This window comes from Chromobacterium sp. Beijing, assembly GCF_021496765.1.
In the GTDB taxonomy this organism is placed as follows: Bacteria; Pseudomonadota; Gammaproteobacteria; order Burkholderiales; family Chromobacteriaceae; genus Chromobacterium.
In genome coordinates this window covers 893,844-949,540 of the sequence record NZ_CP053750.1, presented here as the reverse complement: position 1 = coordinate 949,540, position 55,697 = coordinate 893,844, and the positions used below count along the sequence as shown (strand labels likewise).

The window sequence follows — 55,697 nt, the reverse complement described above, 5'->3', positions numbered from 1 at the left end:
AAACCATTCATGTCAAAGGCATTTTTTGATAAACCTCTCCGACAGGTCAATTTTCTACAATACGCCCCGCCCTCGCCCGGCTACTTTGTCCGCATCGCCCCCCCCTCCAGGACACATCATGAATCAGACTATCGCCATGGCCGGTTTCGCGCTGGCCGCCTCCATCACGCCCGGCCCGGTCAATATCGTCGCGCTCAGTTGCGGCGCTCAGCATGGCGCGCGCGCCGGCATGCGCCATGTCGGCGGCGCCACCGTCGGTTTCACCCTGCTTCTGTTGCTGACCGGCCTGGGCCTGGAACAGACCCTGCGGCAATGGCCGGCGCTGACGCAGGCGCTGCAATGGGCCGGCGTGGCGTTCTTGCTCTATATGGCGTATCAATTGGCTCGCAGCGACGGCGCGCTGGACTGGGACAAAAGCGGCGTCCAACCCAGCTGGTGGCGGGGCGCGGCGATTCAATGGCTGAACCCCAAGGCCTGGGTCGCGGCGCTGGCGGGCTGCGCCGCGTTCACCTCGGGCCAAGACGCAATGGCCTTATGGCGCTTCGCCGCGCTTTACTTTCTGATTTGCTACGCCTCGGTAGCCTGCTGGGTCCTGGCCGGCGCCTGGCTCGGACAGAAACTGGCTTCGCCTGGGCGGCTGCGCCGCTTCAACCAAGCGATGGCGGTCTTGCTGGGACTAAGCGCGCTGGGCTTGTTGACCTGAGCCCGCACGGTACTGTCCCGGCGTGGCGGCCACGTACTGCTTGAAGATTTTATGCAGATGCGCTTGATCGGAGAAGCCGACGGCCTGCGCCACCTCCGCCAAGGGCAGGCCGCCGCGCATCAGCCGCCGCGCCAGCTGCACCCGCTGATTCAGCAGAAAGCCATGAGGCGTGACGCCGTAACGCCGCTTGAACGCGCGGATCAGATAGGAGGCCGACAAGTCCGCCGCCGCGCAGATCTCCTCCAAGCGCAAGGCTTGATCGCAATGCGCGGCGATATATTCCGCCGCGCGCGCCAAACGCTGATTCGATTCCGCCGCCGGCTCGACGGCCAAGCCCAATACCCGGTGCGCGCCGTCGAAGAAGGCGGTGGCCGCCGCGTCTTTCTCCAAGAGCTCCCGCCCCTCCGCGCACAGCACATCGAACAAGGCGTTGAAGCCGGAGAACAGCCGCGGGTCCCGGCTCGCCGCCTCGCCAAAGGGACGAAAGCCGCCGGCCTGGCCCTGACCCAGCCTTTGCTGCAAGCCGCCCAGCCAGCCCACATCCACATACAGCATGCGATAGGACCAGGCCTGCCCCGCCACCGGATTGCAGGCATGGATGTCGCCCGGATTCATCAACACCAAGGCGCCCTGCTCGCTGCGGCGCACCTTGCCGTTGAAGTAGTCGCAGGCGCCGGCGGTGATGACGCCCAGGGAAAACGTCTCATGCGCGTGCCTGGCGTAACAGACGCGGCGTCCGTCCGCCACTGAGCGCGCCTCGAACTGCGGCAAGGCCGCGTCGCGCCAGAAGCGATGATCGACTCTTGGCCGCGCGGGCGCGGCGGATTGCGTCGGCATGGGCTACTCTCCCTTCATCCGGTAAAACAGCATGCCCAGCCATTCCCTCAACGCGGCGTGGCACTCCTGCATCGCTCGGCCACTAGGCAGATACCAGGCGACGCCGCCGCCGTCGTAGCGGATAAAGGCGGTTGGCGCGGCGGTGACTTCCAAACCCTGACGCTGGAAAAACGGCAAGGCTCGGCGCAAATGCCAGCCCTGGCTGACCAGCGCAATCCGCTTGATCCCGGCCGCGCGCAGCAATTCGGCGGAGTAGCGGGCGTTTTCCAGCGTGGTGTTGGAGCGCGTCTCCACCCAACGGGGGACGATGCCGTATTCCTCGCGCAGAACCCGCGCCATCACAGCGCCTTCGGCTTCCCCGCCCATCGGCGCGCCGCCGGTCAGCAGTATCGGCTTGCCGCTTTGATGCGCCAGCCGCGCGGCGTAACGCAGCCGCGCCAGCGAGTCCGCGCCCGGTTCCATGCCGCCGTATTCCGGCGCGGGCTTCTTGCCGCCGGACAAGACCACGATGGCCTCCGCCCGGCTCAACGGCTCCGCGCCTATCACCGGATAGCGTTCCAGGCCCCGGTTCAGCCACATCGCCATCATCGGCGTGCTCAAGGCGTACAGGCCCGCCATGCCCAAGGTCAGCAGGCCGGCGCCCAGGCGCCGCCAGCGGCGGCGCAGCCCCAGTCCCAGCAAGATCAGCAACAACATGTTCAGCGGCGGCAGCAAGAAGGCGCCCAACACCAAATGGACCAGCGCCTGCGTGGAAATCGTGGAGATCATGGGGATGACGATGCGTGGATTGAGCGCCAGTTAAGCACGCGTCGCGCGGCAAATCAATGCCGCGGGAACCAGATGGCCGCGTAGGCGCGGCGGTAGCCGTTGGCCGGATCGTAGCCGATGCTCAGATAACTGTCGCGTATCGTCTGTTTGACCAAGAGATGCGGCTGGGTGACGTACAGGCTGGGCGGCTGGCGGGCAAAGGCGCGGTTCAGCTCATCGGCCATCTGCCAGCCATGCAAGTGCAAAGGCTCGGCGATGGTCGCCTCCTGCATCAGGCCCGCCCGAATCCGCCTCATCGCGCTCAGCGAGCCGTCGCCCAGCGAAATATTGACGACGGAGGCGTTCAGCTTGCCCAGCGGATAACCGATGGAGTCGTAATACAGATCGTTGATGCCTATGCTGTGGGTCCAGGCCTTGCCGTGGCGCCGATACAGTTCCGCCACCCGCGCCGGCAACAACTGCTGGACCTGAGCCAGCGAGATGTCTTCCACCGCCAGCACCTTGCAGCGCCGGCACGTCTGCAGCTGCCGCACCGCCTGCCGGGTTTTGGCGGTGGCGATGGCGAAACGGCTGTCGGTGAACAGCACCACGCCAACCGGGCCGCGGCTGCTGGCCGCGATGTAATCGGCGGCGGCTTGCGCCGCGGCCAAGGGGCTGGTGGAAATATTGGTGAACAGCAGTCCGGGCACCGGGCCGGGCTTGTCTCCGGCATGCCAGCCGAGCACGGGCACGCCCAGCGCGTGCAGGCCTTGAATCTGCGGCTGGAATTCCTGGGCGTCGAAACCGCCCAAAGCCACGGCGGCCGGCCGCTCCCGTTGCGCGCGCTCCAGAAACTGGAGCAAGGAATTCCACTGCCCCTGCCCATCCAGCAGCGTCACGCGCCAGCCCAGCAAACGCCCCGCCTCGGCCAGGCCCCGGTAAACCCCGACCACGCCGCCGTTGCGCAAGTCCGACGCCAAAAACCAGACGCTGCGGCCAGGCTGCGCCGCGGGCCCGCTGACGGGGCCGTCCCACTCGGTCCACTCTCGCGCCGGATTATCCCGGGCTGGCGGCGCGCCGACGCCCTTGGCCGCCGGATCGGCGGCGACCGGCTCCACGCTCAGCAGGCACAGAAGCAGTATGAGAAGGCGCAACATGGACCCACTATAGACCACGGCCGGCTCAAAGCGGCGCGCCGTCTCCCGCCAGCAACTGGCCGGCCACTTCCGCCGCCACCGCAAACAGCAGCGGCGACAGACGCTGCGCCTGCAAACCCGTTGCTCCGTGCCGGCTGATCGCCAAGCCGCTCCACGGCATGCGCTCGCCGATCAAACAAGCGGCGAGCCTGCCGCCGCCTCGCTCCGCCGCGGCCTCAATCTCCGGCAGGCGCCGACGCAGAGCCCGGCACACCTCGGCCTCGGCCACAAAGGCCAGCGCCACCCCGGCCGCCACGCGGCGGATGCGCAGGCAGAATGCGCCGATTCCCGGCGCCGTCAGCCACAGCAGCAGGTCCAGCTCGTCCCGTTCCGGCTCGGACTCGCGCTCCAGCGCGTCCTCTACGCTCAAGGTCAGCGCCGGACCGCCCCACAGCCAGAACGGCAGAGTCAGCGGCAAGGGCGGCTCGCCGGCGGCCTGCCTGAGGCCGGCCAGAGCCAGCTCCGGCAACTGCTGCAACAAGGCGCCCGGCAGATGGCTGCCGCCCGCCTGCTGGAACTGGGCCGCGGCCTGGGTCAAGCGTCCCAGCAAAGCCTGCCGCCAGGACTGCGCCAATTCGGCGGCGGCCGGCTGAGGCCTCGCCAACTTCGGCATCGCGGCCTGCTCCAGCTGCCAGGCCCGCGCCGGCGCTTCGCCGCCGCTGTCGCCATCCGGCTTTTCCATCAACAGCGACAGTTCCAGCCGCGGCTGCGTGGCCAGCACCAGTACTTTCAACACCGTTCCCGGCGTCAGCTCCGCCAGGCCTTGCGGCCATGTCGGCAGGGCCAGCTGGACGCCGTCGCCGCTCAACAGCGGACGGCCGTCCGCGGTGCGGCTCAGCACCGCTTCCCACTGCCGGCCCGGCGTCAGTTCCGCGCCCGGCTGCGCGCCGTTCGAGATCGGCGCGCTCGGCGTAACCGGGGTCGCCGCCGTGATCGCTCTGATTGAAATCGCCTTGCCCCTTCACAAAAGTCCGCTCGCATGACGCAAAAAAGCCAGCCGCGTACGCAGCTGGCTCCAGATTCGCGCCGGATCGACGCTGAATCGCGATTACTGCAGCAGGGACATCGCCAGGCTGCTCATGCTGCCGCTTTGCTTCAGCATGGAAGTGCCGGCTTGCATCAGCATTTGCTTGGAAGTCATGCTGGCGCTTTCGTTGGCGTAGTCGGTGTCCATGATGCGGCCTTTGGCGGCCAGGGTGTTGTTGTTCACGTTGGCCAGGTTGTTGTTCACGTGGTCCAGACGGTTGGCGTTGGCGCCCAGGGAGGAGCGAACCGAACCTACCGAATCCAGAGCGGCCTGGATGGTGTTGATGGTGTCGGTTTTGCCGATTTCGTCGCCCTTGGCGGCTTTGTCCAGCGCGGCTTGGCCGTCTTGCTGAGCCTTCAGCGCGGTTTCGTAAGCGGTTTTCTTGGCCGGATCGGTCGGAGCGGCGTCGTAGTCGGCTTTTGCGGTATTCGTCGCGGTCACCAGGGCCGGCATCGCATCGGTAGCGGTCTTAACGGCGGTGGCGTAAGCGGTGCCAGCGGCATCGTCCTTAAAGAAGGTCTTGGAAACACTGCCCAGCGCGTCGTTCAGCGCGGTCATGCCATCCTTCATGTTCACCGTCATGGATTCGTCGGCCGACGCGCCGATCTGGAACTTCATCTCATCGGTCAGCTTGCCGCCTTGCAGCAGTTTCTCGCCGCCGAAGGAGGTGTTCTTCATGATGTTGGTCAGTTCCTTGCCCAGTTCGGCGAATTCGGACTGCATCGCGCTCTTGTCGGCTTTGGTGGAGGTGGCGTTGGCGCCTTCGGTGGACAGGTCCTTCATGCGCTGCAGGATGTTGGACACTTCGTTCAGCGCGCCTTCGGCGGTTTGCAGCATGGAGATGCCGTTCTGCGCGTTTTTCATCGCCACTTGCATACCGCGGCTTTGCGCGTCCAGACGGGTAGCGATCTGCAGGCCGGCGGCGTCGTCCATTGCGGAGTTGATGCGGAAGCCGGTGCCCAGACGGGTCATCGAGGTGGACAGCGCGGTTTGGGTGCCGGTCAGGTTGGACTTGGTGTTCAGTGCGGCGATATTGGTGTGCAGGCTCAGCATAGCTTTTGCTCCAGAAGTCAGGTTGGTTGGTCCGGCATTGCTGCCGTCACCATCACAAGGCGGCCGTCTACTGACAAACTTAAGCCCGCCCGGAACGTGAAAAATCACATCGCCGCCTTGCCTCGCCTCCTCGCCCCTGAGCATGCCGCGCCCTCAAGCCAGTAGCCGCCGGCCTCGCAACTTGCTATCGTCGGTCCGTTCGCCGTTTCAAAGCGCCGCAGGAGCCCGCATGGCACTATCCTTTTCCGAACTGATCGGCCAGTACTGGTCCACCCCCAAGTGGGAAGTCAATCTGCTGATCACGCTGAACCTATTGGGCGGCCTGTTGCTGGGTTGTCTGGTGGGTTACGAGCGCTGGTTCAACGGCCGCGCCGCCGGCATGCGCACCTACGGCCTGGTGTCCATGGCCTCCGCCGCGGCCATCAGCATCGTCGGTTACTCCGGCTACTGGTACGGCGGCCTCTATCCCGACATGACCCACGGCGACATGACCCGTGTGGCCCAGGGCGTGCTGACCGGCGTCGGTTTCCTCGGCGCCGGCATGATCATGAAGGAAGGGCTGAGCATCAGCGGCCTGACCTCGGCCGCCTCGATCTGGATGTCCTCGGTGATCGGCATCCTCGTCGGCGTAGGCTTCTACGCCGCGGCCATCGCCATCACCTTGCTGTGCGTGCTGTGCATGCTCTCCATCAATCAGATGGAGAACCGCTTGCCGCGCCGCTTCAGCCTGTTCATCGTCATCCGCTTCAAGCCGGAATACCAATGGACGGTGCAGACGCTCAGCGCCGGCCTGCTCCGCTTCGGCGTGCGCCTGCACGAGGACAGCATCGCGCTGAACGCCGGCCCGGACGCCACTGAGTGGAGCTTTCTGGTCTCCGCGCAAAACCGCCGCGACCTGATCAATGTCGTGGATCTGTCGCGCGAAATCATGCAGATCGACCATATCGAAACCCTCAGCATCCAGCCCGCGCGCAATTAAGGCCTATCGCCCGGCCGGCCCGCCGGCTAGGTGTTTCCACGCCATCAAGTTTCCCTCCGGATTGACGATATCAGTTCACCTACACTTCCTGTTCCGGAGTCTGCAATGCGAGTCGCGTCCATGGCGCTGTCGATGAGCAGCCAATACAGCTTCAGCCAAAGTCTCAGCGTTCAACAACAAAGCCGCACCTGGGCGCAGCTGCCCCCGTCCTCCCCTCCGACCAAACCTTCCTCCGACGTCAGCCTAAGCTCCGACGGCGTCAACGCCAGCGCCAAGGACAAGGCCTTCGCCGATGGCATGACGCCGATGCTGGGGCTGATCAAGGACATTCTGGAAAAGGTGCTGGGCGTCAAGTTCAAGGTTGTTGACGGCACTTTGCAAAGAGACGACGGCCAAGGCGAGCCATCCGCCGACTCGCGCCCCGCGCGATCCGGCCAGTCCTCTGCCCCGCAGTCGCAACAAGCGCTCGCCGGCGGCGAGTTCAAACAGACCGTCGACTACCAGGAAAGCGAAAGCCTGGCGTTTTCGGCCAAGGGCTCGATCAAGACCCAGGACGGACGCGAGTTCAATTTCGCGCTGGACGTGCAAATGAGCCGCAGCTTCGAATACCACAGCAGCAGCACGATACAGTTTGGCAACGGCAAGGCCACCGACCCGCTGATGCTCAGCCTGGGCAACGACGCCGGCAGCTTCAGCGGCGCCAGCGTCAGCTTCGATCTGCAGAGCAAGGGCCAGCAAAGCCAGCTGCCCTTCATCAACAACGGCGGCTGGCTGGCCCTGGACCGCAACGGCGACGGCAAGATCAACGACGGCAAGGAATTGTTCGGCACTCAATCGGGCAACGGCTTCGCCGATCTGGCCAAGCTGGATGGCAACGGCGACGGCGTGCTGGACGACGGCGACGCCGCGTTCGCGCAATTGAAGCTCTGGTCCGGCCGCGACGGCGACAAAGACCAGTTGATGGGCTTGAAGGAATTGGGCATCGGCGCCATCCTGCTGCCCAGCGTGGACAGCCCGTTCAGCATCAAGAACGCCGACAACCAGTCCCAGGCCGATATTCGTCGCTCCGGCGTCTACCTGACCGAAGACGGCCGCGCCGGCCGCATCAGCCAGGTGGACGTCTACGGCTGAACCCGGCCCGCGCCAACGACAAAGGCCGCTTACGCGGCCTTTGTCTTGTCCGGCGCACGCCGGATTAGGAGATATAGTTGAACAGCGAAAGCTGAGTCACCTTGTTATAGGTCAGCTGGCTGTACTTCAACGAAGTCTGCGCCAAGGTGAAGTCCGATATCGCCTGCGGCATATCCAGATCCTGCAAATCGCCGATGCTGCTGGCGTATTGCAGTTTCAGGCTGCCCCCGACATTCTGCATATTGTCGTTCTGCTGGCCGCGCGCGCCGATGGACGCCAAAGACAGCGACATCTGCTGCTGAGCCGCATCGATGGCGTTGATCGCGCTGTTCAGCTGGGTGCCGAAGTTGGCGGGCTTGGGATTCTGGCCCAGCAGAGTGTTCAGCTGGATCAGGCCGTCGAAGGCCGCGGTGGCGCTGCCGCCGGGCGTGCCGAACACCGTGCTGCCCGGATCGGAAATCGTCATCTGCTGCGAAGCGCTGATCTGCACACTGCGCTGGCCGGTATCGCCCAGATACGAAGCTGGCGGCACCGCCGACAAGCTGACCGCGAAGGGCAGCGTATCGGTCTTGTTGCCGCTGAACAGATAATTGCCGCGGCCGTCGGTGGAGTTGGCGTAAGTCGTCAACTCGGTGATGCCTTCCTGCAGCTGCTTCTGGATCGCCTGCAGCTCGGTTGGGCTCAACGCGCCGCTGCCGGCGGAAATCGCCAGGCTCTTCATGCTGGCCATCAGGTCCGACGAACTCTTGATCGCGGTTTCCGACAGCGACAGCCAGGAACTGACCGCCTGGGTGTTGTTGATGTACTGGCTGTTCTGTCCCTGCGACTGGCTGATCAGCAGAATGCGCGCCGCGGCTACCGGATCGTCGGCCGGCGTCACCACCCTTTGCTGATTGTCGATCTGCATGGTGAGCTTGTAGATGTTGGCCTGCAGGCTCTGCATATTGTTCAGGCCTGACTGATAAATATTGTTGGAGCTGATACGCATCGGTCTCTCCTTAGCCCATCAGGTTCAGAATGCTGGAGAAGGTGGTTTGCGCCACCTGTATCACCTTGCTACACGCCTGATAGGACTGTTGGTACTTGATCAGATTGGCCGCCTCCTGATCCAGGCTCACCCCGGTGACATTGGACAGGCTTTCCGTGGTCTGCTTCAAAGTAGTCTGCATGGCCGCGGACTGCAATTGCGCAGTATTGGTCTGGTTGCCCACCGAGGCCACCAACGTCGAATAATACGAACCGTAAGACTGATTGCCCATCAGCTTGAGGTTCTGCTGCGCCAGCAGCTCGCGCAAATTGGTGTTGTCGCCCGGCGGCGGCTTGGTCCCTGCCGGCGCCGGCCCCACGGTAAAGGTCTGGCCGTTGATCGGCGCGCCGGACAGCTGAAAGCTGACGCCCACGTCCACCGGCGGCACCGCCGTGGTCTGCAGTTTGAAACTATTGCTGGCGCCGCCGCCCACCGGCACCACATTGTAAGGTCCGCCGCCGTTGGGGCCGGCGATGGTGGCCGTCATCGTCGCCGGGGTGCCCGCGGCGGTGATGGTCATCCCGGTCATGCCGATGGACGGATGCGTGCCGGTGCCGGGAAAGACCGGCGGCACGCTGTTGATGCTGCCCGCGTAACCGCCCGGCAAGGTGGCCCACACGCCGCTCATGGTGACGCCGTTGCCGCCGGCGCCGCCGGTGGACACCATATTGGACGCGGTGGCCAGTTTATTGGGATCGCCCATCAGCACTTGCAGATTGCTGGCCGCATTCTGCGGATTGGCGGCGTAGCTGCTCAGATCGTTGAAGATGGGCAGGCCGGCGGCGCCGGTATTGTCCACGCCCAGCTGGTTCTGATAATTGATCGAAGCGGAAAAGTTGATCGCCATCGTGCCCAGCTGTTGCCGGGCCTGCAACAAAGGGCCGTCGCGGAAGTTCAGCAAACCGCCCAGTTGGCCGCCGGACATCAGATTGTTCGGAATCGCCGTCACCGTGCCGTTGGGATTGTTGAACACCAATTGCAAGGTGGTGGGATCGCTGGGCAGCGGCTGGGTGGCCAGGGTATTGGTCTGACCGCCGGTCACCAGAGTCTGGCCGTTGCCGACGTATACCGAGTAAGTGCCGTCCGCCTGCGGCACGGCTTTGGCGCTGACCAGCTTGTTCAATTCCAGCATGGCCTGATCGCGCTGGTCCATCAGCGTGTTGGGCTGCGCGCTCAGCTGATTGCCGCCGGTCAAGGCGGCGATTTCGGTGTTGAGGCTGGCGATCTGCGAGGCCAGCGAGTTGATGCTGTCCACCGTGCTCTTGATCTGGCCGTTGGCGCCGGACTGCAGTTGCTGCAGTTGACCGTCGACGGTAGCGAACTTGGTGCTCAGCGCCTGGGCCATATTGAGCACGGTCTGCCGGCTGGGAATGGCGTCCGGCTGCTGAGACAGCGTCTGCATCGCGCCGAAGAAATCCTGCAAGGCGGGCAGAATGGACACGTCGGTCGACGCCATCAGATTGTTGATCTGATTCAGCTGCTTGACCTGGGTGCTGTAATAGCTGCTGTTGGTCTGCGCGGTCTGCACCTGGCCGGACAGGAATTTGTCATAGGTGCGCAGCACATTGGTGACGTCCACGCCCTGCCCCAGGAAGCCGAAGCCCTGATATTGCGGCGTGCGGCCGGCCTGGGTGATGTATTGAACGTTGTACCCCGGCGTGGAGACGTTGGCGATGTTGTTGCCGGTTACCGACAAAGCCGTTTGAGCCGCATTCAGTCCGCTCACGCCGATCGAGAAAATATTGGAGCTCATGATTTACCTCTCTTTGCCTTATCGGCCCGGCGCGCCAAAACTTGACCCTGAAGTGCAAGCTCGGCCGCCGCTGCCTTGTCCTTAACTGCGCGTGGTTTGCTGCGCCAAAGTCGCCGCCACGTCCACCAGCTTGCGCGCGTAGCGCGGATCGGTGGCGTAGCCGCCGGATTGCAGCGCATGCGCGAAGCCGTACATATTCTGCCCCTGGTTCAGCGCGCTCTTGTAGCGCGGCGAATCCTTCAACAAACGGGCGTAGTCGCTGAAGGCCTCGGAATAAGAACCGTAGGCGCGGAATTTCTCCACCCGCTTCTGCGCGACGCCGCCCTCGTATTCGGTGGTCATCACGCTGACCGTGCGTCCCTGCCAATCGCCGCTGGCCTTGATGCCGAACAGATTATGGCTGTTGCTGCCGTCCGGATGGCGGATCGCCCGCTTGCCCCAGCCGCTTTCCAGCGCCGCGTGCGCGACCACGGCTTCCGGCGCCACGCCCAGCTGGGCCGCGGCCGTGCGGGCATGCGGCAGCATTTCGGCGGCGAAGTCGCGGCTGCCGCCCTTGCCGGCCGCCTCGGCCTTGGTCTGAGCCGCCGGAGCCGTCAAGCTCAACACCGCGCCGGCGGTCTGCTGCGCTTCCTGGTAGGCCTGCAGGGCCTTGGCGCCGCCGGCCGGACGCGCGGCCAATTGCGGACCGGGAGCGGCGTAAATCGTGCGCGCGCTCTTGTCGTCCGGATCGAAGTTCGACTGCTTGGCGATCTGGCGATACAGCATATCGCCCAGCCCCAGGCCGCCGTTGGAGCTCAAAGCCTGGGTCAGTTGCTGATCGTACAGGCCTTGGTAGGTGCTCAAATCGTTGGACTCGCCTTCCGAGTCGAACTTGGTCTCGCGCATGCTCTTGAGCAAGGTGCTCATCAACAAGGCCTCGAACTGCGACGCAACCTGTCTCGCCGCGCCCTTGGGGTCCTTGATCGCTTGCGCCCGCAGCTCGTTCAGCTGGTTCGGATCCACGGCCAGCTGCCGGTTTAGCAAATCGTTGGCGCTCACGGCGCCGGCATTGATGGACTGAATCGTCATTTCTCGCTCCTGGAATCCAGCTAATAGCAAGATTCGGGCCAGGAATAAAAAGACGGCCGCGCGGCCGTCTTTTTGTTCGCCGTCCTGGCGGCGCTCAGATAATCTGCAGATCCGCTTTCAACGCGCCGGCGGATTTCATCGCCTGCAAGATGGAAATCAGATCCTGAGCGTTGGCGCCCAGCGCGTTCAACGCCGCCACCACCCGGGACAGATTGGCGCCGTTGGGCAGGCTGATCAGCTTGCTGCCCGGGGTGTTGATGCTGATGTCGGCCTGGTTGGTCACCGTGGTCTTGCCGCCGGACAGCGGGTTGGGCTGGCTCACTTGCGGCGTGTTGCTTACGGTCACCGTCAAGTTGCCGTGCGACACCGCGCACGGCGCCAGGGTCACCGCCTGATTCATCACGATGGAGCCGGTGCGGGCGTTGATGATGACGGTGGGGGAAACATCTGCCGGGTCGACGGCAATATTTTCCATCTTGGACAGAAACTGCACGCGCTGGTCCGGATCGAACGGCGCGCGCACTTCGATCAGCCTGCCGTCCACCGCGCGCGCGGTGCCCTGGCCGAACGATTTGTTGATCGCCTGCACCACGCGGTTGGCGGTGGTGAAATCGGACTCGCGCAGTTCCAGATTGACGAATTCGCCGGACCCCAGCGCGGTGGGCACTTCGCGCTCCACCGTGGCGCCGGCCGGAATGCGGCCCACGCTGAGCTGATTGATCTGGGCGGAGCTGCCGCCCGCCGAGGCGCCGGCGCCGCCGACGACCACATTGCCCTGCGCCATCGCGTAAATCTGCCCGTCCGCGCCTTTCAGCGGAGACAGCAGCAAGGTGCCGCCGCGCAGGCTTTTGGCGTCGCCGATAGACGAGGCCGTCACGTCTATCGCCTGCCCCTGCCGCGCGAACGGCGGCAAGGTCGCGGTCAGCGTGACCGCGGCGATGTTCTTGGGATCGAGCTTGGTGCCCGGAGGCACTTGCACGCCCAGCTGATTCAGCATATTGGACATCGCCTGGCCGGTGAAGGGCGAGGAGGTAACCTTGTCGCCGCTGCCGTCCAGGCCCACCACCAGGCCGTAGCCTATCAACTGGTTGGGACGTACCCCGCCGACATTGGTCAGATCCTTCAAACGCTGCGCGGCCATGGCCGGAAACACGGCCAGCGCCAGCAGCATCGCTAACATCAATCGCTTCATTTTCGCCCGCTTTCAGCCCGCCGCGCCCGCCAGATGGCCGCGCCCGGGCCGGTAATCCGTTAAATCGGCAATATACTCATGAAAAACTTGGCCAGCCAACCCGGCTCATTGTACAGCCGGTGCGTCCCCTTGGTCTGCTGCTCGATGCGGGCGTCCGCCACCTTGAGCGAAGACACGCTGCGGTCCGCGCCGATATCGCGCGGATTGATCACGCCGGACAGGCGGATCGATTCGGTGTCGCTGTTCACCCTCACGACTTTCTCGCCGCTGACCGATAGATTGCCGTTGGGCAACACCTCCAGCACCGTGACGGTGATGGAGCTGACGAAGGAGGTGGCCACCTTGTTGTCGCCCTTGCCGGTATTGTTGGCCGAACCCGAGCCGCCGAAATTGGCGCCGGCCAAACCGCCGGCGGCGCCGCTGGGCAGGAAGGGAATCTTGATGCCGGCGTTGATGCTGCTGTTCAGGCCCGAGGTGCGGGTATTGGTGGTCTGCTCGGAAGCCGAGGTCGACGAGTTTTCCTGGATGTTCACAGTCAGGGTGTCGCCGACATAAGCGGGCATCCGGTCCTGAAACAGCGGCCGGTAGCTGGCCGCCTGGAAAATCGAGCCGTTGCTGGGCATGCTGACCGGCTGCGGTTGCGGACGCGCGCTGGTCGGCTGCTGCACCAGCGGCGGCTCCTGGGTCACGCAAGCGCTCAATAGTGCGGCCAACATCGCCGCCATCGCCATCGCCTTCATCAAACACCTCGTCAATTCAAATCCGAATCGGCCGCCTCAGCCGGCGGCCCGTTCTTGCTTACAGCTGGCTCAGTTTCTGCAGCATCTGGTCCGCGGTGGTGATCGCGCGCGAGTTCATCTCGAAAGCGCGCTGCGCGGTGATCATATTGACCAGTTCCTCGGTGACGTTGACGTTGGACGCTTCCACGAAGCCGGAACGCACCGCGCCGCGGGTATCGGTCTGCGGATCGCCGTCCTGCGGATCGCCGGAGGACGCGGATTGCAGATACAGGTTATTGCCCACGCTCTCCAGACCCTGCGGGTTGATGAAGGTGGTCAGCTGTATGGTGCCCGCGGTTTGCGCCGCTGGATTATTGGGCAAGAAGTACTGCACCACGCCGGCGGAGGACACCGTGATCTGGTTGGCGGTGCCGGGAATATTGATATTGGGGTTCAGCGGATAACCGTCCGGATTCACCACGTCGCCGTTGGCGTTGCGCTTGAACTCGCCGTTGCGGGTATAGGAGGTGGTCCCGTCCGGCAATTGAATGCGGAAGAAGCCCTCGCCGGAGATCGCCATGTCCAGCGGCTGCCCGGTCTGGGTCGTATTGCCCTGGGAGTGGATGCGGGCGGTGGCCACCGCCGCCGAGCCGGTGCCCACCTGCAAGCCGGTGGGCGTGGTGTTGCCGTTGGCCAGCTGCGCGCCGGGCTGGCGCAGGGTCTGGTAATACAAGTCCTCGAAAATGCCCCGGCTGCGCTTGAAGCCGACGGTATTGACGTTGGCCAGGTTGTTGGACACCACGTCCAGTTGGAACTGGCTGGAATCCATGCCGGTCTTGGCGATATACAGTGCGCGCATCATGGCTTGTTTACCTCGTCTCCAGAGCCGCGTTCCCTTACAGGGCCGCCGCGGCTCGCAATCTCATATTATGGTTTAACCGTTGGTGGACAACAGTTGAGCCGCCTGCTGATCGCCTTGTTGCGCGGTTTGCATCAGGCGGACGTTGAGGTCGTACTGGCGGGCGTGGGAAATCATCTGCACCAGGCTTTCCACCGAGTTGACATTGCTGGCCTCCAGCATTTCCGGCACCAGCTTGACGTTGGCGTCGGCGGCCGCGTTGCCGCCGCCGTTAATGCGGAACAGGCCGTCCTCGCCCTTGTACACTTCTTTGGGGCCCGGGTTGACCATCTTGATCTGCCCGACCAGTTGCGGCGTGCGCACCGCGCCGGACAGCGGGATCGCCACCACGGAGCCGTCCTGACCCAATTGCACGCGGGAGCCGGTCGGCACCACGATGGGACCGCCGTCGCCCATGATGGGCAGGCCGGAGCGGGTGCGCATCATGCCGGTGGCGTCCAGCACATAGCCGCCGTCGCGGGTATAGGCCTCGGCGCCGTCCGGCGCCTGCACCGCGAAGAAACCCTTGGAGCCGATGGCGAAGTCGCTGACGTTGCCAGTGTGCATCAAGCTGCCCTGGCTCAGATCGTGGCCCACGGTGTTGTCCACCACATAGGTCCGCGTCGGCGCGCCCTCGCCCACCACCGGCAAGGCGCGGAAGGCCACCACGTCGGCCTTGAAGCCGTTGGTGTGCACATTGGCCAGATTGTTGGCGGTGGTGGCCTGCTGCCACATCACGTGCTTGGCGCCGTTCATCGCCAGGTAAAGCATTCTATCCATCGCGCGCGCTCAGCTCATCAGATGTTCAGCAAGGTCTGCACCAGGGTGTCCTGGGTCTTGATGGTCTGCGCATTGGCCTGGTAATAGCGCTGCGCGGTGATCATATTGACCAGTTCCGCGGTCAGGTCGACGTTGGAATCCTCCACCGCGCCGGCCTGGATGGTGCCGGTATTGCCGGTGCCGGGCGCATTGTAGGAGGCGATGCCGGAATCGTAGGTCTGCGCCCACAGATTGTTGCCCTTGGACTGCAAGCCTTGCGGGTTGATGAAGTTGGCCAAAGCGACCTGGCCTATAGTCTTGGTCTGGCCGTTGGTGAACGTCGCCTGGATGATGCCGGAGGACGAAATATTGATGCCCTTCAGATTGCCGGGCGCGGACCCGTCTATGGTCGGCGGCGTGGTCACGCCGAAGTTCTGCCCCACCTGGGTGGAGCCGGTGAAGCTGAAGGCCACGGTCTGCGGCACCGCCGAGCCGTTGAGCGGGCTGGGGGTGAAGTTGATGTTGAACGGTCCGGGCGTGGTCAGCACGCCGGAGGTGTTGAAGGTCAGCGAAAAATTATTGCTGTTGGGCGGCGTGTTATTGGCCGGGTTGCCGTCCACATAGGCGGTTGCGGTCCAGGTCCGGCCGGCGGCGGTGGGCGCGCCGGCAACATAGTACATGGTCACCTGGTGCGGGTTGCCCAGCGAGTCGTAAACCGTATTGGTGTTGGACCAGTTGTAGGAGGCCGAATTGGTCGGATCCAGCGGCGCAACGGTCGGCACCGTGCTGCGAGAATCCAGATTGATGCCGAGGGTGGCCTTGGTGGTGGCCTGCGGCGACACCAGGTTGGAGTTCAGCTGTATTTTGCTGACCGGCCCCTGGGTGATGTTGCCTGCCGCGTCCGCCTGCCAGCCCTGCAGGAAATTGCCGTTGTTGACCACGTAACCCTGATTGTTGATCTGGAACTGGCCGTTGCGGGTGTAGGACAAGGTGCCGTCCGGCTGGGCCACGGTGAAGAAGCCGCCGTTGTTGATCGCCAGGTCCAGGCTGCGGCCCGTGGTGGTCACGTTGCCGTTGCTCATGTTCTGCGTCACCGCGGCCACCTTGACGCCGATGCCCGGCGTGGTGGTGGCGATGCCGTACAAGGTGTTGCCGTACATGTCGGCGAACTCGGTGCGCGAACTCTTGAAACCCACGGTGTTGGCGTTGGCCACGTTGTTGCCGATGGTGTCCAGCTGGGTGGAGGCGGCGTTCAAGCCGCTCAAACCTTGTTGAAAGCCCATGATGTCAGTCCTTGAAGTCGAATGAGGTCAGTGGAATCAGGCGGTCATCTGCGCCACATCGCCCAATTGGGCGCGGCTGCCGTCCGGCAGCACCAGTTCGGGAACGCCTTTATCCCACGCCACCGCGGTCACCGTTTGCGTGTTGTAGGCCACGGCCGTGGTGCTGCCGTTGGCGCTGGCCTGGGTCACGTCGGCGCTGAAGCTGTACTTGCCGGCCGGAACCACTTCGCCCTTGTCGTTCTTGCCGTCCCAGCTGAAGGTATTGACGCCGGCCACCGGCTTGTCGATGGTCATGGTGCGAACCACATTGCCGTTGGCGTCCTTGACGTTGACTTTCACCGTTTGCGCCGGCCCGTTCAGCAAGACGCCGGCCGGGGTGGTGCCGCCATCCGGCGGCTTGGGCAGGCTGCTGCCGGCCACCAGCACTTTTTTGCCTATCATGCTGGACGCCATCAGCGACTGGGAGGCCGCCTGCGCGCCGATCAAGGCCTGCATGGACTGGTTCAGCTGCTGAATGCCGCCCACCTGGCTGATCTGCGCCATCTGGGCCGTCATCTGGCTGTTGTCCATCGGATTCATCGGGTCCTGGGAACGCATCTGGGCCACGAACAGTTTCAGAAAGGTGTTCTGAATGTCGCTGGCGCTGGAGCCCACCACGCCGGAATTGCTCTTGCTGCCGTTGACGCTGCTGTTCGGATTGGTCTGAGTCTGACTGTTCAACACGTCATAAGGATTTGCGCTAGCCATCGCCTAACTCCTCACTGGCCAAGCTGCAGCACTTTTTGCTGCAGCGTCTTGGCGGTATTCATGATTTCGACATTGTTCTGATAGGCGCGGGAGGCGGCGATCATGTCGGCCATCTCCTCCACCGGATTCACATTCGGCATCGTCACATAGCCGCGCTGATCGGCCAGCGGATTGCCCGGATCGTACTTGAGCCGCGGCGGGGTCTGGTCTTCGACCACCGCGGTCACGCGCACGCCGGCCACCTGCGGCTGCGCCGCCGTCACCGGAATCGCGGTGAACACCGCGTGACGCCCTTTGTAGGGCTCGCCGGTGGAGCTGGTCGAGCTTTCCGCGTTGGCGATATTGCTGGCCACCAGGCTGAGGCGCATCGATTGCGCCGACATCGCCGAACCGGAAATGGAAAACACATTGGACAAAGACATCAGCTATTGCCTCCCTGGCCCTGGATCGCCGAACTCAGGCCGCTGATCCGCTTGTTCAGAAAAGTCAGCGTCGACTGGAAGCGGACCGCGTTGTCGGCGAAAGCCGCCCGCTCCACATCCATGTCCACGGTGTTGCCGTCCACGCTGGGCTGCACCGCCGCGCGGTATTGCAGCGCGGCGCCGTTGCCCGCGCCGCCGGCCCCGGCAAGGTGGCGGGCATCGGTCAGATTCATCGCCAAGCGACCCTGCGCATCGGTCTGCGCCTGCAAGGCCTTGCCGAAGTCGAAATCCACCGCTTTGTAGTTGGGGGTTTCGTCGTTGGCGATATTGCTGGCCAGCACCTCGGTGCGATAGGCCCGCAAATTCAGCGCTCGCTGCTGAAAGTCGAAATGTTTGGCGATTTTGTCTAGCATGTCAGCCTCCTTGAGGCGACCTTAAAGCAGGAAGCGTGCCAAGCCATGCAGACACGCCAGCGCATTGATTTTTCTAGGCAATCCGTCAAACCCTCGGCCGCAACGGCCCAAACGGCAACAATGAGCGGCAAGATTTGCCGCCTCCGGCCCAAGCGACAGATTTTGCTTGCCGCACCGCGCAATTCGTGCCAAACCAACATAAGAACCATTGAAGACGCGTCCGGAATCGCCGACACTCAGACATTGGCCGGCGCTGGCGGGCGGCTTTGAGAAAATAGAGAAGACAGGCGGGGGAAGAGGCATGCTGGAAGTACAACATTTAATCATCTCGCTGGCGGAACCGTCGCATGTGCAAGCGCAGATCATCAGCAAGGCGCTGGGCGAGATGGGCATCTCCAAAGTGGAGATCCATCCCAACGGCGAAGCGCTGCTCAACCGCGCGCGCGAGTCGCGCCCCGACTTGGTGATCAGCGCCTACTATCTGCCCGACATGACCGGCCAGCAGTTGCTGCAGCAGATGCGCGAAAGCGCCGATCTCAGCGGCATGCCCTTCATTCTGGTCTCAAGCGAAACCAATCCGGAACGGCTGGAGCCCATCCGCCAGGCCGGCAGCCTGGGCATTCTGCCCAAGCCCTTCACCAGCGGCCAACTGGACGAGGTGCTGGCCAACGCGCTGGACTTCATCAATACCGAGAGCCTGGCCATGGAGGTGGACACGGATCTGGCCAACGTCCAGGTGTTGATCGTCGACGACAGCCAGACCTCGCGCCGCCATGTGCGCGCCGTGCTGGAGCGCCTGGGCTTCGAACACTTCACCGAAGCCGCCAGCGGCGCCGACGCGCTGCCCTTGCTGGAAAACGAAAGCTTCCAGCTGATCATCGTCGACTACCACATGCCCGGCATGGACGGCTGCGAGCTGGCGCGCCACATCCGTCAGAACAGCGCTCAGGGGCGAACGCCCATCCTGATGATCACCAGCGAGACCGACCACGACCGGCTGGCCGAGGTGGAGGCGGCCGGCGTCTCGGCCTGCTGCGACAAGCCCTTCTCCACCAACAAGCTCAGAGACACCATACGCGAACTGCTGCAGGAGTACTGAGAGCCGGCTCCAAGCCGCCGCTCTTATTTCGGCGCCACCCACACCAGGCGCGAATTCGCCTTGGCTTCGCCAAAAGCCTGCCGCCGCCAGTAACCCTGGGTCGCGTAAGCCTGCGCGGCGTCCAGCTCGGGAATACGGCAGAAACTCACCTCGCTGAAACCCGCTTTCAGCAATTGGCTGCGGCCGCGCTGCCGGGTCTTGACGCAAGCCGGCGCGCCGGCCTGCTCCACCCATGGCTGCGGCGCGCCCGGCTGCCAGGCCTGCTCCCGTTCCAGTTTGGGCTGGGTCATCATCGCCAGGCCGTTGAGCACCGCGGCCAACAAGGCCTGCCAACGCTCGGCCACCGCCGCGATCTGCGGCGCCAGTTCGCCCGGATAGCTGACCAACAAGGCCTCCACCCCGTCGGACTCGTGCAGCCATTGCGCGGCGTCGCGAGAAAAGCCCTCGCCCACCAGCGTCAGCAGCAAGGCCCTGCGCTCCGCTTGATGCGAGACGAAGGCCCCGCCGCCGCCCGGCACATGTAAAAAGAAGGCGTCGGCCGGCAAGCTCAGCGTATCCGGCAATTGCGAGGGCAGCCGGGTGTGGGCCAAGGCCTGCACCAGGCCGTCGTCCAGATGGGAAATCACGCGGCCATGGCGGGCGAAGCAGCCCCAGGACTCCGCCAAAGCCAGTTCGGCGACAATGGTCTGCTGCCCCACTTCGAACACCTGGGCGGCGCGCTCCAGTTCGCGCTTGATCACTTCCTTCATGTCCTTGCGCGCCGCGGACGGCTGCAAAGCCTGAACATACAGCTGGCTGACGCGCTTGGCCCAAGGACGGGAGGCCGCATAACGCTGCACGGCATACATCATTCCCTACCCCTTTCCTGAAACAAAAAAGGGCGCATTGTAACAAAGCGCCCCCGCCGCCCCAAGCCGCGATCCGGTTTCAGCCGCCGCCCTCCCTTTTGCCGGAGGGGCGGGTACGGCTTTCGGCGATGCCGGAATACAGCCACTGCCGGAAATGATTCAAGGTCATCGGCTTGCCGAAGTAAAAACCCTGCAAATACTCGAAGCCCTTCACATTCAAATAGCTTTGCTGCCCCTGGGTCTCCACCCCTTTCACGATCACCTGCACCCCCATTTCATTGGAGGACAAGAGCAGGCCGTCCAGAATATTGCCCTTCAGGCTATCCTGCCCCAAGGCGGACACATAGCCTTTTTCAACCTTTAGATAATCAAAGCCCCAGCGGCTCAAATATGTCTTGTCGGCGTAGCCGGCGCCAAAGTCGTCCAGCGCCAGCCTCACCCCCATCTGCCGCAAACCGTTGATCACCTTCTGCGCGCCGGACGCCTCTTGCAGCGGCGCCCGCTCCGACACCTCCAGCACCAGTTGCGCCTGCTTCTCCCGCAATAGATTGACCAGCGGCCGGCAATCCTCCAGCAATTCGGGCAAGGCCAGATGCTCGGTGGAAATATTGAGCCCCACCATAAAGCCGGGCGGCAGCACGATCTGCTTCAACTCCTCGGCCACCCGCCGCAACATGTAGCGCGTCAGCGACACGATCAAGCCGGCCTCGATCGCCGTCTGGATGAATAGCTCGGAGCGCACATTGCCCTGCACCGGGTGCCGCCAGCGCGCCAGCACCTCCACGCCGACGCATTCGCCGCTGGCCGCGGTGACGATGGGCTGGTAATGGGCGAAGAATTCTTTTTGCCGAATGCCCTCGGAGATCTCCCACCCCGTCGCCTTGCGACCGCCCGAACCACGGCGCGCGCCCCAGGCGATGCCGCAGCCCAGCGCCGCGGCCAGCAACAAGGCCAGCCACTGGGTTTTCAGCACCAGCAAGGGCGCCGCCCCCCATTGCGGCGCCGCCAACACGCCGATGCGCGCCGGCGCGGACGGCACCCAGGCCACCTCGCCACCCGCGTCCGGGCCCTGCTCCCTGACCTCGCCGTTGGCGGCCAAGGCCCGCCCTCCGGCCAGCAGGCTCACTTTCACGCCTTCGCGCTCGGCCAGGGCCAATTGCGCGACCAGCGGGCCGGCGTCCAGCTCCAGCACTCCGGCCGTATGCGCCAGCCGCAAACCAGGCAACAACTGCCCGCTGCCGGCCGGCAACAGGCTCGCCCCGCCTTCCACGCCGTCCGCCTCCACAACCGCGCCGCGCCGCGATGCGCATAGCAGGCCTCCGGCGCCGCGCGCCTGGGCGAAGCGCACCAGCGAAGTGCGCTGGACCAATTCCGCCAAGGCCTGGGTCTGGGCGCGGCAATCCGGCTCCGGCGGCGGCAGCGTGTCCAATCGCGTCAAGGCGGCGAACGCCGGCGACAATTGCCAAGTGAGCTGGCCGGCGACCAGTTCGGCCTTTTCCCCGGCCAGCGACTGCAAGCGCCACGCCGTCAGCGCCAGCGCCAGACCCAGAGTCAAGGCCAGGGCCAAGGCGACGCAAACGGCATAGGCCGCGCCAGGGGAGCAGGACATCAACCAGGAGTGAGCCCGGTCCGTGCTTGCGAATCTGTTTTTTCCACTCATTGCCAGCCCTCAACGAAGGTTTCACGCGTGGCCCGTCATCGTTGAAGTGTAGTTAGAAGCCAGCAAATCTCCATAAGCGGACGCCACTTGGTCCAAGCCTGGCCGTCGGTTGTCTTTGCGGATTCCGACAGTTTTTTTGCAAAATCGCCGCGGCAAGCGGCAAACAATCAAATACTTAGCCGGCATGTTTTGAAAAAACAGTTGTAAACCCGCCTGATTTACCGTATAGTCCGGCCTCTTGTGTTTCCACCGGGCATTCCAAACCACGCCTCAGCCCGAGTGAGATTGCTTCATCGTCCCTGACCATTTCCAGGCTTCGTCCACGCTTATAATGTCGCATCAGACTGGACCGCTGTTCGCCGCTTGTCAGGTTAGTGCCGATGATTTACGGCTTAAAGGCGCCGTATAACCGACCGCCACCAACCTGGCTACAAGTGACGCCGGCAGTTTCCGGCTTGAAAGGACATCATGCATTTTTCCGACCTGGGCATTGCCCCGACCATCCTGCGCGCGCTGGAAGCCGCTGGTTACTCTTCCCCTACCGAAGTACAGGCTCAAGCCGTGCCCGCAGCCATCGCCGGCCGCGACCTGCTGGTTTCCGCCCAAACCGGTAGCGGCAAGACCGCAGCCTTCCTGCTGCCGGCGCTGACCAAGCTGTCCGAGCGCTCCACCGGCAAAGGCCAGGGCCCGCGCGTACTGGTGCTGTGCCCGACCCGCGAACTGGCCCAGCAAGTGGAAAAGAACGCGCTGGAATACGGCAAGGACCTGCGCTGGATGAAAACCGTCTGTCTGGTGGGCGGCTCCTCCTTCGGCTATCAGACCCGCGCGCTGTCGCGTCCGGTTGACCTGATCGTGGCCACTCCCGGCCGTCTGATGGACCACATGCGCTCCGGCCGCATCGACTTCTCCCGCCTGGAAATGCTGGTGCTGGACGAAGCCGACCGCATGCTGGACATGGGCTTCATCGAAGACATCGAGACCATCGTCAAAGCCACTCCGGAAACCCGCCAGACCGTGCTGTTCTCCGCCACGCTGGACGGCACCGTGGGCCGCATGGCCGAGAAGATGACCCGCGATCCGCAACGCATCGAGATCGCCCGCACCGAGACCTCGGGCGGCACCATCGAAGAGCACCTGCTGTACGCTGACGACCTGAACCACAAACACCGTCTGCTGGATCACATCCTGAAAGAGTCCGGCTTCGACCAGTGCGTGATTTTCTCCGCCACCAAAGCCTACTCCGAAGAACTGGCCGACAAGCTGTCCGACCAGGGCTATTCCGCCGCCTGCCTGCACGGCGACATGCCGCAAAGCTGGCGTAACCGCACGCTGAACGATCTGCGTCGCGGCCGCATCAAGATTCTGGTGGCCACTGACGTGGCGGCACGCGGCATCGACGTGCCCACCATCACCCACGTGGTGAACTTCGACCTGCCGAAACAGGCTGAAGACTACGTGCACCGCATCGGCCGCACCGGCCGCGCCGGTCGCGACGGCACCGCCATCACCCTGGCGGAGTCCAAGGAATTCCACAAAGTGCGCCGCATCGAGCAGTACCTGAAGCGTCAGATCACCGAAGGCGTGATCGAAGGCATGGAACCCACCCGTCGCCCGCCGAAAGGCCCGCGTCGCAACACCAGCGGCAAAGGCGGCTACGGTGATCGCCGTCCGGGCAGCGGCGGCGGTCGCGGCGGCTACGGCAATCGTCGCGAAGGCGGCTACCAAGGCCAACGCCGCGAAGGCGGCTATCAGGGCAATCGCGGTCCGCGCAGCACCCAGCAGCAGTAAATCTCAGACGCCCCCGGCAGCGGGGGCCGCTGAAACAGAACGCCATCGGCTTGCCGATGGCGTTTCGCATTTCAAGCGCCGTCCGCCCTCCCACGCAAGGCCAGGGCCAGAAACAGCCAGGCGCCGTGCGGCAGCCATTGCTCGGTCCAGCGCCAGGACTGGCTGATATCGGTCTGTTCCGGGCTCAGGAAGGCGATGCCCTCGTCCGCGCCCGGCGCGGCGGTGATCCCATTGCACACCCCGCCGCAGGCGTTGTAATAGCCCGGCTCATAGCGCGGATTATTACGACCCCAGCCCTGCAGCATGCAAACGTCGAAGGGATTGCGCCCCAGAATCCAGTCCAGCGCGCCCTGCGCGTACTTCAGCATCGCCGCGCGAGCGTCCCCCTCCTCCCTCTCCGCCAAGGCGCAGCTCGCGGCGGCCAGCGACGCCAGCCGCGCGTTTTCTCCCTGCCACCAATAAGCGCTTTCATTGGTTTGCGGCATGAAAAAGCGCGCCGCGCCCTCCTCGCCGTCGCGGGCCACCCATTGCCGCGGATAGGCGAAAGGATTGCCCGCCGCCGCCGTCAGCGCCATTTCGGCCTCCAGCCCCCGCCGGACCGCCTGCCGCGCGGCGCTCGCCAACGGCGAAGCCGGCAACACCGCGGCGAAGCGCAACAAGGCGAGATAGGGCAAGCCGGCGTCGGCGCCGTGGAAAAAACTGCGCCGGCGCTCCGCGTCCATCCAGAAGCGGCCCGCCTCGTCCTGCCGCGCCAACATCCGCCGCGCGCGGCGGTCGGCGGCGTCGGCGAACACCGGCTCGCCGCTGGCCGCGTACAACTCGCAAGCGGCCAGCAGGGCGCAATAGTCGTCGATGAGGTTTTCGCAGCCGTCGTCCAGATAGCGCGCATTGTATTGCTGCAGATGGGCGAAGCCGCGCCGCGCCGCGGCCAGATAATCGCCTCGGCCGAACTCTCCGTCGCGCGGCAATTCCGCCGCGCGCGCCAGCGCGGCGATCGCCAGGCCGCCGCCCTGGCGGAAGCCGGCTTGAAAACGCCCCGACTTGAGCCCGCGCTGAGTGGAATAGGCGCACAGTTCGCGCTGTTCCGGCGCCTTGCTCCAGCCATCGAACACCGTCATATAGAAAAACCCCGACGAATGCTGCATCCGCAACAGAAAGTCCGCGCCATGCAGCGCCTCGTCCACCATGCGCTCGTCGAACCAGCGCGGCTGCGGCGGCAGCGCCTCGCGGCCGGCCATCAGCGCCCAAGCCAGCAAGGGCGTCTGCTGCGGATTCATGAAGTTGGCGTAAGACAGGTGCGACAGGTATTTGGAACAGTCGCCGGAGGCGTCGAACCAGCCGCCGCGCACGTCCCGCCGCGCTTCGCCGCCCCACTCCGGCGCCGCGCGATCCGCCTGGTCGTAAAGACCGCTGCAGCGCTGCGACTTGAAATAATGCAATAGGTCGGACAACATCTGCCCGCCCAGGCAGCCCGGCCCCACCTCGAACTCATGGCTGATCACCGGCGGCGCGCTGTCCCGCAGCCACAACCGATAACGGCCCGGCCGCGTCCAGCCGCTAAAATCCGCCTGCCAGTAATGCCACTCCGGCCATCCCTCCGCCATGCCCTGCGGCTGCAAAGGAATTTCGGTCGCGGCGCGCCCCTCGGCATCCAGCAAGACCAGCGCCGTCGGCGCGGCCTGGGCCGGCGCCTGCAACAAGGCCAGCTTGGACGCTTGCGGTTCGAAACCGATGTGGTTCAGCAGAATCTTCATGGCGCGACCCCCGTGCAATTAAATAAAGCGTTTTGCTTTAATGATGGGCAATATTTACGCGCCGCGATGGCCAGGTCAAGCCAATGACATAAAAAGATCTCGCCGTGACGCCGATTCGCCAACCGCTTCTCAGGCTTTGAGCAAAACCTCGTACTGCGGATTGAATTCGTCGAAGATCGGCAGGGCCGCCGCGCCCAGCGCCACCGTGTCGCGGCCGGCTCCGCCCAGCAGCACCCGCGGGCCGCAGCTTTGCCGGATAGACACCGGCAGCGGATGCAGCCGCTGCTCCAGCTGCTCCAGCAAGGCCGGCGGCAGAAAACCGCCTATCACCACCGCCTCGATGTCCAGCAGGCTTTCCAGGATATTGATCGCCTGGCGCAGCGGCGGCGCGGCGGTGGCCAGCCAGCGCTCGATGCCGTAGCAGATCTCCGGCGTCGGCCGCTGCAGGCTGCGGGCCGCCAGCTCCGCGTCGTCGGCCAGGCCCAGCGTTTCGTACAGCGCGCGCAGCGACACATAGCGCTCCAGGCAGCCATGGTTGCCGCAATCGCAGGGCCGTCCGTCCGGCATCACGATCATGTGGCCGATCTCGCCGGCGTTGTGGCGAACGCCCGCGTACAAGCGCCCGTCCAGGAACAAGCCTGCCCCCAGCCCGGCGCCGATGAACAGATAAACGAAGTTGCGCAGCGCGGCGGCGCGGCCGTACAACCGCTCGCCGATGGCGGCCGCGGTGGCGTCTTTTTCCAGCAGGACAGGCAGATCCAGCCTGCGCTCCAGCTGCGCCGCCGCGTCCACCTCCTCCCAGCCCGGCAAGGTGGTGGGGCCGACCGAACTCATGCCCTCGACGCCGAAAGGGCCCGGCATCACCAGACCCAGGCCCAGCACCCGCCCCCAGTCTATGCCCGACTCGGCGCGCAGCCGGCCCACCACCTCTTCGATCAAGGGCAAGGCCAGTTGCGGATCCGGCCGCCTCACCGGCGCCTCCACTCGCGCGCGGCATTGACCGGCCAAGTCCACCGCCACCGCGATCAGCGACTGGGTGTCCAGCTGAATGCCCAGCGAGTAGGCCCCGTCCGGGTTGATGCTCAAGGGTATCGCCGGCTGGCCGCGCGCGCCCTCACGCATCGGCTCTCCGGCCAACAGCATGCCGCCGTCCAGCAATTCCGCCGCGATATTGGACACCGTCTGCGGCGTCAAGGCGGTCAGGCGGGCGATTTCGGCGCGGGTCAGCTGCCCGTTCAGGCGTATGGTCTCGATCACCGCGCGACGGTTGTGCGCGCGGGCGTGCTCCAGATTGGTCCCCGCCACCGTGCGCGGGTCCTGGCCTGCAGGAATGGATTTCATGCCGGCAGTATGGCGAGCCGGCCCCGGGCGGACAAGCGCGTCCGCCGGCCTTGTTGCGGCGGCGGCGACAGCCAGGCGCCCCAGTCGCCGCAATTAAATAAATCAACTTGACGAAATGCCATCGTAATGATTGAATTTTCAAAAATTCTAATGGCATCGGACGCCGGCCATGCAAACCCATGATGTTGCGGGGATTTGCGCCGGATGCCCGCGTTTGACCAAGGACAGCACCGTGACTGAAGCTTTTGAATACCGCCTGGGCGTTGACGGCGGCGGCAGCGGCACCCGCGTCTGCCTGAGCGACGCCGCCGGCCGCCTGCTCGCCCGCGCCGAAGGCGGCCCCTCCGCGCTGTCGCGCGGCGTTCCGCAAGCCTGGGACGCCGTGAACGAAGTCGTCGCCCACGCCTTCGCCCAAGCCGGCCTGCCGCCGACGCCGCCGGCGCGATGCGCGATCGGCCTGGGCCTGTCCGGCGTGCACAACGCCGCTTGGGCGGCCGCCTTCCGCGCCGCCGATCCCGGCTACGCCCGTCTGCGCCTGGCCACCGACGGCTACACCACCTTGCTGGGCGCCCACGGCGGCCGGCCCGGCGTGATCGTGGCGCTGGGCACCGGCAGCATAGGCGAAGCGCTGTATCCGGACGGCAGTCATCGCGAGGCGGGCGGCTGGGGTTATCCCAGCGGCGACGAAGCCAGCGGCGCCTGGCTGGGCCAACGCGCCGCGCAATACGCGCAGATGGCGCTGGACGGCCGCCTGGCCGCCACGCCGCTGACCCGGGCGGTGCTGAAACATGTCGGCGGCGACTGGCAGGCGATGATGGCCTGGAACGGCCGCGCCACGCCCACGCTGTTCGCGCAGCTGGCGCCGCTGGTGGTGGCCAATGGCCGCCGCGACTCTCTGGCCGCCGAATTGCTGCGCCAGGCCGGCCGCGACGCCTGGTCCATCGCCAAGGCGCTGGATCCTGACGAGAGTTTGCCGACGGCCTTGTGCGGCGGCCTGGGCCAGGCGCTGCGCGATTGGCTGCCGCCGGAATTCGCCGGCCGCCTCAGTTCGCCGCAAGGCGACGCCTGCGCCGGCGCGCTGCTCCTGCTGGCCGACTGACCCCCTCCTCACTCCATAAGGACATCCCATGCGCCTCTCCCCGCTGCTGCTCGCCGGCCTGCTGGCCCTGGCCGGCCCGGCCCGCGCCGACAAGATCGTGGTCGAGTACTGGACCGACTCGCTCAAGCCTCAGTTCGACGCCTACTTCGCCGCAGCGAAGAAGCAGTACGAGGCGCAGCACCCCAATGTCGAATTGCGCTGGGTGGACGTGTTCAACGAGGGCTTCGAAACCAAGCTCAACGCCGCCATCGCCGCCGGCAAGCCGCCGGCGCTGATCAACCACGACGTGCCGCGGCTGTACAAATACGCGCAGAAAGGCGCGCTCTTGCCGCTGGACGGCGCGCTGGCCGCGGACAAGGCCGGCTATCTGCCTAATGCGCTGGCCGACCTCAGCGTGGCCGGCAAGCTCTACGCCTATCCCTGGTACAACAACGTCAACGTGCTGGTGCTCAACGGTGAATTGTTCCGCAAAGCCGGCCTGGACCCGGCGCGCCAGCTGCTCAGCCTGGAACAGCAGCTGGCCGCGGCCAAGGCCATCCGCGCCAAGACCGGCGTGCCCGGCCTGCTGCCGCAACTGGGCCAGATCGACGGCATCATGCTGGGCCGCGGCCTGCCCTTGCTGCAAAACGGCAAGGCGGTCTTCAACAGCCCGGCGCACGCGACCTTGCTGCGCCAGTACGCCGACGCCTACAAAGCCGGCGCGCTGGCCAAGGAGAACCTGTTCGCCGACGACAACTACCAGGCCAGCGTCAAGCTCTACAACAGCGGCCGGCTGGCGATGATGGAGACCGCGCCCACCGCGGTGCGGCGCACTCAGACCGACGCCCGCGCCATTTTCGCGGTCAGCCGGGTGCAGCCGGCGCCGCTGGGACCCACCGGCGTGGTCCAGGGCGGCTATCAGTTCGGCTGGGCGGTGTCCAAGGGCTTGCCGGCGCCCACCCAGGCCGAAGCGATCAAGTTCGCCCGCTTCCTGACCAGCGACGCGCAGCAACTGGCGTTTTCCAAAGTCACCGGCGCCACCTTCCCCTCCACCCGCGCCGCGCTGCGCGATCCTTACTTCACTCAGGCCGGCGGCAGCCTGGTCGACGTCGCCCGCGCCCAGGGTGCCAAGGCCGCGCCGGACATCCGCACCTTCAGCCTGAGCGGCGTGCCGCGGCTGGCGGACCTGAAGAAAAAACTGGTGGACAGCGTGGAGGCGGCGGTCACCGGCCGCAAGGACGCCCAGCTGGCGCTGGACGAGGCGGCCGCCTTCTGGAACCGGCAGCTGAAGTAAGCGCGCCGCGATGAAATCCAGCGCCCGCAACGCCTGGCTGTTCCTGGCCCCGGCCCTGCTGCTGATGGCGGCGTTCACCTTTTGGCCGCTGCTGTTCGGCAGCTATCTGGCCTTCACTCGCTACGATCTGCTGTCGCCGCCGCAGTGGGCGGGGCTGGAGAACTTCGACTATTTGCTGCAGGACGAGGTGTTCTGGCGCGCGCTGCGCAATTCCCTGCTCTATCTGCTGGTGGTGCCGGTCATCCAATTGGCCGCCATCGCGCTGGCGCTGCTGGCCAACCGGCCGCTGCGCGGCGTCAAGCTGTTTCGCGCCGCCGTCTATCTGCCGGTGATCACCACCGTCGCCGTGGTCGGCATCATGTGGAACTGGATGTACGCCGATTACGGCGTGCTCAACAGCGCGCTGCGCTGGCTGCGTCTGCTGGCGGCTCAGCAGGAAATCGGCTTTCTCAGCGACGAGGACATCGCGCTGTTTTCCGTGATGTTCGTCACCTTCTGGCGCGGCGTCGGCTATTACATGGTGCTCTACCTCGCCGGCCTGCAGGCGATCCCGGCGGAAATGCAGGAAGCGGCCTTGCTGGACGGCGCCAACGCCTGGCAGCGTTTCTGGCGCATCACCCTGCCCATGCTGAAGCCCACCATTCTGTTTTGCAGCCTGATTTCCACGCTGGACGCGCTGAAGGCCTTTGAGGAAGTGTTGGTGATGACCCGCGGCGGCCCGCTGAATTCCACCTATACCGTGCTGTATTACATGTTCCACCAAGGCTTCGATCAGCTGGACTTCGGCCGCGGCGCCGCCGCCGGCCTGCTCTTGACCGTGATCTGCCTATTGCTGGCCGGCCTCAACTTCCGCCTGCTGCGCCCGGCCCACCGCTAGTTTCAGGACGCCCGCCATGACCGCCGTCTCAAGCCCCCTTGCCCGCCCCGCCCGGCACACCCGTTCGCGCGCGCTGCGGCGCCTGCCGGACTATCTGCTGTTGTTGGCGCTGGCCTGCGCCGCCTGCTATCCGTTTTGGTGGACCTTGATGATCGCGCTGGGCGACGGCGAGCAGGTGTTCGACTTCCCTCCGCGCTTGCCCGAGCCCTTGTCGCTGGCTCACTTTCGCGAAGTCTGGACCCAGATTCCGATGGGGCGGTTTTTATGGAACTCGGCGCTGATTTCCGCCTTGACCACCGCCGGCACCCTGCTGGTTTCCAGCTGCGCCGGCTTCGCGCTGGCGCAACTGCGCTTCCGCGGCCGGCAGTGGGTGTTTTACGCCATCATCGCCACCCTGCTGCTGCCCAGCGAAACCAATGTGCTCAGCAATTACGTGACGCTGTCCTGGCTGGGCCTGGACGACAGCCGCGTCGGCGTGGCGCTGCCGGCCTTGGCCGGGGCCTTCGGCATTTTTCTGATGAAGCACGCCTTCGAGGAGATTCCCGAAGAAATCGTCGCCGCCGCGCGCATGGACGGCGCTGACGACTGGCAGCTGTTCTGGCGCGTCTGCCTGCCGCTGAGCCGGCCTTATCTGGCCACCCTGGCCATCTTCACCCTGGTCTGGTCGTGGAACAGCTATGTCTGGCCCAGCGTGGTGCTGAAGAACCCGGACCTCTACCCGCTGTCCGTCGGGGTGCAATACCTGAAGGGCGCTTTCGCCACCTCCACGCGCATGGTGGCCGCCGGCGCGGTGCTGACCATCGCGCCGGTGCTGCTGGTCTTCCTGTTTTGCCAGCGCTATTTCATGCGCGGCATGGACGGCGCGGTCAAATAAGACCGTCCGGCCGCCGCGCTCAAGCGCCGCACAGCTCGGCCAGCCGCTGCGGCTCCGCCACCAGGAAATTGCCCTCGCCCTGCAGTTGAACGATGCGCGCGTCGCGGCGGCGCTCCCAGGCGTTAACCGGATACTGGCGCGCCCAGGCGCACATCAGTTGCTGATCCTGACGGCTCATGCGCAGCTGGTAGCGCGCGTGCATGTACAAGGTGATGCGCGCCGCCGCGCCGCGTACTTCCTCGCGCGGCTGGAAACGCTTGTTGCCGAAATCCGTCACCGATTGGCATTGGCCGTACATGGTCGCCGGCTTGCGGCTCCACGCGCCGTAGGCGAAGTTGGCGCGGTCGCCGTTGACCTCGCCCACCGCCGGCACCAGATTGTTCAGATCGCCTTCCGCCATGCGGAACACCGGATCGCTGGACGCGCAGTTCTTGCGGCCGCCCTGCTGCCAACACTGGCGCTGATGGCCCAGATTCCAGGCCGGCACCACGTGTTCCCACTCGATGCGGCTGGCGCGGGTTTCGGACTTGCGCGGCACATAGCCGCAGGACGCCCAATCCACCGCCTTGCCGCGGTAATCGCAGCCGCAATAGAAGTCCTGCTCCATGCCGGAGAACACCCGCGGCAGCACTTTCTTGGCGTTGGAAAAATCGCGGTGCCCCACTTGCTTGACGCCGCTGACCAGCTGCGCCGCCTGGACCCGGCCCGGCGCGCCGGCCTCGGCCGCGGGCCGCGTCGCCTGCTCCAGTTGGCGCACCACGGCCGCTCCGGCCTTGGCCAGGGTTTTGACTTCCGCGGATTGGCTGATTTTTGAAAATTCGGCCGCGTCGCAGCCGGCCAACAATAAAACGACGGGGAGGAGGATGGGATAACGCATGGCGGGCAGTGTAAGTACCCGCCGCGTTCACGACAATAAGATACAAAAAATATTACAAATGATAATCCATGTGAATCTCAAAAAAATACGCCAACATCATTTTGAGACAGACAAGGGCTGCCGATGCAGCCGGACGATGGCCTCGCCGGTGGGCGCAGCCATCATATCGCGCAAGGTGTATTGGTCCAGCGTACGGAAAAACGCCGTCAGCGCCTCGTCCAGCGCGCCCTTGAGCCTACAGCCCGGCCGCAGCGCGCACGGCGGGTCCGCGCAGTCTATCAGCTGCGACAGTCCTTCCAGCGTGCGCACCACCTCGCCGACGCGATAGCGCTCCGGCGCCCGCGCCAGCGCCAAGCCGCCGCCCTTGCCGCGGCTGGTCTGCAGCCAGCCCTGCTGCGCCATGAAGTGGACGACCTTGACCAGATGGTTGCGCGACACTTCGAAACGGGCGGCGATTTCGGGAATGGTGGCCAACTGCCCCTCTTCCTGCCAGGTCAGATACATCAGCACGCGCAGGCCGAGATCGGTAAAACGGGTCAATTGCATGATCTTAAAAACCTGTTCAAAGCCTCGCGAGCCAGCGCGAGACAAGGCAAAAATGGCTGAAGAAGCGAAGTGTACACATGGTACACCAGCATTCTAAAACTGTTTTCAAGGCCCTTTCCGACCCTATCGCGGACGCGCGGCGGACATTGAACAGGTTCTAAAGCCCGCCGCTCAATAGAGCGCGGGCCTTGCCGCGGCTCAGCCGCCGACGGCGTTGGAGCCGAACACCTCGAAATGCACTCGTTCCGCCGCCACGCCCAAGTCCAGCAGGCTGGCGCGCTGCGCCAGCATGAAGCCCACCGGGCCGCACAGATAATAGTCGGCGTCCGGCAGCAGCGTCATCTCGCGCAGCTGGCTCAGTTGCAGGCGTCCCTGCTGCTGATAGTCCCGGTCCAACACGTCCTCCGCGCGCGGCGCCTCGTAGCAGACATGGGCGCGCAGCTGCGCGTGGCGTTCCTGCATCTGGCGCAAACCGTCGCGCATCGCGTGCGCGCCGCCGTGGCGAGCCGCGTGCAGGTAGCGGATTTCGCGGCGGCTGCCGGTTCTCAGCAAATGCCGCAGCATGGACAGCATCGGCGTCTGACCGACGCCGGCGCTGATCAGCACCACCGGGCCGTCGCGCTCTTCATGCAGGAAGAAATCGCCCTGCGGCGCGCTCAGCTCCAGAATGTCGCCCTCCCGTTTTTCCGCGTGCAGCAGATTGGATACTCGCCCCGCCGGCTTGCCCTCGCCGCCGTCCTCGCGCTTGACCGAAATGCGCAGATATTCGTCGTTGGGCGCGTCGGACAGGCTGTACTGACGCGGCTGGGCCAGCCCCCATTCCTCGACAAAGCATTTGACCGACACATACTGGCCGGGCCGGAAGCCAGGCACCGCGCCGCCGTCGGCCGGCGCCAGATAGAAGGAAGTGATTTCCTCGCTCTCCGCCACCTTGCGCGCGATGCGAAACGGCCGCCAGCCGGCCCAGCCGCCTTCGGCGTTGGCGCTGGCGCGGTACAGTTCTCGCTCCTCCGCGATCAAGATGTCCGCCAATTGGCCGTAGGCGGCGGCCCAGGCCGCTATCAGCTCCGGCGTCGCCGCCTCGCCCAGCACTTCCTGGATGGACGCCAGCAAATGCTTGCCGACGATGGGGTAATGCTCGGCGCGGATGCCCAGGCTGACATGCTTGTGCGCCACCCGGGTCAGCACCGGCGCCAACGGCGACGGGTCGTCTATGTGCTGGGCGTAGGCCAGCACCGCCATGGCCAGCGCCTGTTGCTGCTGGCCGGAGTGCTGATGCCCCTGGTTGAAGATGTTTTTCAGCTCCGGGTTATGGCTGAACATGCGGCGATAAAAATGACTGGTCAGGCTCAGGCCGTGTTGCTGCAACACAGGAACGGTGGCTTTGACCAGGGCGCGGGTTTCGGGACTCAACATGGCGGGCTCCTAAAGATGTGTGCTTAATACATTTTATTGTGGGTAAAAAACGCCGACTCGGCGCTGGTCGGCTTAAAGATGTAAAAATAATACATCTTTATGGCGACGCTGTCACCGCCGCGTAAAAATATTCCTTCCGGGTGAGCTTGACCCAGGTCAAGACCCCAACCATACCGCTTGCATAATATCTGAGCATTCTTAGGCATAGCACGTCCATTCGCGGGCGGGCCAAGCAGACGAGGCGGCTCATGGCATTGGTGCTTTACGACGACGGCAATCACAAATGCGTCGCCTTCACCGAACTGGTGCAGGGCGAAGGCATACAATCCAATCAGTTCGCCATCATCGACCAAGGCGAGGGCATTCTGCTGGACCCCGGCGGCAACCTCACTTACAAGCACCTGATCGCGGAACTGGCCGATTACTTCCTGCCCTCCCACACCCGCTACATCTTCGCCTCGCATCAGGACCCGGACATCATCGCCTCGGTGGGCGGCTGGCTGCTGATCACCGACGCCCAGGTGATCATCGCCGAAGAATGGACCCGCTTCCTGCCCCACTTCTGCATGCGCGGCGCCACCGCCGGGCGGCTGGTGGCGATTCCGCCGCGCGGCATGTGGATGCGGCTGGGCGGCGCGGACCTGCAAATCGTGCCGGCCCATTACTTGCACACGGTCGGCTTTTTTCAGATCTACGACCCGATCAGCAAGATCCTGTTCTCTGGCGACATCGGCGCCTCCTTGATGGACGGCCACGCGGCCGGCCTGCCGGTCAGCGACTTCGACGCCCACCTGCACGACAGCCACATGCTTGCCTTCCATCGCCGCTATATGTCCAACAACAAAGCCTGCCGGCTGTGGGTGGACATGGTCCGCCGGCTGGACATCGAATGGATCGTGCCGCAACACGGCGGCTCCTTCCAGGGCAAACCCATGGTGAAGCGTTTTCTGGATTGGTTCGAAACCCTGGAATGCGGCACCGATCTGATCGGCCCCGCCGATTTCACGCCGCCGCCGCGCGAGGCGCCGCGCCATGACTGACTGGCTGCCGCAGAACCCCGTCGATCTGGTCGTCGGCCTGGCGCTGGCCATGGGCCTGCTCGCCTTGCTGGCCGCGCTGCGCTGGCAGGCTCGCCGCGACCGCGCCGCGCAAGCGCGGGACGAGGACATTTCCTTGGCCGAGCCGGACCCAACGGACGCCGGCGACGCCGAGCAGCCCTATCAGGTGGACGAGCTGGATTCGCTAGCCGAAGTCGACATCTTCATCGAGTTCGGCTATCTGGAACAGGCGGCGCAGGCCCTGCGCCACTATGTGGACCGGCAGGCGCCGCACTCCTCCAAGCAGTTGCTGCGGCTGGCCGGCCTCTACCTCAAGACCGGCGCGCTGGATGACTACGCCGCGATGCTGGAACGACAGCACGATCTGGCGCTGATCGGGCGGGAAGCGCTGGAACAAGCGGTGGAAGCCGGCCTGCGCGTCGAGCGCAATCAGCTGGCCCTGCGCGTGCTGGCGGAACAAAGGCTGGGCTGGGGGCCGGAGGCCATCGGCCTGCGCCTGGGCGACGACGCGCCGGAGCTGGCGGCGGAAGACGCCGAGGAAACCACGGCAGCCGTCCTCCCCGCCCATCCGTCTCAACCCTCGCCTCCCGTAGCCGGACGGCCGCAAGTCTTGCTGCACGGCTGTGCCCCGCTGTTTCCGCTGAATGAGCGGGAGAAGGACGCCATCGCCGCGCTGCTGCCGGCCGAGCGTCAGGCCAAAGTCTGGCTGCGCTGGCAGGAATACGCGGCGGCGACGGCGGCGCTGGAACAGACGCTGACCTTGCGCCCCCACTCGCTGACGCATTTGCTGGACCTGCTGCACGCGCATTACCGGCAACGCCAGCTGCCGCGCTATGCGCGGACGCTATGGCGCTTCCATCTGGCGCTGGGCGAACACGGCGCCGGCCTCAAGGAACAATTGATCCACGCCGGCTGGCTGCTGGGCGCCCATCCGGTGCTGGACCTGCTGGCGCGACGCCCGGACAGGCCGGAACTGGAACGCATCGGCCGCAGCTTCGGCTTCAGCGGCGCGCCTCCGGCCGCCGCGCCTCAGCGCCGGCCGCTGGTGACGCGGCGGACCGAGACGGAGGCGGCCGAGAATCTGGACGCGCGCGGCGAGGCCGACGCCTACCTCAACGAAGGCCAGGTCGACATGGCGATCCAGACCTTGGAGCACGCGGTGCTGAGCCGGCCGGAGGACGCCGCCAACTATCCTCCCCTGTTGCAGCTATACCGCCGCCAGGACGACCGGGCGCGCTTCCAGTGGCTATTGCGGCAACTGCGCGGCCATGTGGCCCAACTGCCGCTGGAAGTCAGCGCGCAGCTGGCCGGTTTCGACGCCGACGCCGGCCCCGCCCGCCGGCGCATGCTGGCCGCCTGAGCACGCCCATGCCGCGCGCCGCCCCTCCCGCCCCCGATATCGCCGTGCTCGCCGTCGGCATGGACGATCGCAAGCTGGCCCTGCTGCGCATGGCCTTCCGCCTGCACCACAGCTTGCGCTACCGTTTGCTCGAATCCCCGTCCGACGAACGCGCGCCGGACCTGGCCATCGTCGATGTCGACAGCCCCGTCGGCTGGCAGGCCTGGGAAACATTCCGCCAGCGTCATCCGGCGCTGCCGGCCCTGATCGTCGCCGCGACGCCGCCGGAGCGCGCGCCCGTCCCGACGCTGGCCAAGCCGTTGCGGGTGGAGACCCTGTTTCCTCAACTGCAAGCGGCGCTGCGGCGCGCGCCCGACGCGGCAAGGGCAGCGGAAGCGTTCCCGGCGCCCGCGCCCCGGCCCGAACCGGTCGCCGCTCCGGCTCCGCCGCCGTCCATGCCGTCGATCTCCATCGCCCGCTTCGACCCCCGACGCGGCCTGCTCGGCGCGACGACGCGGCTGGCGCGCCAGCCTCGGCCGGCGCTCTTGCTGGCCGAGGGCCGGCCGCTGCTGTGGCTGCGGCCGGACCGCGCGCAAGCGCAATGCCTGCAGCCGGCGGAGCAATTGCGCGAGCTGTGCCGGCAAGACGCGCCCGCGCTGCACGCTCAAGCCGCCGGCGCCAGCGCCGGCGTCATCACCCAGCCGCTGCCGGCGCTGCTGTGGCAGTTGGCGATCTGGAGCAGCCAGGGCCGGCTGCCGGCCGGCATCGGCGCGGACACTCCGCTGCGGCTGAGGCAGTGGCCCAACCTGACCCGGCTGGCGGCGCTGCCGGACGCGACGCGACTGAGCGCGCTGCTGACCAAGACACCGGCCACGCTGCGCATCATCATCCGGCTGCTGCGCGTCGATCCCGAACACGCCTGCACCTTCCTCTCCGCGGCCCACGCGCTGGGCCTGCTGGACTGGAACAGCGACGCGCCGCCCCTGAAAGTGATCTCCAGCGCGCCGGTGCGCCCCGACGCCGTCGCGCCCGAACGCGCCGGCCTCCTGTCCCGACTCTTGCAAAAAGTGACCCGTTTGTGAGCCTCACGACCTTCCATCATGCGCAGCCCAGATAACAAAATCCTCTTCGCGGGCCCGGTGGGCGCGGGCAAGACCACCGCCATCGCCGCCATCAGCGACATCGCCCCGATCCGCACCGACGCCAAGGCCAGCGACATGACCTTGCATCGCAAGGACCACACCACGGTGGCGCTGGACTACGGCATGTTGCGCCTGGACGCCGACACCAAGATCCACCTCTACGGCACCCCCGGCCAGGAGCGTTTCGACTTCATGTGGGACATCGTCAGCCGCGGCAGCATCGGCCTGATCCTGCTGCTGGACCACAGCCGCGCCAATCCGCTGCAAGACCTCGGCTTCTTCCTGCGCGCCTTCGAGCCGCTGCTGCGTCGCGCGCCGCTGGCGCTGGGCGTCAGCAAGACCGACCTCGCGCCGCTGTCCGCCACCGCCGTCTACGCCGACGCCCTGGCCGCCCGCGGGCTGAGCGCGCCGGTGTTCGAAGTGGACTGCCGCCGCCGCGAAGACATCAAACAGCTGCTGCTGGCGCTGCTGTACTCGATAGACCCTGGCCTGGGAGAACCGCAATGAACGAAGAACTGCGTCTGAGCGGGCCGCTTTATCCAATGGCCACGCCGGCCGGCGCCTTTTACGCCGTCGCCGGCGCGGAGGCCGACCTGACCCGCCGTCTGCTGCTCAACATCCTGCGGCTGGGCCATGCGGTGCCGCTTAGCGAACCCTTGCTCAGCGAGTGGTGCGACGACGAACTGGAGCAAGCGCTGGCCACCCTTTACCGCTTGCAACGGCTGGAATTCGTCCACGGCACCGCCGAGCCGCGGCCGGCCGCCGCCGGCAACCTGGAAAGCCAGTTGCCGGAGCTGCTGGCGGCGCTGTCCGGCAGCGGCCAGGCGCTGCTGGCCGACGACAACGGCCTCTATTACGCCACCGCGGGCTTTCGCCACGAAACCGCCGAGGAAATCGCCGCGCTGGCCGGCGACCTCATGTCCTTGAGCCGCCGGCATCACCTGCTGCTCAAGAACCACCTCAACCTGGGCAGCGCCGCCTGGGCCTCGGTGGATCCGGCCGGCCGCAGCCAGCTGGCCTTTTACCCCTTGCACGTGGCGCAGCAGGCCTTCGCGCTGATCATAGGCGGCGAACCGCGGCTGCAAAGCGAAGCCTTCGTCGGCCTGGTGGAGCTGCTGGTGCGCCGCTACGCCTGAACCCCGGCCGCGCGGCGGCCGGCGCATTGAACAATCCAGGAGAAACCCATGCGTGAACAAATGCTCAAATCCATTCTGAGCGACCTCAACGGCGCGTCCGCCGACATCGAAGCGTCCGCCATCATTTCCGCCGACGGCCTGACCATGGCGGCGCTGCTGCCGCAAGAGGTGGACGAGGACCGGGTCGGCGCGATGGCGGCGGCGATGCTGTCCCTGGGCGAGCGCACCGCGCGCGAACTGGCGCGCGGCGGCCTGGAACAGGTGATGGTCAAGGGAGAACACGGCTACATCCTGATGAGTCACGCCAGCCCTGACGCGGTGCTGACCGTGATCGCGCGGCGCGAGGCCAAGCTGGGCCTGATTTTTCTGGACGCCAAGCGCGCGGCGCGCAGCATTGCCGAAATCCTCTAAATCAACGGTTCAATGTCTGCTGCGCGTAGCCGGGCAAAGGCCTTGAAAGCCGCTTCGGAAATGCCCATTCCCCCTTGCGCGTTACGCCTTCTCGGCGGTTTCGCCTGGTCTCGCCCCGGCGCGCGAGGCTTTGAACTCGCTCCGGCAAACCGGCCTATACTTGGCGGCGTCTGGCCGGCACAATAGGGTTTTGCTTTTATGCCAGACCCGCTCCATGTGGAAAACCATACTCGCCATCTCCGTCGGCGCCGCGCTGGGGGCGCTGCTGCGCTGGGCGCTGGGCGTCAAGCTCAACAGCCTGTGGCCCAGCCTGCCGCCGGGCACCCTGGCCGCCAATCTGGTCGGCGGCTACATCATCGGCCTCGCCATCGCCTTCTTCGCCAGCGCACCGGGCGTGTCGCCGCTATGGCGGCTGCTGGTGATCACCGGCTTCTGCGGCGGTCTGACCACCTTCTCCACCTTCTCCGCCGAAGTCGTCTCCCTGCTGCAGCAACAGCGGCTGCTGCCGGCGCTGACCGCCGTCGCCGTCCATGTCTGCGGTTCACTGCTGGCCACCCTCGCCGGCATCGCCAGTTGGCAGTGGCTGCGCGCGCTCAAGAGCTGAACGCCGTCCAAGAACGCGCTTAGCCGTTCACACCGCCAGGCTTCGCGGCGGGGAGCGCGGTATGCGCCGACGCGAGAACGCTTGCAGACCGTACCCGCCGTGCCGCGCCGTGGATCCTACACCGCGCTAATGCGTCGCCCCGCCGGTTTCCACGATGTCCGTCGTCGCCGTCAACGCCGTTTCCAGGGCCAGCCTCAGGCCGGCGACTATCGTCTCCAAGCTCATGCTGGGCGCGCCCGGATGCGCGGCGGCCTGCTCCGGTAGATACGGGATGTGAATGAAGCCGCCGCGCGCGGGCGTTCCGGCCAAGGCGTGCATCAGGCCGTAGAACACATGGTTGCAGACAAAGGTGCCGGCGCTCTGCGACACCGCCGCCGGAATGCCCGCCGCGCGCAGCGCCGCCGCCTGGGCCTTGATCGGCAAGGTGCTGAAATAGGCGGCCGGCCCGCCCGGCACCACCGGCCTATCTATCGGCCGCCGCCCGGCGTTGTCCGCGATGCGAGCGTCGTCGACATTGATCGCCACCCGCTCGAGCGAAAGCTCGGGCCGCCCGCCCGCCTGCCCCACCGCCACGATCAGCGCCGGCCGCAGCGCGGCCATCTCCTCGCGCAACACGGCCAAGGCTTCGCCGAACACGCAGGGCAGCCGCCTCGCCGCCACCGCCGCCACCGCCGCGCCCGCCAGCGTCTCGCCGTCCAGCCGGCGCACGGCCTCCCACGACGGGTTCACGCTCTCGCCGCCAAACGGTTCGAAGCCCGTCAACAAAATGGTCTTGCTCATTCGCACTCCCCCTCTTCCAAGGCCAGCAGGGCGAAAGTCCCCAGCCAATGCTCGCCGGTGTAATGGCCGCTGACCACGTGCGGCAGGCCGGCGTCCAGATGCGCCCGCGCGCTTTGATTCAGCAGAGGCCTCCAAGCGTCATCCGGCGGCAAGGCGGCCGTCAACTGGCGCAAACACCAGGCGCGGCTCAAATTCAGGCCGATGAGGTGACCGATCTTGGGGTCCGAGCCGTCGCTGACCCGGACCGGGCTCAGCAAGGCAGCGCTGCGCGGCAAATCCGGCGAGAAGGCGCGCAGCCAGTCGCGGAACGCCTCGGCCGACAATAGCCGGCCAAGCAGCAAGGCCTGACACAGGCTGGGCGACAGAAAGTCGTCGCCGCTCGGTTCCAGCCGCGCCGGATAGTCCGCATCGGCCAGGAAGTAACGCCGGGCGGCCGCCTCCAGCGCCTGCGCCAGCTCGGCATCGTCGGCGGCGCGGGCGTAGTCCAGGCTCAGCAGCAAGGCGAAGGCGGTGTTGGCGTGCCCGCCGCCGCGGATCGGGTAATCCTGCAAAGGCAGAAACCTCAGCCAGCGCTGGCGGATCAAGGCCAATAACGGCTGCATCGCCGCGCGCCATGACCCGGCTTGCGGCAGATCCCAGGCCTCGAGCTCCTGCGCCAGGGCCAGCAGCCAGGCCCAGCCATAGGGCCGCTCGAAGCTGGCGCGGCCCGGCGCGGCGAAATAGTCCGCCTCCGCCTGGAAAGCCTGCGGCGTAAAATGGCCGGCGAACAGGGCGGCGATCTCGGCCTGCTCCGGCAAGGCCGGGAAACGGCGAGCCAGCCGCGCCAGCAGCCAGAAGCCGTGCACGGCGGAGTGCCAGTCGTAGCAGCCGTAGAACACCGGGTGCAAATCGCGCGGCGCGCGCGCGTCCTCCGGCCCGTTCAGCAGATGGCTCAGCAGATTCGGATATTCCCGAACCAGGCCGGCCAGCGGCAGCGCCGCCAGCTTGGATGCTTGTTGCGGATTCATGCGGTCTCCTCAACGGAACACGATGAAATACATCAATAGGATATTCACGCCCAGCAAAGCCAGCGCGGTGGGAATCTGGGTCTTGATCACCAGATATCGGTCCTTCAGCTCCAGCAAGGCCGCCGGCACGATATTGAAATTGGCCGCCATCGGCGTCATCAGCGTGCCGCAATAGCCGGAATACATGCCTATCGCCACCAGCGGCGCCGCGTCGGCGTGATGGCCGACGATCAGGAAAGGCAGCGCGATGCCGGCGGTCATCACCGGGAAAGCCGCGAAGGCGTTGCCCATGATCATGGTGAACAGGGCCATGCCGATACAGTAGATCGCCACCAGCAGAAAACGATTGCCCGGATCCACGAACAAGCTCACCGCTTCCTGCACCGCCTGGCCGGTCTTGGCGGCGACGAACACCCCGCCCAGCATCGCCAGCATCTGCGGCAGGATGGCGGCCCAGCCGATGGCGTCCACCAGACGGCGCGATTCCCGCACCGCCTGCAGCGGCGTTCCGCCGGTCAGCCTCCAGCCCAGCAGCACCGCGCAAACGCAGGCCACCGCCAAGGCGGCCAGGGTCAGATGCTTCTGATCCAGCAAGGCGAGACCGCCTATCCCCACGCCCTTCAGCGCCAAGGTGCAGGCCACGGTCAGCAGGGGAATCAGCAAGGCGGGCAGGAAGATCTTGTTGCCCAGGCGCTGGGCGGCGTCCTGCCGCTGCCCATCGCTTCTTTGGCTATAGCTGCCCGGAGCCAGCAGGCCGGCGCCGGCCAATAGCGCCAGCGCGACAACAACGAGTCCCACCAGGCGGTAGGTCATCGCCTTGCCCAAAACGGCCGTCATCAAGTCCCCGAACAAAAAGGTGGCGCCGAACAAGAACCAGAACAGCGCGGTGGTGTAACACTTGGGGTTGCCGCGGTCGCGCAGCGTCATGCCCACCAGGAGCATCACCACGATGCCGATCAGATAATAAACGTCATTGATGCTGAACCATGCATTCATGCCGCGGCCTCCTGTTTCGCGCGCCAGGCGGCGATATCGCCTTGCAGGCTGGCGTCAAGCCGCGCCAAGCGCGCCATATGGATGATCAGCGCGCTGATGGCGGTGGGAATCGCCCACAGGCCGATGTGCAGCGGCTCGATATTGGCGATGCCGTTTTCCTTGAGGAAGGCGTCCATCAGCAAGACCGCGCCAAAGGCGATGAAGATGTCCTCGCCGAAAAATACGGCGATATTGTCGCAGGCGGCGGCATGGGCGCGGATGCGGTCGCGCAGGGCCGGAGGCAGCTCCCCCAGTTGATTGGCCGCGGCGCCTTCCGCCATCGGCGCCAGCAGGGGGCGCACGGTTTGGGCGTGGCCGCCCAGATTGATCAGGCCCAGCGCCGCGGTCAGCTCGCGCACCACGAAATACAGCATCAGGATGCGCGCGGTGGTGGCGCTCTTGATGCCGGCTATCCATTGCTGCGCGCGCTCTTTCAAACCGTAGCGCTCCAGCAGACCGATCACCGGCAGGATCAGGATGAAGGTGGCCAATTGACGGCTATTGAGGAATTTCTCGCCGAAGGTTTCCAGCAGCGTCCCCAGGTCCATGCCGACCGCCAGGCCGGTGCTCAGACCGGCGGCGGTGACCACCAGCAGCGGATTGAAGCGCAAAGCGAAGCCCGCCACCACGACGGGAATGCCCACCAGGGGCAGATAGGATGCAAGATCCATGCAGTTTCTCCTTTGTATGATGGAAATGGCCGCCTGCGGACGGCTCTAGTTTCCGGCTAACGCTCACAAGGCGACGATGTTTACCCCCTCCTGTTCCAAGCGTTGGCGCAGCAGCCGCGCGAAGTGCAGCGCGTGCGCGCCGTCTCCGTGCAGGCAAACGCTGTCGGCGCGAAGCGCCAGCTCGCCGCCGTCCAGGCAGGCCACGCGACCGCGCAGCACCAAATCCAGCGTCTGACGCAAAGCCTGCTCCGCGTCTTCGATCACCGCGCCCGGCGTTCCGCGCGGCGCCAGGCTGCCGTCGGCCAGATAGGCGCGGTCGGCGAACACCTCTTCCACCGCCTGCAAACCGTGGCGCCGCGCCGCGCGGCCGGACTCGCCGCCGGCCAGGCCGACCAGCCTCAGCTCAGGATCCCAATCCCTCACCGCGCGGGCGACGGCGTCGGCCAGCGCCGGATCGCGCGCCGCCTGGTTGTACAGCGCGCCGTGCGGCTTGACGTGACGCAGCCGCGTTCCGGCGGCCTTGGCCATGGCCGCCAGCGCGCCCACCTGGTACAACACGTCCTGGTACACCCGCTCCGGCGCGCGCTGCATAGTCCGGCGGCCGAAATGCTCCCGGTCGGGAAAGCCAGGATGGGCGCCCAGCGCCACGCCTCGCCGCGCCGCCGCCTGCACCGCCAGCCACATCTGTTCGGCGTCGCCCGCGTGCCAGCCGCAGGCGATGTTCACCGAACTGACCTGATCCATGATCGCCGCGTCGTCGCCGCAGCCCTCGCCGATATCGGCGTTCAAATCGATCTGCATGCCTGACTCCAGTCCTGTCCCTGCAAGTACCGGCGCAGACGCGCGCGCGCCGTCGCCGCCTGCTGCGCGTCCACCATCTCGAAACGCAGCTTGGCGCCCGGCCGCGCCTGCGCCAGCTTCCACAAATCCGCCTCGATCACGCAGGCGATGCGCGGATAGCCGCCCGTCGCCTGCGCGTCCGCCAGCAACACGATGGGCTGGCCGCCCGGCGGCGCCTGCACCACGCCGGGCAGCACCCCGTGGGACGGCAAGTCCCCGTCGGCCTCGCGCGCCAGCGCGTCGCCCTGCAGGCGGTAGCCCATGCGATTGCTCTGCGAGCTCACCGTCCACTCGCCTTCGCTGAAGGCCTGCCGCGCCTCCCGGGCGAATTGCCGCCACTCCGGGCCCGGCAGCGCGCGCAGCGCCGGCGACCAAGCAAGATTGCGCCGTCCCAGCCGGCCAGACAGCGCCGCCGCCGGCCCCAGCGGCAAGCGGTCGCCCGCCTCCAGCGCCCGCCCCATCCAACCGCCCAGACCGGCCTGCAGATCGGTGGCGCGCGCGCCCAGAGCCAGGGGCGCGTCGATGCCGCCGGCCAGGGCGAGATAGGCGCGCATGCCGTGGCGGCAGCCGCGCAGCAGCAGCCGCTGGCCCGCGCGCGCCGGATAACGCCAGCCGCTCCACACCGGCTCGCCGTCCAGTTCCGCGTCGAAATCCGCGCCCATCAAGGCGAACCAGCCGTCGCGCAGAAAGCGGACGCCAAACGGCCCCAGGGCCACTTCGATGCCGGCCGCGTCCGCGGCATTGCCCAGCAGGCGGTTGGCCATGATCAAGGCCGGCGCGTCCAGCGCGCCGCTTTGCGCCACACCGAGGTGGCGCAAGCCGCGCCGGCCCAGGTCCTGCACCGTGCTTTGAATGCCGGCCTGCGTGATTTCAATCATCTCCGCCCTCCTGCGGCACAAAGCGCACGCTGTCGCCCGGCAGCAGCAGGGACGGTTCCGCGCGCCGAGGATCGAATAATTTCAATGAAGTGCGGCCGATGATCTGCCAGCCGCCGGGGCTGGTCGCCGGATAGATGCCGGTCTGGCCGCCGCCTATGCCCACCGAGCCGGCCGGCACCGCCAGCCGGGGCTCGGCGCGCCGCGGCGTGGCCAGGCGCTCGGGCAAGCCGCCCATATAGGCGAAGCCGGGCTGAAAGCCGAGGAAGTACACCACGTAGTCGGCCGCGGCATGAGCGGCGGCGACATCCTCCTCGCTCAAGCCCGCATGCGCCGCCACCGCGGCCAGGTCCGGACCGTGGCGGCCGCCGTAGCGCACCGGCACGTCCACCCGCCGCAAACGCGGCTCGGCCTCTTGCGCCGCCGCCCAGCCGCGGCGCAAGCGCTCCAGCCAGGCCTCGCCGTCGTCGGCGTCCGGATCAAAAATCAAGGTGAGATTATTCATGCCGGGCACCACGTCGATCAGCCCGGCCGCGCCCGTCAGCGTCTGCGCCAGCCACCAGATGCGGCGCTGACACGCCAGATCGGCCGGCTTCGCGCTCTCCAGCACGGCGGCGCGTTCGCCCAGCAAGTAATAGCGCATTGGGTTTGATGCCAAACCATTCTCCATATGCAACCGTCCGCCTCGCGGCGCTCGAATTTATTATTTTGCAGACAAAACATCTATAAATTATTTGTATTTATTGGCGATGTCCAGCACAAATGACGTTTTGCTATACTGGCCGGCCAGCCACCTCGTCGCCAGGCCCGTCCATGAACGCTCAACGCAATATCGTCTCCTCATCGCATCTGGTTTCGGAGCGTTGCGCCGAACTGTCCGAGTTCGAATTCGGGCTGATCGTGGCCAACAACGCCTTCAACCGCTGGATGATCCGCTGCATGGCGGCCGCGGGAGAAACCGATATGACCGCGATGGAGGTGTCGCTGCTGCATCACGTCAACCACCGCGGCCGCAGCAAGAAACTGGCGGACATCTGCTTCGTGCTGAACATCGAAGACACGCACGTGGTGTCCTATGCGCTGAAGAAGCTGGTGAAGATGGGCTATGTCGGCAGCGAAAAGGTGGGCAAGGAGGCTTTGTTCGCCACCACCCAGGCCGGCGTGGAACTGTGCCAGCGCTACCGCGACGTCCGCGAGCAATGCCTGATCAACGCGCTGATAGACAACGGCGGCCAACAGGCCGATATCGGCGACAACGCCCAGTTGCTGCGCATGCTGGCCAGCTTGTACGACCAGGCCTCTCGCGACGCCGCCTCCATGTAAGAAGCGCTTCAAAGTCCGCGGTGCTTCAGCGATACGGCGTTGAAAACCCGTTCATAAGAGATCCGGCGCGGCGGCCGCGGACCAGCCCTCCTCCCCCTCTCTCGCCGCCGCTTCCCACCGGCGCGCGCACGCGCGCCGACCGCTCCCCGCCCCGCCTTGCGCGCGCCGGCCGCCGCCATGGTCAAGCCAATAGCAAGCCCATGGAAATTAGGCTATTCATTTATTATCAAACTTTCTCATCTAAAATAAACATTCGATATAGTTGTCAAAAACATTGAATAATTTCGAATGGGATGATAAAAACGCCATACACCAGCACATAGACCGGTGAACTTCCGCCCGTCGGCGGGCGCGCCGCGACGGGCAGGCTCCGGACTCAAGCGCGGCGCCGGCTCGCCGCTCGGGCCGGAGATGTCGGCGGCGGCGCTTGATGGGGACCATTAGCCGCATAGTTACCATATTCATCAGCCGGAACCGCCATGAGGTCGAATACCGCCAACCGACAGTTGCTCTTTGTCGTGCTGCCCTTCCTGCTCATTGTCGTCATGCAGGTGGCGCTAAGCGCGTTCAGCCTCTACGTGGTGTCCACCGCCCGCGCCTACGTGGCGGGGGAAGGCCTGTGGTCTAAAGCGCAGAAGGACTCCATCTACCACCTGACCCGCTACGCTCAAACCGGCTCCGACCATGACTTCCAACGCTATCGGCTGGCCATCTCCATCCAATTGGGCGACCACCGGGCGCGGCTGGCGCTGGACCGCAAGCCGCCGGATCTGGACACCGCGCGCCAAGGCTTTCTGGACGGCGGCAACCACCCCGACGACATCGAAAACATCATCCGCGCCTATCTGTGGTTTCACCACGTCAGCTATCTGGCCGAAGCCATCCGCTATTGGAAAATCGGCGATTACTACCTGCAGGAAATTCAGACCATAGGCGAGCAATTGCGCCAAGGTTACGCCGACGGCTCCTTGAGCCAGGACGACAAGGCCGCCCTCACCTCGCAGATCGCCGAGATCAACGAAGCGGTCAAGGCGCCGGCCCAGGGCTTTTCCCGCGTGCTGGGCAACGCCTCGCGCGAGGTGAGCCAGGCGGTCTGGCGCGTCAATCTGCTGGTGGGCCTGCTGCTGGTGCTGCTGACCATTTTGCAGATCCGCCGGCTGATCCAGGCCTCGGACAATTACAAGGCCGCCTTGCAGGCGGAGCAGCAACGCGCCGAGATCACCCTGCAATCGATAGGCGACGCGGTGATCACCCTCAATATGCAAGGCGCGGTGATCTATCTGAACCACAGCGCCAAGCGCATGCTCAGCCACCTGGAGACGGAAAGCCTGGGCCTGCATTTCGACGAATTGCTCAGCCTGATCAAACAGGGGCAGGACAAGGACAGCACGCTGAGCTTCGCCGAGCTCTGCCGGCTGGACGAAAGCAGCCGCACCTATCCCAAGCTAAACATGCTGCGCCACAACGCGATTCCGCTGCAGGTCAGCCTGGTGGCCGCGCCGATACGCGACCGCCGCGGCGAGCAATACGGCATCGTACTGGTGCTGCACGACAACACCGCGGAACAGCAATACATCAACGAGTTGTCCTGGCAGGCCAGCCACGACGCGCTGACCGGCCTGCTCAACCGCCGGGAGTTCGAAACCCGCGCCATCAAGGCGATCAAGCAGCTGGGCCAGGCCGAGGCGTCGCTGGCGCTGATGTTCATCGATCTGGACCAGTTCAAGCTGATCAACGACACCTACGGCCACGCCGCCGGCGATGAACTGCTGTGCCAGATCAGCCGTTCGGTGGCGCGGCGGCTGCGCGCCTCGGACACGCTGGCGCGGCTGGGCGGCGACGAGTTCGGCGTCTTGCTCGGCAACAGCTCGGTGGAATCCGCCATCGCCAAGGCCAATAATCTGCGCCAGGCCATCATGGAATGCAGCTTCCAGTGGGAAGGCAACCAATTTTCCATCAGCGCCAGCATCGGCCTGGTCTGCGTGTCCGACGCCGACACCTCGCTGGCCGAGGTGATGCGGTCGGCCGACATCGCCTGCTATATGGCCAAGGAAAAAGGCCGCAACCGCATCCAGCTCCACATCCCGCACAATTCCGAAGTGTCGGCGCGCTTTCACGAAATGGACTGGGTGCAAAGGCTGCGCCAGGCGCTGCGCGACGACAGCTTCACCCTCTACGCCCAGGACATCGTCCCGCTGGCCGCCCATCCGGAACGCGGCCGCTATGTCGAAGTGCTGCTGCGCCTCAACGCCGACGACGGCAGCCAGGTGCCCCCCGGCTTGTTCGTGCCGATCGCGGAGCGCTACGGCCTGATGACCGAAATCGACCGCATCGTGGTGGAAAAAGTGTTTCAGGAGCTGGCCTTGCTGCGCCGCGCCGGCAATCAGGACATCCGGCATTGCGCGATCAATCTGTCCGGCTCCACCTTGTGCGACGACGGCTTCCTCGCCTTCGTGCAGCAGCAGTTCCAGCGCAGCGGCGTGCCGCCGGAGCTGATCTGTTTCGAGATCACCGAAACCAACGCCATCGCCAATCTGGAAGCCGCGCAACGGCTGATCCACGAGCTGCGCCGGATCGGCTGTCTGTTCTCCTTGGACGATTTCGGCACCGGCATGTCCTCCTTCGCCTACCTGAAGCACTTGCCGGTGGACTTCCTGAAAATCGACGGCAGCTTTGTCCGCGAGATGGCGACGGACCCGATAGACCACGCCATGGTGGAAATGATCAACCACATCGGCCACGTCACCGGCAAGCGCACCATCGCCGAATTCGTCGACACGCCCGAGATCGTGGCCGAACTGCGCAAGCTGGGCGTGGACTACGCCCAGGGCTTCCACCTGAGCCGGCCGGAGCCCTTCGGCTTTCGCCACGCGCATGGAGACCGCCGAATGCGACAGCAATAGGCTACCGGCCTGGTCGTCAGGCCGGATCTGGGCGGCCGGGAGGCCGCCGCGTCTGGCCGGCTTGGCCCGGCTTTGCTTCTAAGGAAAGGGGACACCATGAGTAAAGAGATCGGTTTTGTCAGGAGCGGCCCGCTGATGGACCTCCACAGCTATCCGGAATGGACGCGGGAGCTGGTGCGCCATTGCGACGCCTTCAAACGCCAGGTGGTGGAACACGAGTTGTTCCGGCAAATGCGCGACGGCGTGCTGCCCGCCGCCATCCACCAGGCCTTTCTGCGCGGCGGCTGGCCGGTAATCGAACAGTTTCCGCAATATATGGCCAAAAACCTGCTGAAAGTGCGCTACGGCCAGCATCGCGGCCATGATATGGCGCGCCGCTACCTGATCCGCAACATCCGGGTGGAGCAGAACCACGCCGACCACTGGGTGCAATGGGCCGCGGCGTCCGGCGTGGACACGGACAGCCTGCTGCGCAACCCCCAGGCGCTGGAAACGCTGAGCCTCAGCCACTGGTGCCATCAGGTCTGCGAGCGCGAATCGCTGGAGGTGGCGATGGCGGCCACCAATTACGCCATCGAAGGCGCCACCGGAGAATGGTGCGCCGCCGTCTGCTCCAAGGAGGACTACGCTCGGCAGTTCCCCAAGGAAAAGCGCGCCAAGGCGATGAAATGGCTGGCGCTGCACGCGCATTACGACGACGAACACCCCTGGGAGGCGCTGGAAATCATCGTCACCCTGGTGGGCGAAAATCCAAGCGCGCAGCAAGTGGCCGAGTTGCGCCACGCCATCTGCCAAAGCCACCGCTACATGCGCCTGTTGCTGGATCATTATATGAGCCAGCCCGCGCCTGAGACTTGCGCGCGCGTCTGCGCCGAGCCGGCGCTGGCCTGAGGATCTGTTCAAGGCCCGGCAAGAGGCGCGCGCCTGCGCCGCATGGGCGTAAAACAAACCGCCCCGCAAGCCAACGCTTGCGGGGCGGTTTTTAGCGTCGACGGCCGGCTCAGCCGCGCAGGCGACGCAGCACTTCGTCCTTGCCGATCAAGGCCAGCACCGCGTCCACCGACGGCGTCTGGGTGGTTCCGCACACCAGCACGCGCAGCGGCATGCCCAACTGGCCCATCTTGATGCCCTCTTCCGCGCAGAAAGGCTTGAACAGCTCGTGGATGCCTTCCGCGGACCAGGCGTCCAGCGCCGCCAGCTTGTCGGCGAAACGGCCCATGCGCGCCACGCTGTCGCCGGACAGATGCTTGTCCACGTCGGCCGCGGCGGCCTCGCGCTTGCGATAGAAATAATCCACTTCCAGCGCCAGCGCGTTCAGGTCCTGCACCCGCTCCTTGACCAGGGCGATCACCTCCTCGATGGCGGGCCCGCCGGCCAGCTCGACGCCGGCGGCGGCCAGGCGCGGCGCGATCAGTCCGGCCAGGCGGCCGTTGTCCGCGCTCTTGATGTGCTGGGCGTTCAGCCACATGAATTTTTCATGGTTGAAGCGGCTGGCGGACGCGCTCACCGCTTCCAGGCTGAACCACTCGACGAACTGCTCCATGGAGAAGAACTCGTCGTCGCCGTGGCCCCAGCCCAGGCGCGCCAGGTAGTTGAGCAGCGCTTCCGGCAGAATGCCCTTGTCGGCGTAGTCCACCACGCTGACCGCGTCGCGGCGCTTGGACATTTTCTGGCCGTCCTCGTTGAGGATCATCGGCAGATGGCCGTACACCGGCAGCGGCGCGTTCAAGGCCTTCAGGATATTGATCTGGCGCGGGGTGTTGTTGACGTGGTCGTCGCCGCGGATCACATGGGTGATCTGCATGTCCCAATCGTCCACCACCACGCAGAAGTTATAGGTCGGGCTGCCGTCCGGACGGGCGATGATCAGATCGTCCAGTTCCTGGTTGGCGATCTCGATGCGGCCCTTGACCGCGTCGTCCCAGGCCACCACGCCGTCCAGCGGGGTCTTGAAGCGCACCACCGGAGTCACGTCCGCGGGGACGGCCGGCAAGGTTTTGCCGACTTCCGGACGCCAGCGGCGGTCGTAACGCGGCTTCTCGCCGCGCGCTTCCTGTTCTGCGCGCATCGCTTCCAGCTCTTCCTTGCTGCAATAGCACAGGTAGGCATGGCCGGAGTCCAGCAATTGCCGGATCACGTCCTTGTAACGGTCGAAGCGATGGGTCTGGTAGAACGGGCCTTCGTCGTAATCCAGGCCCACCCAGTGCATGCCGTCCAGAATCGCCTTCACCGACTCCGGCGTCGAGCGCTCCAGATCGGTGTCCTCGATGCGCAGCACGAACACGCCGTCGTTCTTGCGGGCGTAGGCCCAGGAAAACAGCGCGGTGCGCACGCCGCCGATATGCAGATAACCGGTGGGACTGGGAGCGAAACGGGTACGGATCATGGTGACTCAGGCTCGAAAATCGTGAAACGGCTATTGTACGCCGGCTGACGAAGCGGCAGCAAACCCCAGGGTCTGTTGAGCTTTGTTTTTCCGCCGGGGAAAAACATAGTTCAACAGAGCCTAATCCGGCCAGCGCCGGTGCAGGCTGGCCGGCACCAGGGCCTCCGGCTCGGTCAGCGTCTGCCCTTCCAGCAGAGCCAGGGCCAGGTCCAGGCTGCGCGCCGCCATTTCGCGGCTGTCCTGCACGATGGCGTCGACGCGCAGCGGCAGGCAGTCCAGCAAGGAGTGATCGTCGAAGGTCAGCAGGCGCAGCGGCGCGTTGGCCAGACCGCAATGCTGATTGAGAAAGGCCAGCGCGCCCTCCAGCAGCGACACTGAGGCGGTGAACAAAGCCTGAGGCAGGCGTTGATGCTGTTGCCGCCATTGCTGCATCAGTTCGAAACCGGAACGGCGCAGATAATCGCGATGGCACACCCAGCCCGGCCCTTCCTCAACGCCGTGAAGCGCCAAGGCCTGACGATACCCTTGCAGGCGGTCGCGGCTGGGCGACAGCTCGGGCTGGCCGCCGAAGAACACCACTTCGTACACGCCCTGCTCCAGCGCGTCGCCCACCAGGCGCTCCACGCTGGCGCAGCCGTCGGTCACCACCGACGGGATGCCGCTGCCGTCCACCCGGCGGTCGACGAAGACCAGCGGCAGCCGCCGCACCCATTTCTGGTAGGACTTGGCCTCGTGCGTGCACGGCACCACGATCATCGCGTCCACCTGCCGCGCCGCCAGATGCGCCATCACCTCGGCCTCGCGTCGCGGATCTTCGTCGCTGGTCACCAGCAGCATCTGGTAATCGCGTTGGCGGCACAGTTCCTCCATCGCCTGGGCCAAGGCCGCGTGGGCGGAGTTGGTCAGGTCGGGAATCACCAGCCCCACCGAGTTGCTGCGCCGCGAGCGCAAGGAGCGCGCCGACTGCGACGGGTTGAAGTGCTGCTCGCGCGCCACCTTCTCCACCCGCTCCACCGTGGCCCGGGAAATGCGGTAGCGCTCGGCATGGCCGTTGAGCACCATGCTGGCGGTGGTGCGCGACACGCCGGCCAGTTCGGCGATGTCGTCTATGGTCAAACGCTTGTAGCCGCTCATCGACAGCCTATTCCTCATGCGGCGGCGCCATGCCGCCGCGGACTCGATTGCAAAACAGCCCCGGCCTGCGCAAGCGCGGGACGGGGCCGCCGATTGCCGGCCACCTTACCTCAAGCCGGCCCTCATCGCCAGAGCGAGACCGGTCTTCAGGCTTACTGCTTGACCAGGTTCAAGGGCACCGGGATGAATTTCTCCACCTGCTGGCCGTCGATCAGCTTCTTGGCGGTCTGCACGCCGTACTGGCCGATCAGTTCCGGCTGTTGCTGCACGGTGGCGGCTAGGCCGCCGGCCTTGACCGAGGCCACCGCGTCGGCGGTGGCGTCGAAGCCCACCACCGCGACGTTCTTCAGGCCGGCGGCCTGGATCGCCTTCAAGGCGCCCAGCGCCATTTCATCGTTGTGGGCGAACACGCCCTGCACGTCCTTATTGCCCTGCAGGATGTTTTCCATCACCGACAAGCCCTTGGCGCGGTCGAAATCGGCCGGCTGCTTGGCCACGATCTTGACGTCGGCCTTGCCGTCCGCCACCGCGTGGAAGCCCTGACCGCGCTCGCGGGCGGCGGAGGAGCCGGGGATGCCTTCCAGTTCCACCAGCCGGCCCTTGCCGCCCAGCTTCTGCAGCAGGAAGTCGGCCGCCATCTTGCCGCCGGCCACATTGTCGGAGGCGATGTGGGCGCTGACTTCGGCGCCGTTGACGCTGCGATCCAGCGACACCACCTTGATGCCCTTGCTCACCGCTTCCTTCACCACATTGGCGACGGCGGAGGAGTCGGTCGGATTGATCAGGATCACACTCACCTTCTTCTGGATCAGATCCTCCACGCTGGCCTGCTGCTTGGCGGAATCGTCCTGCGCGTCCACGGTGATCAGGCGCACACCCTCCTTGGCCGCCTCGTCTTCCGCGCCCTTGCGCAGCGAGACGAAGAACGGATTGTTCAGCGTGGACACCGCCAGGCCCACCACCGGCTGGCCGGCGGCCGCGGCCGGCGCGCTGGCGCCGGACGAGGCGCCGTCGGCCGGACCCTGCTTGGTGCAGGCGATCAGACTGGCCGCGATGACACTGAAAACCAAAGGCTTGATTAAGCGTTGCATATCGGAACTCCCCCTAGTGTGATGAAAGCGCTGCATATTGAAACTCCCCTAGTGTTATGGTCGCTTGCGCTGTTGTCCCGCCGCTGGCGGGCCGCGCTCTGAACCTGTTCACGATCTGTCACGCATCGACGACACGGCCTTGAAAACGGCTTCAGAATGCTGGTGCGACATGATGCGCGCGCCACACCCTCAGCCTTTTTCGTCTCGTCTCGCTCGCGAGATCGTGAAAACGTGCTTACTTCTTGCCGCTGCGGTCCAACAGCACCGCCAGCAGAATCACCACGCCCTTGATCACCTGCTGATAGAAGGACGATACGCCCAGCAGATTAAGGCCGTTGTTCAATACCCCGATCAGCAAGGCGCCGATCAGCGTGCCCACAATCCAGCCGCGGCCGCCGGTCAGGCTGGTGCCGCCCAGCACCACCGCGGCGATGGCGTCCAGCTCGTAGCCGGCGCCGGCGGTGGGCTGCGCCGAATTCAGCCGCGAGGTCAGCACCGCGCCGGCCATCGCCGACAGCGCGCCGGACAAGGTGTAGACCCAGATCTTGACCCGGTCCACCTTGACGCCGGACAGCCGCGCGGATTCCTCGTTGCCGCCGGTGGCGTAGACATGGCGGCCGAAAACGGTTTTCTTCAGCATGAACCAGAAGCCGGCGAACATCAGCAACATCCACACCACCGGCACCGGCACCACGCCGGCCACATAGCCGCCGCCCAGCATGGAGAACATATCGCTGCCGAAGCCGGTGATCGGGCTGCCGTTGGACGCCACCAGCGACAGGCCGCGCAGAATGGTCATCGACGCCAGCGTGGCGATGAAGGGCGCCACCTTGCCCTTGCTGATCACCAGACCGTTGCAGCAGCCCATCAGCGCGCCGGACAGAATGCCCAACAGCGTGGCCAGCAGCGGATCGACGCCGGCTTGCAGCAGCATCGCGGTCAGCACCGACGACAAGGCCAGGATGGAACCCACGGACAGATCGATGCCGCCCAGCAGGATGACCAGGGTCATGCCGAAGGCGATCAAGGCGTTGATGGAGACCTGGCGCATCACATTGAGCAGATTGCCCATGGTCAGGAAGTCGGCGCTCATCACCGACAAGCCGGCGCAGATCGCCAGCAGGGCGATGAAAGGCCCGAGTTTTTGCAGCGTTGCTTTTTGTTGCGGGGTCATCTTGCTTACCGTTTCCCTTGCTTGCGCCCGATGGGCGCGACCTGAATATTCAATGCGCGGCGACGCTCAGTCCGCCGTCGCGCCGGCCGCCGCGGCCATGATGTCTTCCTGCGTCGCCGCGCCGGCCTCGAACAGCCCGGCCCGGCGCCCCTCGTGTATCACCAGGATGCGGTCGCTCATCGCCATCACTTCCGGCAATTCGGACGACACCATGACGATGGCCGCGCCGGCGGCGGCCAGTTGATTGATGATGTGGTAAATCTCGGCCTTGCCGCCCACGTCGACGCCGCGCGTCGGCTCGTCCAGCAACAGCAGCTTGGGCGGCTCCGCCAGCCACTTGGCGAACACCACTTTTTGCTGATTGCCGCCGGACAAGGATTTGACGTCCAGTTCCGCGTCGCGGGTGCGGATGCGCAATTGCTCGATCAGCCGTCGCGCCTCCTCGTTCTCGGAACGGCGGTTCACCACCCCCAGCCGCGCGTGGCGGCGCAGATGCACCAGGGTGGCGTTCTCCCGCACCGACATGCCCAGCACCAGGCCCTGGCTCTTGCGGTCTTCGGTCACGTAGGCGATGCCGGCGGCGATGGCGTCGCCGGGCCGGCGGATGTCCAGCTCCGCGCCGTCCAGCCTCACCCGCCCCTGCCGACGCGGCCGGACGCCGAACAAGACATTGAGAATCTCGCTGCGGCCCGCCCCCATCAAACCGGCCACGCCCAGCACCTCGCCGGCGCGGACCTCGAAGCCGATGTCCCGGATGCGGCCATCGTCGGCCAGCCCTTCCACTTCCAGGCGCACCGCGCCGGGCGCGGACGCGCGCTTGGGAAAACGGTCGCCGATCTCGCGGCCCACCATCAGCCTCACCACCTCGTCGAAATCAGTGGCGGCGATCTGACGCTCGCCGACGAAGCAGCCGTCGCGCAGCACGCTGATCTTGTCGCAGACGCGGAAGATTTCCTCCATCCGGTGCGACACGTAGACAATCGCCACGCCGCGCCGCTTGAGCTGCTCCATGAAGACGAACAAGGCTTCGATCTCGCGCTCGGTCAAGGCCGCGGTCGGCTCGTCCATAATCAACACCTTGGCGTTCAAGGACATGGCCTTGGCGATTTCCACCATCTGCTGCTGGCCGATGGACAGCTTGCCGGCCTCCGCTTCCGGGTCGATCTGACCGGCGCCCAGCTGCTGCAAAATCTGGCTGGCCTCGCGCCGCATGCCGGCGCGCCGGATCACGCCGAAGCGGCTATGCTCGCGTTCGCGTCCTAGAAACAGGTTTTCCATCACCGACAGCTGCGGAATCAAATTCAGTTCCTGATGGATGATGGCGATGCCTTGGGCTTCGGCCTCGGTGGTGGAGCGTATCGTCGCCGGCCGGTCGTTGAGCA

The 55,697-nt window shown here is 65.6% G+C and carries 54 protein-coding genes (1 of these 54 only partly in view); 19 read left to right on the top strand and 35 right to left on the bottom strand.

Features of this window, described 5'->3' with window-relative positions:
- Positions 1-118: 118 nt before the first annotated feature.
- A complete protein-coding gene (locus HQN78_RS04735) occupies positions 119-703 on the top strand; it encodes a LysE family translocator (protein WP_235088245.1) in 585 nt (194 codons plus the stop codon).
- On the opposite strand, the gene HQN78_RS04730 is transcribed toward HQN78_RS04735, so the two are convergent.
- The 5 genes from HQN78_RS04730 to HQN78_RS04710 form a co-directional block, all read right to left on the bottom strand.
- Positions 677-1,540, bottom strand: coding sequence for an AraC family transcriptional regulator (locus HQN78_RS04730; RefSeq protein ID WP_235088243.1), 864 nt, complete (start codon positions 1,538-1,540; stop codon positions 677-679). The two genes, HQN78_RS04735 and HQN78_RS04730, sit on opposite strands and share 27 nt — an antisense overlap.
- A gap of 3 nt (positions 1,541-1,543) precedes the next feature.
- A complete protein-coding gene (locus HQN78_RS04725; RefSeq protein WP_107799609.1) occupies positions 1,544-2,308 on the bottom strand; it encodes a YdcF family protein in 765 nt (254 codons plus the stop codon).
- A gap of 53 nt (positions 2,309-2,361) precedes the next feature.
- Entirely contained in the window at positions 2,362-3,444 is a 1,083-nt protein-coding gene (locus HQN78_RS04720) for a hypothetical protein (protein ID WP_235088241.1), read from the bottom strand.
- A gap of 25 nt (positions 3,445-3,469) precedes the next feature.
- Positions 3,470-4,324, bottom strand: coding sequence for a hypothetical protein (locus HQN78_RS04715; RefSeq protein WP_235088238.1), 855 nt, complete (start codon positions 4,322-4,324; stop codon positions 3,470-3,472).
- A gap of 207 nt (positions 4,325-4,531) precedes the next feature.
- On the bottom strand, positions 4,532-5,563 hold the full coding sequence (locus HQN78_RS04710) for a flagellin (protein WP_227107918.1): 1,032 nt from the start codon (positions 5,561-5,563) through the stop codon (positions 4,532-4,534).
- Positions 5,564-5,792: 229 nt separating this feature from the next.
- Between HQN78_RS04710 and HQN78_RS04705 the strand changes: the two genes are divergently transcribed.
- Both HQN78_RS04705 and HQN78_RS04700 read left to right on the top strand, forming a co-directional pair.
- A complete protein-coding gene (locus HQN78_RS04705; RefSeq protein WP_227107917.1) occupies positions 5,793-6,542 on the top strand; it encodes an MgtC/SapB family protein in 750 nt (249 codons plus the stop codon).
- Between the two features lie 105 nt (positions 6,543-6,647).
- Positions 6,648-7,673, top strand: coding sequence for a hypothetical protein (locus HQN78_RS04700; protein WP_235088236.1), 1,026 nt, complete (start codon positions 6,648-6,650; stop codon positions 7,671-7,673).
- Between the two features lie 64 nt (positions 7,674-7,737).
- On the opposite strand, the gene flgL is transcribed toward HQN78_RS04700, so the two are convergent.
- The 11 genes from flgL to flgB all read right to left on the bottom strand — a co-directional run bounded on the left by flgL (position 7,738) and on the right by flgB (position 17,954).
- Complete coding sequence (gene flgL, locus HQN78_RS04695; protein WP_227107915.1) at positions 7,738-8,661, bottom strand: flagellar hook-associated protein FlgL; 924 nt, start codon at positions 8,659-8,661, stop codon at positions 7,738-7,740.
- A gap of 10 nt (positions 8,662-8,671) precedes the next feature.
- Positions 8,672-10,453, bottom strand: a complete 1,782-nt coding sequence (gene flgK / locus HQN78_RS04690) for a flagellar hook-associated protein FlgK (protein WP_235088234.1) — start codon at positions 10,451-10,453, stop codon at positions 8,672-8,674.
- Between the two features lie 81 nt (positions 10,454-10,534).
- Positions 10,535-11,521 (bottom strand): flagellar assembly peptidoglycan hydrolase FlgJ, encoded by a 987-nt coding sequence (flgJ, locus tag HQN78_RS04685; RefSeq protein ID WP_235088231.1) that lies wholly within the window; start codon positions 11,519-11,521, stop codon positions 10,535-10,537.
- 94 nt (positions 11,522-11,615) lie between these two features.
- Entirely contained in the window at positions 11,616-12,692 is a 1,077-nt protein-coding gene (locus HQN78_RS04680) for a flagellar basal body P-ring protein FlgI (RefSeq protein WP_370445216.1), read from the bottom strand.
- A gap of 80 nt (positions 12,693-12,772) precedes the next feature.
- Positions 12,773-13,453: a flagellar basal body L-ring protein FlgH gene (locus HQN78_RS04675; protein WP_107799619.1), complete on the bottom strand. Its 681-nt coding sequence runs from the start codon at positions 13,451-13,453 to the stop codon at positions 12,773-12,775.
- Between the two features lie 58 nt (positions 13,454-13,511).
- Positions 13,512-14,294 (bottom strand): flagellar basal-body rod protein FlgG, encoded by a 783-nt coding sequence (flgG, locus tag HQN78_RS04670; protein ID WP_107799620.1) that lies wholly within the window; start codon positions 14,292-14,294, stop codon positions 13,512-13,514.
- A gap of 72 nt (positions 14,295-14,366) precedes the next feature.
- A complete protein-coding gene (locus HQN78_RS04665) occupies positions 14,367-15,110 on the bottom strand; it encodes a flagellar basal body rod protein FlgF (RefSeq protein ID WP_107799621.1) in 744 nt (247 codons plus the stop codon).
- 17 nt (positions 15,111-15,127) lie between these two features.
- Positions 15,128-16,372, bottom strand: a complete 1,245-nt coding sequence (gene flgE, locus HQN78_RS04660) for a flagellar hook protein FlgE (RefSeq protein ID WP_235088229.1) — start codon at positions 16,370-16,372, stop codon at positions 15,128-15,130.
- Positions 16,373-16,408: 36 nt separating this feature from the next.
- Positions 16,409-17,119, bottom strand: coding sequence for a flagellar hook assembly protein FlgD (locus tag HQN78_RS04655; protein WP_227107912.1), 711 nt, complete (start codon positions 17,117-17,119; stop codon positions 16,409-16,411).
- A gap of 11 nt (positions 17,120-17,130) precedes the next feature.
- Positions 17,131-17,541: a flagellar basal body rod protein FlgC gene (gene flgC / locus HQN78_RS04650; protein ID WP_019102824.1), complete on the bottom strand. Its 411-nt coding sequence runs from the start codon at positions 17,539-17,541 to the stop codon at positions 17,131-17,133.
- Entirely contained in the window at positions 17,541-17,954 is a 414-nt protein-coding gene (gene flgB / locus HQN78_RS04645; protein WP_019102825.1) for a flagellar basal body rod protein FlgB, read from the bottom strand. The genes flgC and flgB overlap by 1 nt, the downstream gene beginning before the upstream one ends.
- Before the next feature lie 301 nt (positions 17,955-18,255).
- On the opposite strand from flgB, the gene HQN78_RS04640 reads away from it, so the two are divergent.
- Positions 18,256-19,053, top strand: a complete 798-nt coding sequence (locus tag HQN78_RS04640) for a response regulator (RefSeq protein ID WP_107799623.1) — start codon at positions 18,256-18,258, stop codon at positions 19,051-19,053.
- A gap of 23 nt (positions 19,054-19,076) precedes the next feature.
- Here HQN78_RS04640 and HQN78_RS04635 read toward each other — a convergent pair whose 3' ends face one another.
- Both HQN78_RS04635 and HQN78_RS04630 read right to left on the bottom strand, forming a co-directional pair.
- On the bottom strand, positions 19,077-19,904 hold the full coding sequence (locus HQN78_RS04635) for a hypothetical protein (RefSeq protein WP_107799624.1): 828 nt from the start codon (positions 19,902-19,904) through the stop codon (positions 19,077-19,079).
- A 76-nt stretch (positions 19,905-19,980) separates the two neighbouring features.
- Positions 19,981-21,510, bottom strand: a complete 1,530-nt coding sequence (locus HQN78_RS04630; RefSeq protein ID WP_227107908.1) for an EAL domain-containing protein — start codon at positions 21,508-21,510, stop codon at positions 19,981-19,983.
- Between the two features lie 519 nt (positions 21,511-22,029).
- Here HQN78_RS04630 and HQN78_RS04625 point away from each other — a divergent pair.
- Complete coding sequence (locus HQN78_RS04625) at positions 22,030-23,349, top strand: DEAD/DEAH box helicase (RefSeq protein WP_107799626.1); 1,320 nt, start codon at positions 22,030-22,032, stop codon at positions 23,347-23,349.
- Positions 23,350-23,420: 71 nt separating this feature from the next.
- On the opposite strand, the gene HQN78_RS04620 is transcribed toward HQN78_RS04625, so the two are convergent.
- On the bottom strand, positions 23,421-25,103 hold the full coding sequence (locus HQN78_RS04620; protein ID WP_235088226.1) for a glycoside hydrolase family 9 protein: 1,683 nt from the start codon (positions 25,101-25,103) through the stop codon (positions 23,421-23,423).
- 129 nt (positions 25,104-25,232) lie between these two features.
- A complete protein-coding gene (locus tag HQN78_RS04615) occupies positions 25,233-26,444 on the bottom strand; it encodes an ROK family transcriptional regulator (protein ID WP_227107905.1) in 1,212 nt (403 codons plus the stop codon).
- A 232-nt stretch (positions 26,445-26,676) separates the two neighbouring features.
- Between HQN78_RS04615 and HQN78_RS04610 the strand changes: the two genes are divergently transcribed.
- The 4 genes from HQN78_RS04610 to HQN78_RS04595 are packed head-to-tail and all read left to right on the top strand — an operon-like array spanning position 26,677 to position 30,567.
- Positions 26,677-27,543: a BadF/BadG/BcrA/BcrD ATPase family protein gene (locus tag HQN78_RS04610; protein ID WP_235088224.1), complete on the top strand. Its 867-nt coding sequence runs from the start codon at positions 26,677-26,679 to the stop codon at positions 27,541-27,543.
- Between the two features lie 28 nt (positions 27,544-27,571).
- Positions 27,572-28,816: an ABC transporter substrate-binding protein gene (locus tag HQN78_RS04605; RefSeq protein WP_235088221.1), complete on the top strand. Its 1,245-nt coding sequence runs from the start codon at positions 27,572-27,574 to the stop codon at positions 28,814-28,816.
- A 10-nt stretch (positions 28,817-28,826) separates the two neighbouring features.
- Positions 28,827-29,693, top strand: coding sequence for a carbohydrate ABC transporter permease (locus HQN78_RS04600; protein ID WP_227107899.1), 867 nt, complete (start codon positions 28,827-28,829; stop codon positions 29,691-29,693).
- A 16-nt stretch (positions 29,694-29,709) separates the two neighbouring features.
- The gene (locus HQN78_RS04595) at positions 29,710-30,567 is read left to right on the top strand and encodes a carbohydrate ABC transporter permease (RefSeq protein WP_235088219.1); all 858 of its coding nucleotides are present in this window, start codon (positions 29,710-29,712) and stop codon (positions 30,565-30,567) included.
- A 19-nt stretch (positions 30,568-30,586) separates the two neighbouring features.
- On the opposite strand, the gene HQN78_RS04590 is transcribed toward HQN78_RS04595, so the two are convergent.
- The 3 genes from HQN78_RS04590 to hmpA form a co-directional block, all read right to left on the bottom strand.
- A complete protein-coding gene (locus HQN78_RS04590; RefSeq protein WP_107799633.1) occupies positions 30,587-31,444 on the bottom strand; it encodes an endonuclease in 858 nt (285 codons plus the stop codon).
- 96 nt (positions 31,445-31,540) lie between these two features.
- Positions 31,541-31,990 (bottom strand): Rrf2 family transcriptional regulator, encoded by a 450-nt coding sequence (locus HQN78_RS04585; RefSeq protein WP_235088217.1) that lies wholly within the window; start codon positions 31,988-31,990, stop codon positions 31,541-31,543.
- A gap of 198 nt (positions 31,991-32,188) precedes the next feature.
- Positions 32,189-33,406, bottom strand: a complete 1,218-nt coding sequence (gene hmpA, locus HQN78_RS04580; protein ID WP_227107893.1) for an NO-inducible flavohemoprotein — start codon at positions 33,404-33,406, stop codon at positions 32,189-32,191.
- Positions 33,407-33,654: 248 nt separating this feature from the next.
- On the opposite strand from hmpA, the gene HQN78_RS04575 reads away from it, so the two are divergent.
- The 7 genes from HQN78_RS04575 to crcB all read left to right on the top strand — a co-directional run bounded on the left by HQN78_RS04575 (position 33,655) and on the right by crcB (position 39,096).
- A complete protein-coding gene (locus HQN78_RS04575; protein WP_107799636.1) occupies positions 33,655-34,446 on the top strand; it encodes an MBL fold metallo-hydrolase in 792 nt (263 codons plus the stop codon).
- The gene (locus HQN78_RS04570; RefSeq protein ID WP_235088214.1) at positions 34,439-35,824 is read left to right on the top strand and encodes a FimV family protein; all 1,386 of its coding nucleotides are present in this window, start codon (positions 34,439-34,441) and stop codon (positions 35,822-35,824) included. The genes HQN78_RS04575 and HQN78_RS04570 overlap by 8 nt, the downstream gene beginning before the upstream one ends.
- 8 nt (positions 35,825-35,832) lie before the next feature.
- A complete protein-coding gene (locus tag HQN78_RS04565; RefSeq protein WP_235088212.1) occupies positions 35,833-36,885 on the top strand; it encodes a hypothetical protein in 1,053 nt (350 codons plus the stop codon).
- Between the two features lie 18 nt (positions 36,886-36,903).
- Positions 36,904-37,452 carry an ATP/GTP-binding protein gene (locus tag HQN78_RS04560; RefSeq protein ID WP_107799639.1) on the top strand — a complete coding sequence of 183 codons (549 nt, stop codon included), beginning with the start codon at positions 36,904-36,906 and terminating at the stop codon, positions 37,450-37,452.
- Entirely contained in the window at positions 37,449-38,081 is a 633-nt protein-coding gene (locus HQN78_RS04555) for a peptidase M23 (RefSeq protein ID WP_227107887.1), read from the top strand. The genes HQN78_RS04560 and HQN78_RS04555 overlap by 4 nt, the downstream gene beginning before the upstream one ends.
- 48 nt (positions 38,082-38,129) lie before the next feature.
- Positions 38,130-38,492, top strand: coding sequence for a roadblock/LC7 domain-containing protein (locus HQN78_RS04550; protein ID WP_048410238.1), 363 nt, complete (start codon positions 38,130-38,132; stop codon positions 38,490-38,492).
- 214 nt (positions 38,493-38,706) lie between these two features.
- Positions 38,707-39,096, top strand: coding sequence for a fluoride efflux transporter CrcB (crcB, locus tag HQN78_RS04545; protein WP_235088210.1), 390 nt, complete (start codon positions 38,707-38,709; stop codon positions 39,094-39,096).
- Positions 39,097-39,222: 126 nt separating this feature from the next.
- On the opposite strand, the gene pcp is transcribed toward crcB, so the two are convergent.
- The 7 genes from pcp to pxpB all read right to left on the bottom strand — a co-directional run bounded on the left by pcp (position 39,223) and on the right by pxpB (position 44,962).
- On the bottom strand, positions 39,223-39,876 hold the full coding sequence (gene pcp / locus HQN78_RS04540) for a pyroglutamyl-peptidase I (protein WP_235088207.1): 654 nt from the start codon (positions 39,874-39,876) through the stop codon (positions 39,223-39,225).
- On the bottom strand, positions 39,873-40,883 hold the full coding sequence (locus HQN78_RS04535; protein ID WP_235088205.1) for a DUF2891 domain-containing protein: 1,011 nt from the start codon (positions 40,881-40,883) through the stop codon (positions 39,873-39,875). Before HQN78_RS04535 ends, pcp begins: the two co-directional genes overlap by 4 nt.
- 9 nt (positions 40,884-40,892) lie before the next feature.
- Positions 40,893-41,879, bottom strand: a complete 987-nt coding sequence (locus HQN78_RS04530; RefSeq protein ID WP_235088203.1) for a DUF979 domain-containing protein — start codon at positions 41,877-41,879, stop codon at positions 40,893-40,895.
- Complete coding sequence (locus tag HQN78_RS04525) at positions 41,876-42,589, bottom strand: DUF969 domain-containing protein (protein ID WP_235088201.1); 714 nt, start codon at positions 42,587-42,589, stop codon at positions 41,876-41,878. Before HQN78_RS04525 ends, HQN78_RS04530 begins: the two co-directional genes overlap by 4 nt.
- A gap of 63 nt (positions 42,590-42,652) precedes the next feature.
- The gene (pxpA, locus tag HQN78_RS04520) at positions 42,653-43,390 is read right to left on the bottom strand and encodes a 5-oxoprolinase subunit PxpA (protein WP_235088199.1); all 738 of its coding nucleotides are present in this window, start codon (positions 43,388-43,390) and stop codon (positions 42,653-42,655) included.
- Entirely contained in the window at positions 43,375-44,307 is a 933-nt protein-coding gene (locus tag HQN78_RS04515) for a biotin-dependent carboxyltransferase family protein (protein WP_235088197.1), read from the bottom strand. The genes pxpA and HQN78_RS04515 overlap by 16 nt, the downstream gene beginning before the upstream one ends.
- The gene (gene pxpB / locus HQN78_RS04510; protein ID WP_227107880.1) at positions 44,300-44,962 is read right to left on the bottom strand and encodes a 5-oxoprolinase subunit PxpB; all 663 of its coding nucleotides are present in this window, start codon (positions 44,960-44,962) and stop codon (positions 44,300-44,302) included. The genes HQN78_RS04515 and pxpB overlap by 8 nt, the downstream gene beginning before the upstream one ends.
- 155 nt (positions 44,963-45,117) lie before the next feature.
- Here pxpB and HQN78_RS04505 point away from each other — a divergent pair, with 155 nt between their 5' ends.
- The 3 genes from HQN78_RS04505 (at position 45,118) to HQN78_RS04495 (ending at position 49,421) form a co-directional block, all read left to right on the top strand.
- Positions 45,118-45,627, top strand: coding sequence for a winged helix DNA-binding protein (locus HQN78_RS04505; RefSeq protein WP_081546777.1), 510 nt, complete (start codon positions 45,118-45,120; stop codon positions 45,625-45,627).
- A 479-nt stretch (positions 45,628-46,106) separates the two neighbouring features.
- A complete protein-coding gene (locus HQN78_RS04500; RefSeq protein WP_107799649.1) occupies positions 46,107-48,530 on the top strand; it encodes a bifunctional diguanylate cyclase/phosphodiesterase in 2,424 nt (807 codons plus the stop codon).
- Between the two features lie 96 nt (positions 48,531-48,626).
- Positions 48,627-49,421: a TenA family transcriptional regulator gene (locus HQN78_RS04495; RefSeq protein ID WP_227107878.1), complete on the top strand. Its 795-nt coding sequence runs from the start codon at positions 48,627-48,629 to the stop codon at positions 49,419-49,421.
- Between the two features lie 109 nt (positions 49,422-49,530).
- Here the strand turns inward: HQN78_RS04495 and gltX are convergent, their stop codons facing one another.
- The 5 genes from gltX to HQN78_RS04470 all read right to left on the bottom strand — a co-directional run.
- Positions 49,531-50,916, bottom strand: coding sequence for a glutamate--tRNA ligase (gene gltX, locus HQN78_RS04490; RefSeq protein WP_235088194.1), 1,386 nt, complete (start codon positions 50,914-50,916; stop codon positions 49,531-49,533).
- A gap of 120 nt (positions 50,917-51,036) precedes the next feature.
- Positions 51,037-52,068, bottom strand: coding sequence for a LacI family DNA-binding transcriptional regulator (locus HQN78_RS04485; protein ID WP_235088192.1), 1,032 nt, complete (start codon positions 52,066-52,068; stop codon positions 51,037-51,039).
- Between the two features lie 134 nt (positions 52,069-52,202).
- Positions 52,203-53,141, bottom strand: a complete 939-nt coding sequence (gene rbsB, locus HQN78_RS04480) for a ribose ABC transporter substrate-binding protein RbsB (protein WP_107799653.1) — start codon at positions 53,139-53,141, stop codon at positions 52,203-52,205.
- Positions 53,142-53,376: 235 nt separating this feature from the next.
- Complete coding sequence (locus HQN78_RS04475) at positions 53,377-54,315, bottom strand: ABC transporter permease (protein WP_019099980.1); 939 nt, start codon at positions 54,313-54,315, stop codon at positions 53,377-53,379.
- A 66-nt stretch (positions 54,316-54,381) separates the two neighbouring features.
- On the bottom strand, positions 54,382-55,697 hold the 3' portion of the coding sequence (locus HQN78_RS04470; protein WP_235088190.1) for a sugar ABC transporter ATP-binding protein. Its footprint extends 178 nt past the window's final position; the window shows 1,316 of its 1,494 coding nt (coding positions 179-1,494); its start codon lies off the right edge, out of view; the stop codon is at positions 54,382-54,384.

Excerpts from the sequence above, each read along its gene's own strand:
- HQN78_RS04735 (WP_235088245.1), top strand. The coding sequence starts at position 119 with ATGAATCAGACTATCGCCATGGCCGGTTTCGCGCTGGCCGCCTCCATC.
- HQN78_RS04730 (WP_235088243.1), bottom strand. The coding sequence starts at position 1,540 with ATGCCGACGCAATCCGCCGCGCCCGCGCGGCCAAGAGTCGATCATCGC.
- HQN78_RS04725 (WP_107799609.1), bottom strand. The coding sequence starts at position 2,308 with ATGATCTCCACGATTTCCACGCAGGCGCTGGTCCATTTGGTGTTGGGC.
- HQN78_RS04720 (WP_235088241.1), bottom strand. The coding sequence starts at position 3,444 with ATGTTGCGCCTTCTCATACTGCTTCTGTGCCTGCTGAGCGTGGAGCCG.
- HQN78_RS04710 (WP_227107918.1), bottom strand. The coding sequence starts at position 5,563 with ATGCTGAGCCTGCACACCAATATCGCCGCACTGAACACCAAGTCCAAC.
- HQN78_RS04705 (WP_227107917.1), top strand. The coding sequence starts at position 5,793 with ATGGCACTATCCTTTTCCGAACTGATCGGCCAGTACTGGTCCACCCCC.
- HQN78_RS04700 (WP_235088236.1), top strand. The coding sequence starts at position 6,648 with ATGCGAGTCGCGTCCATGGCGCTGTCGATGAGCAGCCAATACAGCTTC.
- flgL (WP_227107915.1), bottom strand. The coding sequence starts at position 8,661 with ATGCGTATCAGCTCCAACAATATTTATCAGTCAGGCCTGAACAATATG.
- flgK (WP_235088234.1), bottom strand. The coding sequence starts at position 10,453 with ATGAGCTCCAATATTTTCTCGATCGGCGTGAGCGGACTGAATGCGGCT.
- flgJ (WP_235088231.1), bottom strand. The coding sequence starts at position 11,521 with ATGACGATTCAGTCCATCAATGCCGGCGCCGTGAGCGCCAACGATTTG.
- HQN78_RS04680 (WP_370445216.1), bottom strand. The coding sequence starts at position 12,692 with ATGCTGCTGGCGCTGGCCGTGTTTCCGGCCATGGCCGCGCAGCGTTTG.
- HQN78_RS04675 (WP_107799619.1), bottom strand. The coding sequence starts at position 13,453 with ATGAAGGCGATGGCGATGGCGGCGATGTTGGCCGCACTATTGAGCGCT.
- flgG (WP_107799620.1), bottom strand. The coding sequence starts at position 14,294 with ATGATGCGCGCACTGTATATCGCCAAGACCGGCATGGATTCCAGCCAG.
- HQN78_RS04665 (WP_107799621.1), bottom strand. The coding sequence starts at position 15,110 with ATGGATAGAATGCTTTACCTGGCGATGAACGGCGCCAAGCACGTGATG.
- flgE (WP_235088229.1), bottom strand. The coding sequence starts at position 16,372 with ATGGGCTTTCAACAAGGTTTGAGCGGCTTGAACGCCGCCTCCACCCAG.
- HQN78_RS04655 (WP_227107912.1), bottom strand. The coding sequence starts at position 17,119 with ATGGCTAGCGCAAATCCTTATGACGTGTTGAACAGTCAGACTCAGACC.
- flgC (WP_019102824.1), bottom strand. The coding sequence starts at position 17,541 with ATGTCTTTGTCCAATGTGTTTTCCATTTCCGGTTCGGCGATGTCGGCG.
- flgB (WP_019102825.1), bottom strand. The coding sequence starts at position 17,954 with ATGCTAGACAAAATCGCCAAACATTTCGACTTTCAGCAGCGAGCGCTG.
- HQN78_RS04640 (WP_107799623.1), top strand. The coding sequence starts at position 18,256 with ATGCTGGAAGTACAACATTTAATCATCTCGCTGGCGGAACCGTCGCAT.
- HQN78_RS04635 (WP_107799624.1), bottom strand. The coding sequence starts at position 19,904 with ATGATGTATGCCGTGCAGCGTTATGCGGCCTCCCGTCCTTGGGCCAAG.
- HQN78_RS04630 (WP_227107908.1), bottom strand. The coding sequence starts at position 21,510 with ATGTCCTGCTCCCCTGGCGCGGCCTATGCCGTTTGCGTCGCCTTGGCC.
- HQN78_RS04625 (WP_107799626.1), top strand. The coding sequence starts at position 22,030 with ATGCATTTTTCCGACCTGGGCATTGCCCCGACCATCCTGCGCGCGCTG.
- HQN78_RS04620 (WP_235088226.1), bottom strand. The coding sequence starts at position 25,103 with ATGAAGATTCTGCTGAACCACATCGGTTTCGAACCGCAAGCGTCCAAG.
- HQN78_RS04615 (WP_227107905.1), bottom strand. The coding sequence starts at position 26,444 with ATGAAATCCATTCCTGCAGGCCAGGACCCGCGCACGGTGGCGGGGACC.
- HQN78_RS04605 (WP_235088221.1), top strand. The coding sequence starts at position 27,572 with ATGCGCCTCTCCCCGCTGCTGCTCGCCGGCCTGCTGGCCCTGGCCGGC.
- HQN78_RS04600 (WP_227107899.1), top strand. The coding sequence starts at position 28,827 with ATGAAATCCAGCGCCCGCAACGCCTGGCTGTTCCTGGCCCCGGCCCTG.
- HQN78_RS04595 (WP_235088219.1), top strand. The coding sequence starts at position 29,710 with ATGACCGCCGTCTCAAGCCCCCTTGCCCGCCCCGCCCGGCACACCCGT.
- HQN78_RS04590 (WP_107799633.1), bottom strand. The coding sequence starts at position 31,444 with ATGCGTTATCCCATCCTCCTCCCCGTCGTTTTATTGTTGGCCGGCTGC.
- HQN78_RS04585 (WP_235088217.1), bottom strand. The coding sequence starts at position 31,990 with ATGCAATTGACCCGTTTTACCGATCTCGGCCTGCGCGTGCTGATGTAT.
- hmpA (WP_227107893.1), bottom strand. The coding sequence starts at position 33,406 with ATGTTGAGTCCCGAAACCCGCGCCCTGGTCAAAGCCACCGTTCCTGTG.
- HQN78_RS04575 (WP_107799636.1), top strand. The coding sequence starts at position 33,655 with ATGGCATTGGTGCTTTACGACGACGGCAATCACAAATGCGTCGCCTTC.
- HQN78_RS04570 (WP_235088214.1), top strand. The coding sequence starts at position 34,439 with ATGACTGACTGGCTGCCGCAGAACCCCGTCGATCTGGTCGTCGGCCTG.
- HQN78_RS04565 (WP_235088212.1), top strand. The coding sequence starts at position 35,833 with ATGCCGCGCGCCGCCCCTCCCGCCCCCGATATCGCCGTGCTCGCCGTC.
- HQN78_RS04560 (WP_107799639.1), top strand. The coding sequence starts at position 36,904 with ATGCGCAGCCCAGATAACAAAATCCTCTTCGCGGGCCCGGTGGGCGCG.
- HQN78_RS04555 (WP_227107887.1), top strand. The coding sequence starts at position 37,449 with ATGAACGAAGAACTGCGTCTGAGCGGGCCGCTTTATCCAATGGCCACG.
- HQN78_RS04550 (WP_048410238.1), top strand. The coding sequence starts at position 38,130 with ATGCGTGAACAAATGCTCAAATCCATTCTGAGCGACCTCAACGGCGCG.
- crcB (WP_235088210.1), top strand. The coding sequence starts at position 38,707 with ATGTGGAAAACCATACTCGCCATCTCCGTCGGCGCCGCGCTGGGGGCG.
- pcp (WP_235088207.1), bottom strand. The coding sequence starts at position 39,876 with ATGAGCAAGACCATTTTGTTGACGGGCTTCGAACCGTTTGGCGGCGAG.
- HQN78_RS04535 (WP_235088205.1), bottom strand. The coding sequence starts at position 40,883 with ATGAATCCGCAACAAGCATCCAAGCTGGCGGCGCTGCCGCTGGCCGGC.
- HQN78_RS04530 (WP_235088203.1), bottom strand. The coding sequence starts at position 41,879 with ATGAATGCATGGTTCAGCATCAATGACGTTTATTATCTGATCGGCATC.
- HQN78_RS04525 (WP_235088201.1), bottom strand. The coding sequence starts at position 42,589 with ATGGATCTTGCATCCTATCTGCCCCTGGTGGGCATTCCCGTCGTGGTG.
- pxpA (WP_235088199.1), bottom strand. The coding sequence starts at position 43,390 with ATGCAGATCGATTTGAACGCCGATATCGGCGAGGGCTGCGGCGACGAC.
- HQN78_RS04515 (WP_235088197.1), bottom strand. The coding sequence starts at position 44,307 with ATGATTGAAATCACGCAGGCCGGCATTCAAAGCACGGTGCAGGACCTG.
- HQN78_RS04505 (WP_081546777.1), top strand. The coding sequence starts at position 45,118 with ATGAACGCTCAACGCAATATCGTCTCCTCATCGCATCTGGTTTCGGAG.
- HQN78_RS04500 (WP_107799649.1), top strand. The coding sequence starts at position 46,107 with ATGAGGTCGAATACCGCCAACCGACAGTTGCTCTTTGTCGTGCTGCCC.
- HQN78_RS04495 (WP_227107878.1), top strand. The coding sequence starts at position 48,627 with ATGAGTAAAGAGATCGGTTTTGTCAGGAGCGGCCCGCTGATGGACCTC.
- gltX (WP_235088194.1), bottom strand. The coding sequence starts at position 50,916 with ATGATCCGTACCCGTTTCGCTCCCAGTCCCACCGGTTATCTGCATATC.
- HQN78_RS04485 (WP_235088192.1), bottom strand. The coding sequence starts at position 52,068 with ATGAGGAATAGGCTGTCGATGAGCGGCTACAAGCGTTTGACCATAGAC.
- rbsB (WP_107799653.1), bottom strand. The coding sequence starts at position 53,141 with ATGCAACGCTTAATCAAGCCTTTGGTTTTCAGTGTCATCGCGGCCAGT.
- HQN78_RS04475 (WP_019099980.1), bottom strand. The coding sequence starts at position 54,315 with ATGACCCCGCAACAAAAAGCAACGCTGCAAAAACTCGGGCCTTTCATC.